47 protein-coding genes, 2 tRNA genes and 1 rRNA gene are annotated in these 46,239 nt (G+C 41.2%); 3 read left to right on the forward strand and 47 right to left on the reverse strand.

The genetic code is table 11. The features are described from left to right. Window positions 1-335: 335 nt before the first annotated feature. From lysS to spoIIE, 14 genes are all read right to left on the reverse strand, one after another. Window positions 336-1,820: a lysine--tRNA ligase gene (lysS, locus tag ACZYRN_RS18240; protein WP_488913026.1), complete on the reverse strand. Its 1,485-nt coding sequence runs from the start codon at window positions 1,818-1,820 to the stop codon at window positions 336-338. 24 nt (window positions 1,821-1,844) lie between these two features. After that, window positions 1,845-2,843 carry a tRNA dihydrouridine synthase DusB gene (gene dusB / locus ACZYRN_RS18245; protein ID WP_488913027.1) on the reverse strand — a complete coding sequence of 333 codons (999 nt, stop codon included), beginning with the start codon at window positions 2,841-2,843 and terminating at the stop codon, window positions 1,845-1,847. A gap of 21 nt (window positions 2,844-2,864) precedes the next feature. Further along, a complete protein-coding gene (gene folK, locus ACZYRN_RS18250; protein WP_488913028.1) occupies window positions 2,865-3,377 on the reverse strand; it encodes a 2-amino-4-hydroxy-6-hydroxymethyldihydropteridine diphosphokinase in 513 nt (170 codons plus the stop codon). Further along, a complete protein-coding gene (gene folB / locus ACZYRN_RS18255; protein ID WP_488913029.1) occupies window positions 3,377-3,739 on the reverse strand; it encodes a dihydroneopterin aldolase in 363 nt (120 codons plus the stop codon). The genes folK and folB overlap by 1 nt, the downstream gene beginning before the upstream one ends. Then, window positions 3,732-4,553 carry a dihydropteroate synthase gene (gene folP / locus ACZYRN_RS18260; RefSeq protein ID WP_488913030.1) on the reverse strand — a complete coding sequence of 274 codons (822 nt, stop codon included), beginning with the start codon at window positions 4,551-4,553 and terminating at the stop codon, window positions 3,732-3,734. Before folP ends, folB begins: the two co-directional genes overlap by 8 nt. A gap of 96 nt (window positions 4,554-4,649) precedes the next feature. Next, the gene (gene cysK, locus ACZYRN_RS18265; RefSeq protein WP_488913031.1) at window positions 4,650-5,570 is read right to left on the reverse strand and encodes a cysteine synthase A; all 921 of its coding nucleotides are present in this window, start codon (window positions 5,568-5,570) and stop codon (window positions 4,650-4,652) included. A gap of 143 nt (window positions 5,571-5,713) precedes the next feature. Then, window positions 5,714-6,589: an Hsp33 family molecular chaperone HslO gene (hslO, locus tag ACZYRN_RS18270; RefSeq protein ID WP_488913032.1), complete on the reverse strand. Its 876-nt coding sequence runs from the start codon at window positions 6,587-6,589 to the stop codon at window positions 5,714-5,716. A gap of 13 nt (window positions 6,590-6,602) precedes the next feature. Further along, window positions 6,603-7,367 (reverse strand): type III pantothenate kinase, encoded by a 765-nt coding sequence (locus ACZYRN_RS18275; protein WP_488913033.1) that lies wholly within the window; start codon window positions 7,365-7,367, stop codon window positions 6,603-6,605. Between the two features lie 106 nt (window positions 7,368-7,473). Next, window positions 7,474-9,474, reverse strand: coding sequence for an ATP-dependent zinc metalloprotease FtsH (gene ftsH, locus ACZYRN_RS18280; protein WP_488913034.1), 2,001 nt, complete (start codon window positions 9,472-9,474; stop codon window positions 7,474-7,476). Between the two features lie 103 nt (window positions 9,475-9,577). Then, complete coding sequence (gene hpt / locus ACZYRN_RS18285) at window positions 9,578-10,132, reverse strand: hypoxanthine phosphoribosyltransferase (RefSeq protein WP_488913035.1); 555 nt, start codon at window positions 10,130-10,132, stop codon at window positions 9,578-9,580. Between the two features lie 23 nt (window positions 10,133-10,155). Further along, window positions 10,156-11,523, reverse strand: a complete 1,368-nt coding sequence (tilS, locus tag ACZYRN_RS18290; protein WP_488913036.1) for a tRNA lysidine(34) synthetase TilS — start codon at window positions 11,521-11,523, stop codon at window positions 10,156-10,158. A gap of 29 nt (window positions 11,524-11,552) precedes the next feature. Further along, window positions 11,553-12,440, reverse strand: coding sequence for a protein kinase domain-containing protein (locus ACZYRN_RS18295; RefSeq protein WP_488913037.1), 888 nt, complete (start codon window positions 12,438-12,440; stop codon window positions 11,553-11,555). Next, window positions 12,424-13,125 carry a vWA domain-containing protein gene (locus ACZYRN_RS18300; protein ID WP_488913038.1) on the reverse strand — a complete coding sequence of 234 codons (702 nt, stop codon included), beginning with the start codon at window positions 13,123-13,125 and terminating at the stop codon, window positions 12,424-12,426. Before ACZYRN_RS18300 ends, ACZYRN_RS18295 begins: the two co-directional genes overlap by 17 nt. Window positions 13,126-13,178: 53 nt before the next feature. Then, a complete protein-coding gene (gene spoIIE, locus ACZYRN_RS18305; protein ID WP_488913039.1) occupies window positions 13,179-15,653 on the reverse strand; it encodes a stage II sporulation protein E in 2,475 nt (824 codons plus the stop codon). Window positions 15,654-15,850: 197 nt separating this feature from the next. Here spoIIE and ACZYRN_RS18310 point away from each other — a divergent pair. Both ACZYRN_RS18310 and ACZYRN_RS18315 read left to right on the forward strand, forming a co-directional pair. Beyond that, window positions 15,851-15,924: transfer RNA gene (locus ACZYRN_RS18310), tRNA-Met, on the forward strand. 149 nt (window positions 15,925-16,073) lie between these two features. Next, a tRNA-Glu gene (locus ACZYRN_RS18315) sits at window positions 16,074-16,145 on the forward strand. 84 nt (window positions 16,146-16,229) lie between these two features. Here ACZYRN_RS18315 and ACZYRN_RS18320 read toward each other — a convergent pair. From ACZYRN_RS18320 to metG, 23 genes are all read right to left on the reverse strand, one after another. Next, the gene (locus ACZYRN_RS18320) at window positions 16,230-17,303 is read right to left on the reverse strand and encodes a dipeptide epimerase (protein ID WP_488913040.1); all 1,074 of its coding nucleotides are present in this window, start codon (window positions 17,301-17,303) and stop codon (window positions 16,230-16,232) included. 188 nt (window positions 17,304-17,491) lie between these two features. Beyond that, window positions 17,492-17,935, reverse strand: a complete 444-nt coding sequence (locus tag ACZYRN_RS18325) for a S1 domain-containing RNA-binding protein (RefSeq protein WP_488913041.1) — start codon at window positions 17,933-17,935, stop codon at window positions 17,492-17,494. Window positions 17,936-18,022: 87 nt separating this feature from the next. Next, window positions 18,023-18,421 (reverse strand): FtsB family cell division protein, encoded by a 399-nt coding sequence (locus ACZYRN_RS18330; protein ID WP_488913042.1) that lies wholly within the window; start codon window positions 18,419-18,421, stop codon window positions 18,023-18,025. Between the two features lie 17 nt (window positions 18,422-18,438). Further along, entirely contained in the window at window positions 18,439-18,918 is a 480-nt protein-coding gene (gene yabQ / locus ACZYRN_RS18335; protein WP_488913043.1) for a spore cortex biosynthesis protein YabQ, read from the reverse strand. Then, window positions 18,915-19,175, reverse strand: a complete 261-nt coding sequence (locus ACZYRN_RS18340) for a YabP/YqfC family sporulation protein (protein WP_488913044.1) — start codon at window positions 19,173-19,175, stop codon at window positions 18,915-18,917. The genes yabQ and ACZYRN_RS18340 overlap by 4 nt, the downstream gene beginning before the upstream one ends. A 110-nt stretch (window positions 19,176-19,285) precedes the next feature. Then, the gene (locus ACZYRN_RS18345) at window positions 19,286-19,546 is read right to left on the reverse strand and encodes an RNA-binding S4 domain-containing protein (protein WP_488913045.1); all 261 of its coding nucleotides are present in this window, start codon (window positions 19,544-19,546) and stop codon (window positions 19,286-19,288) included. Beyond that, a complete protein-coding gene (yabN, locus tag ACZYRN_RS18350; RefSeq protein WP_488913046.1) occupies window positions 19,543-21,012 on the reverse strand; it encodes a bifunctional methyltransferase/pyrophosphohydrolase YabN in 1,470 nt (489 codons plus the stop codon). Before yabN ends, ACZYRN_RS18345 begins: the two co-directional genes overlap by 4 nt. Window positions 21,013-21,018: 6 nt before the next feature. Next, window positions 21,019-22,578, reverse strand: a complete 1,560-nt coding sequence (locus ACZYRN_RS18355) for a putative polysaccharide biosynthesis protein (protein WP_488913047.1) — start codon at window positions 22,576-22,578, stop codon at window positions 21,019-21,021. Window positions 22,579-22,657: 79 nt separating this feature from the next. After that, window positions 22,658-23,194: a stage V sporulation protein T gene (gene spoVT / locus ACZYRN_RS18360; RefSeq protein ID WP_488913048.1), complete on the reverse strand. Its 537-nt coding sequence runs from the start codon at window positions 23,192-23,194 to the stop codon at window positions 22,658-22,660. Between the two features lie 75 nt (window positions 23,195-23,269). Then, a complete protein-coding gene (mfd, locus tag ACZYRN_RS18365; protein WP_488913049.1) occupies window positions 23,270-26,803 on the reverse strand; it encodes a transcription-repair coupling factor in 3,534 nt (1,177 codons plus the stop codon). Window positions 26,804-26,876: 73 nt separating this feature from the next. Further along, window positions 26,877-27,437 (reverse strand): aminoacyl-tRNA hydrolase, encoded by a 561-nt coding sequence (pth, locus tag ACZYRN_RS18370; protein WP_488913050.1) that lies wholly within the window; start codon window positions 27,435-27,437, stop codon window positions 26,877-26,879. A 121-nt stretch (window positions 27,438-27,558) separates the two neighbouring features. Continuing rightward, entirely contained in the window at window positions 27,559-28,182 is a 624-nt protein-coding gene (locus tag ACZYRN_RS18375; RefSeq protein ID WP_488913051.1) for a 50S ribosomal protein L25/general stress protein Ctc, read from the reverse strand. Window positions 28,183-28,326: 144 nt separating this feature from the next. Continuing rightward, a complete protein-coding gene (locus ACZYRN_RS18380; RefSeq protein WP_488913052.1) occupies window positions 28,327-29,286 on the reverse strand; it encodes a ribose-phosphate diphosphokinase in 960 nt (319 codons plus the stop codon). 19 nt (window positions 29,287-29,305) lie between these two features. Further along, window positions 29,306-30,682: a bifunctional UDP-N-acetylglucosamine diphosphorylase/glucosamine-1-phosphate N-acetyltransferase GlmU gene (glmU, locus tag ACZYRN_RS18385; protein ID WP_488913053.1), complete on the reverse strand. Its 1,377-nt coding sequence runs from the start codon at window positions 30,680-30,682 to the stop codon at window positions 29,306-29,308. Between the two features lie 232 nt (window positions 30,683-30,914). Continuing rightward, the gene (gene spoVG, locus ACZYRN_RS18390) at window positions 30,915-31,229 is read right to left on the reverse strand and encodes a septation regulator SpoVG (protein WP_488913054.1); all 315 of its coding nucleotides are present in this window, start codon (window positions 31,227-31,229) and stop codon (window positions 30,915-30,917) included. A 312-nt stretch (window positions 31,230-31,541) separates the two neighbouring features. After that, on the reverse strand, window positions 31,542-31,916 hold the full coding sequence (locus ACZYRN_RS18395) for a RidA family protein (protein ID WP_488913055.1): 375 nt from the start codon (window positions 31,914-31,916) through the stop codon (window positions 31,542-31,544). Beyond that, window positions 31,913-32,758 carry a pur operon repressor gene (gene purR / locus ACZYRN_RS18400; protein WP_488913056.1) on the reverse strand — a complete coding sequence of 282 codons (846 nt, stop codon included), beginning with the start codon at window positions 32,756-32,758 and terminating at the stop codon, window positions 31,913-31,915. The genes ACZYRN_RS18395 and purR overlap by 4 nt, the downstream gene beginning before the upstream one ends. Window positions 32,759-32,826: 68 nt before the next feature. Next, window positions 32,827-33,696, reverse strand: a complete 870-nt coding sequence (ispE, locus tag ACZYRN_RS18405; RefSeq protein WP_488913057.1) for a 4-(cytidine 5'-diphospho)-2-C-methyl-D-erythritol kinase — start codon at window positions 33,694-33,696, stop codon at window positions 32,827-32,829. Window positions 33,697-33,832: 136 nt separating this feature from the next. Continuing rightward, complete coding sequence (gene veg, locus ACZYRN_RS18410; protein ID WP_488913058.1) at window positions 33,833-34,087, reverse strand: biofilm formation stimulator Veg; 255 nt, start codon at window positions 34,085-34,087, stop codon at window positions 33,833-33,835. A 194-nt stretch (window positions 34,088-34,281) separates the two neighbouring features. Next, window positions 34,282-35,157, reverse strand: coding sequence for a 16S rRNA (adenine(1518)-N(6)/adenine(1519)-N(6))-dimethyltransferase RsmA (rsmA, locus tag ACZYRN_RS18415; RefSeq protein ID WP_488913059.1), 876 nt, complete (start codon window positions 35,155-35,157; stop codon window positions 34,282-34,284). Continuing rightward, window positions 35,154-35,711 (reverse strand): ribonuclease M5, encoded by a 558-nt coding sequence (gene rnmV / locus ACZYRN_RS18420; RefSeq protein ID WP_488913060.1) that lies wholly within the window; start codon window positions 35,709-35,711, stop codon window positions 35,154-35,156. Before rnmV ends, rsmA begins: the two co-directional genes overlap by 4 nt. A gap of 44 nt (window positions 35,712-35,755) precedes the next feature. Beyond that, entirely contained in the window at window positions 35,756-36,523 is a 768-nt protein-coding gene (locus ACZYRN_RS18425; RefSeq protein ID WP_488913070.1) for a TatD family hydrolase, read from the reverse strand. Window positions 36,524-36,564: 41 nt separating this feature from the next. Then, window positions 36,565-38,559, reverse strand: coding sequence for a methionine--tRNA ligase (gene metG, locus ACZYRN_RS18430; protein WP_488913061.1), 1,995 nt, complete (start codon window positions 38,557-38,559; stop codon window positions 36,565-36,567). A 400-nt stretch (window positions 38,560-38,959) separates the two neighbouring features. Between metG and abrB the strand changes: the two genes are divergently transcribed. Further along, entirely contained in the window at window positions 38,960-39,244 is a 285-nt protein-coding gene (abrB, locus tag ACZYRN_RS18435; RefSeq protein ID WP_488913062.1) for a transition state genes transcriptional regulator AbrB, read from the forward strand. A 20-nt stretch (window positions 39,245-39,264) separates the two neighbouring features. On the opposite strand, the gene rsmI is transcribed toward abrB, so the two are convergent. The 10 genes from rsmI to rrf form a co-directional block, all read right to left on the reverse strand. Next, complete coding sequence (rsmI, locus tag ACZYRN_RS18440; RefSeq protein ID WP_488913071.1) at window positions 39,265-40,164, reverse strand: 16S rRNA (cytidine(1402)-2'-O)-methyltransferase; 900 nt, start codon at window positions 40,162-40,164, stop codon at window positions 39,265-39,267. Beyond that, window positions 40,136-40,426, reverse strand: a complete 291-nt coding sequence (locus tag ACZYRN_RS18445) for a GIY-YIG nuclease family protein (RefSeq protein WP_488913063.1) — start codon at window positions 40,424-40,426, stop codon at window positions 40,136-40,138. Before ACZYRN_RS18445 ends, rsmI begins: the two co-directional genes overlap by 29 nt. Next, window positions 40,395-41,156, reverse strand: a complete 762-nt coding sequence (locus ACZYRN_RS18450) for a tRNA1(Val) (adenine(37)-N6)-methyltransferase (RefSeq protein ID WP_488913064.1) — start codon at window positions 41,154-41,156, stop codon at window positions 40,395-40,397. The genes ACZYRN_RS18445 and ACZYRN_RS18450 overlap by 32 nt, the downstream gene beginning before the upstream one ends. 60 nt (window positions 41,157-41,216) lie before the next feature. Continuing rightward, window positions 41,217-41,534: a DNA replication initiation control protein YabA gene (yabA, locus tag ACZYRN_RS18455; RefSeq protein ID WP_488913072.1), complete on the reverse strand. Its 318-nt coding sequence runs from the start codon at window positions 41,532-41,534 to the stop codon at window positions 41,217-41,219. Window positions 41,535-41,583: 49 nt separating this feature from the next. Further along, window positions 41,584-42,411 carry a PSP1 domain-containing protein gene (locus tag ACZYRN_RS18460; RefSeq protein ID WP_488913065.1) on the reverse strand — a complete coding sequence of 276 codons (828 nt, stop codon included), beginning with the start codon at window positions 42,409-42,411 and terminating at the stop codon, window positions 41,584-41,586. Beyond that, complete coding sequence (gene holB / locus ACZYRN_RS18465; RefSeq protein ID WP_488913066.1) at window positions 42,404-43,411, reverse strand: DNA polymerase III subunit delta'; 1,008 nt, start codon at window positions 43,409-43,411, stop codon at window positions 42,404-42,406. Before holB ends, ACZYRN_RS18460 begins: the two co-directional genes overlap by 8 nt. Before the next feature lie 15 nt (window positions 43,412-43,426). Continuing rightward, the gene (locus tag ACZYRN_RS18470) at window positions 43,427-43,756 is read right to left on the reverse strand and encodes a cyclic-di-AMP receptor (RefSeq protein ID WP_488913067.1); all 330 of its coding nucleotides are present in this window, start codon (window positions 43,754-43,756) and stop codon (window positions 43,427-43,429) included. 43 nt (window positions 43,757-43,799) lie between these two features. After that, window positions 43,800-44,429 carry a dTMP kinase gene (tmk, locus tag ACZYRN_RS18475; RefSeq protein WP_488913068.1) on the reverse strand — a complete coding sequence of 210 codons (630 nt, stop codon included), beginning with the start codon at window positions 44,427-44,429 and terminating at the stop codon, window positions 43,800-43,802. A gap of 3 nt (window positions 44,430-44,432) precedes the next feature. After that, the gene (locus ACZYRN_RS18480) at window positions 44,433-45,842 is read right to left on the reverse strand and encodes an aminotransferase class I/II-fold pyridoxal phosphate-dependent enzyme (protein ID WP_488913069.1); all 1,410 of its coding nucleotides are present in this window, start codon (window positions 45,840-45,842) and stop codon (window positions 44,433-44,435) included. Between the two features lie 74 nt (window positions 45,843-45,916). Continuing rightward, window positions 45,917-46,032: ribosomal RNA gene (gene rrf, locus ACZYRN_RS18485) — 5S ribosomal RNA — on the reverse strand. Window positions 46,033-46,239 lie beyond the last annotated feature (207 nt).

Raw genomic sequence — 46,239 nt, forward strand, 5'->3', positions numbered from 1 at the left:
TCAAACTCTCCAAAAAGTGTTTGACTTGCTCATTTGTTTATCTGCAGATGACGAGCATCTGCCAGATAAGATTTAAAACTAAAACGTTGACGTTTTTATTGATTTTGTTCAGTTTTCAATGTTCAATGCGTCATTTGCGACTTCAATATCTTATCCTTTTCAAGAGAGAATGTCAACCATTTCCCCGGAAAAGTTTTTTGTTTCGTTGTTCTATGTTGCTGACAACGTTTATAAATATATCACCGTACTTTGTTAGAAGCAAGTACTTTTTTTCATTTATTTTAAAATTTTTTCAAAAACATAAAAACCCCGGCCAATTCGCCGGGGAATACCATTTAATCTTTATGTCTCATAAGCGGGAATAAAAGTACGTCTCGAATAGAAGGGGAGTTTGTTAAAAGCATAACGAGACGGTCGATCCCGATGCCCAGTCCTCCTGTCGGGGGCATTCCATATTCTAGCGCTTCAATAAAGTCCTCATCCATTTCATGCGCTTCATCATTTCCTTGCTCGCGCTCTTTTAACTGCGCTTCAAAACGTTCACGCTGATCGATTGGATCATTTAACTCTGTAAAAGCATTTGCATGCTCGCGTCCTACAATAAACAATTCAAAACGATCCGTGAAACGCGGATCTTCTGGGTTTTTCTTTGCTAAAGGTGAGATTTCAACGGGGTGTCCATACACAAACGTAGGTTGAATAAGTTCTTCTTCCACCTTTTGCTCGAAAAATTCATTGATGATATGACCGAATTGCATCGTTTCTTTATATTCAATGCCATGTTCTTTTGCCAGCTGACGCGCTTCTTCATCGCTCATTTCACGCCAAAAATCTACACCTGTGTATTCTTTTACGGCATCAACCATATGAAGACGTCGCCATTCAGGTTTTAATTCTATTGTATAATCGCCATATTCAATTGTTGTTGTACCAATCACGTCTTCAGCTACATGAGAAATGACATTTTCAGTTAAACGCATAATGTCCGTGTAGTCTGCATATGCTTCGTACAATTCAATCATCGTGAATTCTGGGTTATGCCGTGTTGATACACCTTCATTACGGAAAACACGACCGATTTCATACACTTTCTCCATCCCCCCCACAATGAGGCGCTTCAAATGAAGTTCTATTGCAATTCGCATATATAATTCCATGTCGAGCGCATTATGATGTGTGACGAACGGACGGGCTGATGCACCACCAGCAATGGAATGCATCATCGGCGTCTCTACTTCCAAATAGCCATTGCTGTCAAGGTAACGGCGCATCGATTGGATAATGCGACTGCGGGCGATAAATGTTTGCTGACTTTCCGGATTTGTCATCAAATCCAAATAACGCTGACGGTAGCGCTGCTCAATATCTTTTAATCCGTGATGTTTATCTGGAAGAGGCCGGAGTGATTTCGTTAAATATACGTATTCCGTTGCTTTCACAGATAGTTCGCCCACGTTTGTTTTAAATACTTTTCCCTTAATACCGACAATGTCTCCGAGATCAGTCACTGTAAATAGATCATACGATTCTTCTCCGACAGTATCTTTACGAACGTAAATTTGAATTTGACCACTCAAATCCTGAACATGGGCAAATCCTGCTTTTCCCTTCCCACGCTTTGTCATGATACGACCAGCAATAACAACTTCTACTTCTTTTTCTTCTAACTCTTCTTTTGAAAATGAATCAAACTGCGCTGTAATTTCTCCTGATGTATGTGTACGCTCAAAACGGCCTCCAAAAGGATCAAGTCCTTTATCTTTCAGAGACTGCAATTTTTCTCTTCTAACCAATAGCTGGTCGTTTAATTCTTCGCTCATTTTTCCGTTCACTCCTATAATCAATTAAACCGCCTGAGTCGACGCTTCCTTTTCTTCTACTTTATCTACGAATGTTGTTAATAATGTAACGAGATCATTTCTCGTTTCACATGTATTGATTTCTTTACGCACTTGTCCGTTTCCACGGATGCCTTTCAAATACCACGCGGCATGCTTACGCATTTCACGTACCGCAACGTTTTCATTTTTTAAGTTAATCAAGCGGTCTAAATGAAGAAGACATACATCGATTTTTTCGCGCGCTGTCGGTTCATCTGCAAGCAAACCTGTTTCAAGATATTGCACTGTCCGATAAATCATCCACGGATTTCCAAGTGCAGCACGACCGATCATCACCGCATCGCATCCTGTTTCATCAAGCATACGTTTCGCATCTTGCGGTGTTTCCACATCACCATTTCCAATTAGTGGAATGTTAATTGAGTTTTTCACTTCTTTAATGATGTCCCAGTTCGAGTGGCCTTCGTACATTTGCACACGTGTACGCCCATGAAGCGCTACCGCCTGACCTCCTGCACGTTCAACGGCGCGGGCATTCTCAACCGCATAAATATGGTCTTCATCCCAACCCATACGCATTTTAACTGTTACAGGCTTGTCAACCGCATCGACAACTGCGGATACCATTTCATAAATTTTATTCGGATCAAGAAGCCATTTCGCTCCCGCATCGCACTTCGTAATTTTCGGCACGGGACAGCCCATATTAATATCAATAATGTCTGCGTTTGTGTTTTTATCTACAAAGCTTGCCGCTTGTACAAGTGATTCCCTTTCTCCGCCGAAAATTTGAAGGCTGAGTGGTTTTTCACGTTCATCAATATAAAGCATATTCATTGTTTTCTCGTTTTGAAGTACGATTCCCTTATCACTAACCATTTCTGCACATACCATTCCGGCGCCAAATTCTTTTACTGTTAAACGGAAAGCAGAGTTACACACACCAGCCATCGGTGCCAGCACTACCCTGTTTTTCAGTTCAACCGGTCCGATTTTCAACATAAATAATTCACCTTTCTATTTTCAAAAGAACGAAAAAGCGTCTGCTGTTTTCCAAAGCTTGACGCCCTCTCTTCCTTGAACATAATTTAAATACTTTTCCAGTGGCGTTCCTGTATCAGGAATTTCGATCGTTGCATCTATTTCTGCCAGCGGAATAAGTACGAAAGCTCGCTCTTTCATCCGCGGGTGAGGAATAATAAGGTTCTCTGATTTAATATTGTCGTGATTATACAACAAAATGTCAAGGTCTATTGTCCGTGGTCCCCACCTTAATTCCCGTTTTCGGCCAAGCTCATTTTCAATTTCCATACAGACACCGAGCATCTCAATCGCCGTCAGCAGCGTTTCCGCTTTTAATACGATATTTAAAAAAGGCGCTTGATCTGTTACACCAACCGGCTCTGTCTCATATACAGAGGAGATCGCTTGAACATACACCTTTTCATTTTGATTAAGCAGCTTTACGGCTTTCTTTAAAAAGAGTTCACGATCACCCATATTCGTTCCGAGGGATAAATAAACGATATGACTCATTATTCACGGCCTCTCGTAATTTCGATCGCGACAAAATCATAATGTCCCGCAATTGGAGGATCTGGTTTAATCACTTTTACTGTACATGACCGCACAGTACTGAACTTTTTCAGAAGATCGCCTGCTATTTTTTCAGCTAGCGTTTCCACAAGATTCACGGAGCTTCCTTCCATAACCGCTCTACATGCTTCATAAATATCTCCATAATTGACCGAATTTTTGAGATCATCTGTTTCACCTGCTTTTTTTAGCGAAACATCCAATGTCACATCTGCCCGAAAACGCTGACCCAGTTTTTTTTCTTCAGGAAAAACACCATGATAGCCGTAAAATTCCATACCCGTCACATAGATTTTATCCATTATGATGCTCCTTTCTGACTAGCGTATCCATCATTTTCATCATGCGCGTGATTGGCAATACATCATGAACTCGAACAATATGACACCCTTTTTGAACACCGAAACAGCAAGTTGCACCTGTCCCTTCCATCCGCTCCTCTACCGGTACATTCAATACGTAATCAATTATTCTTTTACGAGACGTACCGAGCAGTACCGGGAAACCGAGTGCTACAACACGATCAAGATTCTGCATCATCTCTATATTTTGTTCCATCGTTTTTGCGAAACCAATGCCTGGATCAAGAATAATTTGATCATCTGGAACACCTGCTTTTTTCGCAATCGTAATACTTTCATATAGATCCTGTAAACAATCTCTCATAAAGTTTTCATAATTCATTTGTTCCCGGTTATGCATTAAAATAATAGGCACTTTTTTTTCAGCCGCAACTGCTGCCATATCAGGATCTTTTTTAGCGCCCCAAATATCGTTCAAGATCGAAGCACCAGCTTCAATTGCTTTTTCAGCTGTTTTTGCTTTAAACGTGTCAATAGAAATGGGAACGTCCACTAAACGATCAATCTCTGCAATAATCGGCTGTACCCGGTTGATTTCATTTTCTATAGAAACCGGTGTATAGCCTGGGCGAGTAGACTCACCGCCAATGTCTATAATATGTGCCCCGTCCCTTACCATTTGAACAGCGTGACGCACAGCCGCGTCCTGTTCAGTAAACTGACCGCCGTCTGAAAAAGAATCAGGCGTTATATTTAAAATGCCCATCACGTACGTTTGCTCTTTAAAATTAAGTGTGTATTTTCCCGCTTTCATATTGTACATCTCTCCAGTTTCTTTAATCATTCTTTTTATTTTAACACAAAAAAAACAACAGACTGCATTCATGCAGTCTGTTGTTTTTTTAGCTTATCAATCAAATTGGTAAAGCGGTGTGCTCAGATAACGTTCGCCGTTTGATGGGAGAATCGCCAATACTTTTTTACCTTTGCCAAGTTTTTTTGCCACTTGAACAGCAGCAGCAATTGCTGCACCGGAAGAAATACCGCCAAGGATACCTTCTTCACGCGCAACGAGACGTGCTGTTTCAAACGCTGTGTCATTATCAATTTGGATAATTTCATCGTAAATTTTTGTATTAAGAACAGCCGGAATAAAACCAGCACCAATTCCCTGAATTTTGTGGGGACCCGGTTTACCACCTGAAAGAACTGGTGAATCCGTTGGCTCCACTGCATAAATTTTTGCGTTTGGCCATTTTTCTTTAATAACCTGTCCCGCACCTGTAATTGTACCACCCGTACCGATACCAGAGACGAAACCATCAAGCTGATCAAATTGCTCTGCAATCTCTTTCCCTGTTGTCAAGCGATGAATTTCAGGATTTGCTTCGTTTTCAAACTGCTGCGGCAAAAAATAACCGTTTGCATCAGCAAGTTCTTTCGCTTTACGGATTGCCCCACCCATTCCTTCAGGCCCTGGTGTTAATACAAGCTCTGCACCGTAAGCACGAAGCAAATTACGGCGTTCCATGCTCATTGTTTCAGGCATAACAAGGATTGCTTTGTATCCTTTTGCTGCAGCAATCATCGCAAGACCAATTCCTGTGTTGCCGCTTGTCGGCTCAATTAATGTGCCGCCTGGCTGCAAATTGCCTTTTTTCTCCGCTGCTTCAATCATGGCCAGTGCAATGCGATCTTTTACACTGCTCCCCGGGTTCATGTACTCCAGTTTCACATACACTTCTGCACTGTTTTCATCTACCACATTATTTAATCTTACAACTGGTGTTTGACCGACTAAATCGGCTACTGAATTTGCTACACGTACCATTAATTGTTTACCTCCATTTTAATACCGAGTATTTTCATTGGTTATATAGAATTTATCAGGTTTTGATTGAAAAGTCAACCATTTTGATTAATTTCGGGATCGAATCGATAAAAACCTGCTAAGATTAGCAGGTTTTATAAAGATCATGCTTCCTCTTTCAATTGTTCAAGTTCTTCTTTTGAAAATATATATTGTTCGTTACAAAAATGACATTGGGTTTCGGCACCGCCATCTTCCTCGATCATTTCCTGAATTTCTGCAGCCCCCAGACTTATAATTGCATTACCAAATCGCTCTTTTGAACATGTACATTTAAATTGAACCGGCATCGTTTCCAAAAACTTTACGTTTTCTTCACCAAAAATATACGTTAAAATTTGCTCAGGTGCCAATCCTTTTTCAATAAGTTTGGATATCGGTTCCATATTTGTAATACGCTCTTCTAAAATAGTAATCGTTGCGTCATCTGTATTTGGCATAAGTTGAATAATAAAACCGCCCGCAGCCAGTATCGTGTTGTCCGGGTTAACGAGAACGCCAACACCCACTGAAGATGGCACTTGCTCAGACACTGCAAAATAATACGTAAAATCTTCTCCAAGCTCACCTGAGACAATTGGTGTTTGGCCACTGAAGTTTTCACGAAGGCCGAGATCTTTTACAACCGTCAGCATGCCGTCTGTTCCAACAGCACGGCGTACATCAAGTTTACCATTTTCATTCAAATCAAAGTGGGTTTGTGGATAAGTAATGTAGCCACGTACATTCCCATGCGCATCACTGTCAACAAGAATCGGGCCTGCTGCTCCGCCACCTTCAATTTTCATTGTAATTTTTTCATTTCCTTTCATCATCGCGCCCATCATAACCGTTGCGATCATCGAACGACCGAGTGCAGCAGAAGCTGTTGGCCACGACCCATGTCTTCTTTGTGCTTCTCCAACTGAATTCGTTGCATCTACTGCATAAGCACGGATCTGTCCGTCAAAAGCCAATGCTTTTACTAAATAGTCACTCACTGCCATCTTCCTTTCATACATTTCTTTTATAAATTAACAAAAGACCTTTTAATGTCAATTCTGGATCAACCACATCAATCTCATCACACTCTTTAGCAATGAGCGCCGCAAGACCTCCCGTTGCAATAACAGTCGGGTCCACATTACTTTGGCTCTTCATTCGTCTGACTATACCTTCTACCTGGCCAACATATCCGTATAAGATACCCGCCTGCATCGCAGAAACCGTGTTTTTACCTACAATATTATCCGGTCTTGCAATTTCAATACGCGGAAGCTTCGATGCACGTGTGTATAATGCTTCTGTAGAAATGCCTATTCCGGGTGCAATTGCACCGCCCATATAATTGCATTTCTCATCTATATAGCAGTATGTGGATGCTGTTCCGAAATCGACAATTATAAGCGGAGATCCATATTCATGAATACCTGCCACCGCATTGACAATACGGTCTGCTCCAACTTCGCGCGGGTTTTCATATTTAATATTTAAACCGGTTTTTACCCCAGGGCCAACCACAAGCGGATGAACGTGAAAATACTTTTTACACATGCGCTCAAGCGCTGCCATAATCGGAGGTACAACAGAGGAGATGATCACGCCGTGAATTTGTTCAAATTGCAAACCGTCGTGCTGGAATAAATTTTTAATGATCATACCATATTCATCTTCTGTTTTATTACGGTTCGTTTCAATACGCCAGTGATACTTTAATTCTTCTCCTTCATACACACCGAGCACTGTATTTGTATTTCCTACATCCAAGACAAATATCAACGTTCTCACCACACCTGTCGTCTATTTTTTGTGTTTTATCATATCACATTATTCAAAAATGAAAACAAAAGACGCCTGAAAAGAATACTCTTCAGGCGTCGATCTATTACGCTTTTGGTTCGTCATCAGTTAAAGTCTTTTTAAGATCATCTCGTACTTCCGGTTCATCTGTAACATTTTCCGGCAAATTCGTCGTTTCCGTTACGGGTGTCCCTTCAGTCTTTTCAAGCACTACTACACGATCTTTTGATTCTTCTTTGCCATCGGAACTATAATTTCGTTCCGGCAATGTCCCATGATCAGACAAGTGTTTGATTTGTGCGGCATCAAGCGTTTCAATTTCAAGCAGTGTGTTCGCAATAAGTTCGAGCTTATCACGGTTTTCTGTCAAAATCTGTTTCGCACGTGCATAACACTCTTTAATAATCGTTTGAATTTCCACATCAATTTCGTACGCAATTCGGTCCGAGTAATTTTGTTCGCTATTAAAGTCACGACCTAAAAATACTTGCCCTTGCGATTGACCAAATTGAAGCGGCCCCAGTTTATCACTCATCCCAAATTCCGTGACCATACGGCGGGCAATACCCGTTGCACGTTGGAAATCATTGTGAGCACCTGTTGAAACTTCACCAAAAATAATGTCTTCCGCTACACGGCCGCCAAGAAGACCAGTAATTTTATCAAGAAGTTCCGGCTTCGTCATGAAATAACGGTCTTCCCTCGGAAGCATAACAGCATAGCCGCCTGCCTGTCCACGTGGAACAATGGTTACTTTATGAACCATATCCGCTTCATCTAGCACAAGACCGATGACGGTATGGCCCGATTCATGGAATGCAACGATTTTTCGTTCTTTTTTAGAAATAACCCGACTCTTTTTAGCAGGTCCAGCAATGACGCGGTCTGTTGCTTCATCCACATCAGACATATCAATTTTTTTCTTATCCGTACGGGCAGCGACCAAGGCTGCTTCGTTTAATAAGTTCTCAAGATCTGCACCTGAGAAACCCGGTGTACGCTGTGCAATGGCACGCAAGTCAACTGACTCGTGAAGCGGCTTGTTGCGGGCATGTACGCGAAGGACAGCTTCACGGCCATTCAAATCTGGGCGGTCAACCGTAATTTGACGGTCAAAACGTCCTGGACGAAGAAGGGCTGGGTCTAGAATATCAGCGCGGTTTGTTGCCGCAATCATAATAATTCCTTCATTCCCGCTAAATCCGTCCATTTCAACGAGCAACTGGTTGAGCGTTTGCTCACGCTCATCGTGACCGCCGCCAAGTCCGGCGCCACGCTGACGACCAACTGCATCAATTTCATCAATAAAAATGATACAAGGTGAATTTTTCTTCGCATTTTCAAACAAATCTCGAACGCGGGAAGCACCAACACCCACGAACATTTCCACAAAGTCTGAACCACTGATTGAGAAGAACGGTACACCCGCTTCACCAGCCACCGCTTTTGCGAGCAATGTTTTACCTGTTCCGGGAGGTCCTACAAGAAGAACTCCTTTTGGAATACGGGCACCCAGTTCAGTAAACTTTCGTGGATCTTTCAAAAATTCTACAACTTCAACAAGTTCTTGTTTTTCTTCATCCGCCCCGGCTACATCATCAAAACGAACTTTTTTCTTTTCATCATTATACAGGCGTGCTTTGCTTTTCCCAAAGTTCATCACACGGCCGCCTCCGCCGCCCTGCGCCTGATTTAACAAGAAGAAGAAGAAAATAAAAATAATAAGGAAGGGGATAATCGTTGTAAAAAACTGTACCCATCCACTTGTTTCTTTTGCCGGAAGAATATTTACCTCCGCATTTTTGGATGCATCATTTACTTGATTCAGCATCGTATCATTGCCCGTTACATATGTAACGAACATTTCATTTTCCTCAGCACCTTTTAGTGTTCCGCGTATTTCATATACGCCTCGCTCCGGCTGCATCGTAAAGGTTTCTACATCATCCTGCTTTAAGTACGTTAGAAATTCATTATATGTGACATTATCCGTTGGTGCGTTATTGTTGTTGAAATAACTAACAACACCAATAATGACAAGAAAAACGAGTAAATAAAATATGGTGTATCGAAAAATTCTGTTCATCCCTTACCTCCTCCCAAAAAAGCTGACTATATGCAATGTTATCATATAGAAAGTTAGTGTTACAACTATTTGAAACTTCTTTTAGCCTGTTTCAGCAGCTCGCTTATTCACCTTTAGTTTCCATATAAATAATCGGTTTTAACACTCCAATGTATGGAAGATTACGATAATGTTCCGCATAATCAAGACCGTAGCCAACTACAAATTCATCGGGAACAGTAAAACCTATCATATCTGCTTTAATTTTCGCTTTCCGTCCAGTTGGTTTGTCTAAAAGTGTGACAATTTTGACTGACTTTGCTTTCCGATAATGAAATAACTCTGCCAAATAGCTTAATGTCAAACCGCTGTCAATAATGTCTTCAATAATTAGCACGTCGCGCCCTTCAACAGATGTGTCCAAATCTTTAACAATTTTCACTTCACCAGATGACACCGTTGATTTCCCATAACTTGAAACGGCCATAAAATCAACCTCGAGATGTGTATCCACACGTTTAATAAGGTCAGCCATAAATGGCATAGCACCTTTTAATACACCTATAAACAGTGGATAACGGCCTTTATACTCTTCTGTCAACTCCGCGCCAAGCTTTTTTACTTTTGCCTGTATTTCCTCTTCGGAAATAAGCACCTTTTCAATGTCGTTACTTAGCAATAGATTTTCCTCCCAGAATTAGCTCATACCTTTTCATAAATTAACATCATTGACCCAGGGTGTTCATGAATGGACTTGCGAATGCCCGGTACCCAGAGCACTGTTCCCTCTGCATCCGTCACAATCGGAAGATTATCCCGATGCGCTAAAGGGATCTTTTCGTCAATAAATAAACGGGCTAGCTTTTTCGAACCACTCATTCCTTTTAACTGAATTTTATCACCTTCCCGGCGCGTTCGAATGCAGATCGGCCATTGTATGTGATCCGAATCCAGTTTAAAACAAGCTAATTCAGACGGACAATCCCCTTCTGTTTGAACTTTAAATTTACCTCCATATGGCCACTGTACGATGTCCCCCGGATAAAGAAAAAGCGGCGTGCTCTTTTTTTTCGACTCCTCCATTTCAAATGAAAATAAACAATCGTCTCCAATTTTCTCAACAATAAGTCTAGATGGAAGGTCTAATTTCCCCGATGAAGCAGATGATTGAAGCAGTTGTAAAATGTGCTGAATATGTAGATATGAAAACGCTGTTTTTCCGTGATAGAGATAGCTTAATATTAGATGAATTGCCCTTCTTTGTAAAGGCAAAGGCACTGTTTTAAACGGATCAGTTTTTAGCGTTACCTCTTGATGTTTCCATATTGTCATATTCTCGATTTTCTGTCGGGCAAGTACTGTTAAAAATGCTTCGTCTTCTCTCCTCTCTTCACTAAAACGCTGCACATGAAAAGGGGCTTTCTTATTTTCTTTTTTAATAAAAGGGATTAAGTTATGCCGAAATCGATTGCGTGTATAATCGTTTTTTTCATTGCTTGGATCATCACGATATGGAATGTTATTACATTCACAATAAGCGAGAATATTTTCTTTCGTTACGGTTAGGAACGGGCGGATAATAGATCCCCCTGAAAATGGCCGCTCAAATGGAATACCTGTATATGCGTATGATCCTCTCGTCAACTGCATAAAAACCGTTTCAATTTGGTCATCCGCATGATGAGCTGTAGCTAGTTTAGCAGGACCATATTCTTTCATCACTTGCTCAAAAAAAGAATATCGGACACGCCTAGCAGCTTCTTGAATACCCGCCCCTATTTTAATTGATTCTGCGCTTGCATCCACACGCCCTGCTCTAAATGAGATATTTCGGTCCCGACAAAAATCCTCCACAAACAGAAGATCTTCGTATGATTCGTTTCCACGCAGCATGTGATCCACATGAACCGCACTAATACGAACGGACATTTCCTCTTGGTTCTCACAAAGAAAATGAAGTAGCGCCATTGAGTCAGATCCTCCCGAAACAGCAGCGACTACATGATCGCCCGGCTGAATGAGTGCATGTGTATTAATAAATATTTTCACCTGTTTTTCAAAAGAATTCATATCTTCCGCTCCGCTTCTCATCGTTTCTTTTAGTGTAACAAAAACACCATGAGGATGAACGTAAAACAAATCATTAATACAGGCCATTTTTTTGATTTGCTTTTCTTTCTTGTTCTCATCTTCGTCGGCTCTTTGTCCGCTAAACAAATAAGCAGCTCTTTTTTCATTGTTTTTGCACAGTTGTAATGCCCCTTAATTGCCTGCTTCAAAATAGGAGCGGCTAGCTGAAGTACTGTTGACGATTCAATAATGGCTATTAAGCGTTCAACTTGTCCACCGGCCTCTTGCACTTCTTTTTTGTGCATTAATGCAATTGTCATAACAGAAGCGGCAAATAGATCATACGCCGGTTCCGCTTCTCTCGTCCCTGAGCGCCAGGCAGCCCGATCATAAAGTGTCGTATACTCTTTCACAGATCGTCCCTGTTTTGTGATACCGCCCATATCCACTGCCCGAATCCTATGAGCAGGACCAGAAACAATTAAGTTTTCCGGCTTTAAATCACCCATAATTTTGCCCGAATTATGAAGTGGCTCCAAAAAATCAAGCAATCGAAGCAGCACGATAAAACTCCATTCTTCTTTTTTATTTCTCATAAATGTATGCAGCATGAGACCGTCAATATACTCCATAATGTAAAAAGGATAAATGCACCCGTTTTTTTCCAGGTCGTCTGCTTCAATAAAAAAAGGGCCGGGAGACGCTCCCCTGACCCGTTCAAGTGATTTCAATGTATTCGTTTCAGAGGCAACAGCAGCTGAATCAGCAAATTTTAATGCGGCCTGTCCAATTGTCCCTGTTACAAGATAGACAATTCCATTTGCGCCCCGGCCGATTTCTCTCTCTACCTGCCATGTATGCCCGGTCCATTTGCCTGTTAACAACTCGCCGGGTGTGGCTTCATATCGTTTTTTCATCGTACTTCTCCATATCGAGAAATGAAGAAAGTGCCTGTCTAATCGCCGGACCAGTCGGTGTAATGCCCCCGGACGCAAGCTGTGGAAATGATTCTACTAATTTTTTTGCATTGTTTGTCCAGCTAATCCGCTCCTCCGCTGCACTGTATTTCCCAGGAAATGTCCACAATGAAAAGGATGATTGACCGCTTCTCGACTGCATACTAACTGATAAATCATAAAGCGCTTCTTTAACAGCTGGCAGTTTCAGCTTCATGCTGGCACTCATGTCTGTTAATACGAGCAGTTTCAGTTCTGCTTCTTCACTGATTTCTTCCACTTTTTCCGCAATTTTACCCCTTTTTTCAGGCGGCAACGACTCAACTTGTGCATCTTCATTTAAAATGTCACGCAGTTCTTGATTAATAATGCTGTAAATGGTACCTGTCATAGCCTGGCGCGTCACATTCACAACCGTTTCTGATAGTGACCTGGCTTTTACAATGCGGCTTTCTCCACCGCCGGATCTTGCAATGGATTCAATTTCTTCTAATCCTTCTGCACTTTTGCTGTCATCCACAATGCCAATAACATTGACAGTAATACCTTGTCGAAAAGCAAAAGCAGCCATAGCAGCTGGATCTTCTCCTGTGTTTGAGCAACCATCTGTTAATAAAAGAAGCTGTCTGATTGTCCCCATCTTCATGATCGTCTCCGCCTTTCACCTTTTTTCTTCATGTTCGACGGAAATAACGAAAATTATACAGCCCGGCGTCTCATCGGGCGTTTTTTCTTTTTCTCAGACGGTTCAATATCATAAATTGGAATGGCTGCCCACTCTGGTAAATTATGTTCCACACGCGCAACACACAGCGTCATGTCATCTTTTATTTCTCCAGCTTGTGTACGAATTACCTCATCCATTAATAAATCTGCAAATTGCTGAGGATCGTTCGTCTCAATGGATTTAATTTTTCGTTTCATCCATATGTCACCGTTTTCAACAAAATCAGGTCCATCGAATACTCCATCACTCATCATGATAAGCAAGTCCCCTGACTTTAGCTGTTCATGCACCGTGTCCACTTCAAATTGTTGTAAAATACCTATTGGCAAATTACCAGCTTCCACTTTTATGACCTGATCACCCCGCTTAATAAAGCTAGGTGATGAGCCAACTTTCAAAAAGACAGTCTGGGCATCCTGCAAATCAATAATAGCCAAGTCAAGTGTTGAAAACACTTCATCATTCGTCCGCAACGACAAAATAGAATTAATCGATTTCACTGCTACTTTTTCTTCAATACCAGACTGCAAGATTCGCTTCAATAAACTGATTGTGGCACTGCTTTCATCGTGTGCTCTGTCTCCATTTCCCATCCCGTCACTAATTGCAAGCGCGAATTTTCCTGTTCCAATTTCAATCGCTGAAAACGAATCTCCCGATATGAGTCCGCCTCCCTTTGCAGCGTGTGCCAGTCCCGTTACAACACGGAATGCTTTCGCTGATCGGAATACACTTCTCATTCCAGAACCGTCCTCCTGCTCGCGAACAACGATAATATATTCATCGAGTAATTCCGATAAAATAGGTGCAATAATTTTTTCGCTTTCTCCATGCCCTTTTGGATATGGAATGGTCATTTCTATGTCAATTGCTCCTTTTTGAACACTGAATACATCAATATCGGTAATTTCCATCCCAAAAGATTCAATTGCGGCCGTTATTTTTTCTTCCTGCGTACAATGCGCTGCTTCTTCACGCTGCATCTCTTCCGCAAAATCACGCATCACTTTTGATACTCCTCCCAACTGCTCAGCCACGATTTTCCGGCTGTCTCGCATTTGCTGTTTTAGCTCTCTGTTCGCCCGGTAATACGTCAATTGTGAACGAATCTCTTCTTCTACACGAACTGGCCGGAAACAGCGATTCTCCAACTCTTTAATAAGCGGCGGTGATAAACTATCTTTTTCAGTGTCTACTTCTTCAAGTACATTTTTCATCAATTCATATGTCTCATCAAATTGGTACACCCAACATTGCTCTTTTTTGAAACAAGTTTGACATGTTTTTTCTGTAACACCACTTAAAAACAAATCAAATTCTCTATCTTCACCATCTAATGGCTGATTAGACTGGGAGAAACTATCAGCTAGCGCGTCAAATAGATCCGAAAACTGTTCCATTCGATCTGAAGTCACATCTCGTACCTTTCGTAAATATCGCTGCTGTTCTATTGAGTGCTCTGTCGTTCCTGGAATTAGTTTTGAGACATGGTCTGTCCATGTTTTCGGTGTCATAAATAGAAGCAGTGCAGCCGCTGCCGATTCATATAATGTTGTCATATTCATGATGTCTCCTTCACCATAAAAACCGGCCAATACAGTGGCCGCCATTAAGCCAGCCACTGCACCACCCCTTTTCCATTCTTTAAATAACCCGCCTAATAAACCCGCAAACGCTAGAATACTCATCTCATGAAAATCACTAACACCTGCTAAACTTAAAATCAGCCCACTAACCACGCCAGCAGCCGATCCAAATGCAGCACCGGATAAAAATGAAATAGCCGTTACAAGATACCGAGCTGCTATATGATCTGCCTCAAGTCCACCAATAGACCAACCGACCATTCCTGTCGCTGCCGAGGCAAAAACAATAAGCAAACCGATCCATTCTTCTGTTTTTAGTGTACGAATTCGCCCTGATAAGGATAAAAAAGGCAAGCACTGCATAAAGATAAGTGTCAGTACAAAAGCAAGTGATGCTTCCACAGCAGCGAGTACAAGGTCATATGCCGGTACAAACTCTGGACCGTTCAACGTATACGCCAAAATACTTTTCACTGCAAGAACTGTAAAGAAGACAAAAAATGGAACAGGTGCTGTTTCCCCTTTATGAAGTGTCCTGAACAGCCGATGTAAAAGTAAGAAACTAAATAAAACCGCGAAGGTGCTTGCTGCGTTCAACGGTGAAACCGTAAATGCTCCTGCAAGAACAGCTATACATACACGGGGTGCCATTTCTTTTCTCATGACAAAGACAGCTGCAAAAAAGGAAAGTGCAAAAGGCGACAATTGTGAAAGTAATAAAGCTCGTCCAAATAAAAACCCCGCCGGAAACAGTATCCAACCTCGATCAAGTAATAAAAAGGCTGCCTTTCCTGCATATCCGTTGCCCCATTCCCGGCCTAGAACCGCTTTTCCCGTCATCCCATATTCCGCTCTTTGCAATACAGCCCACTCTCCTTTTTATTCATTTCCTTAAATTGCAGTATAAAAGAAAGCGCGTTCAAATTTTGTCAAACGAAGGAATTGCCTCTAATAAATCGTTCGACAAATTAACTACACTAAAAGACAAAATTATTATTGACATTTCATTCCCGCGCCGTTATTATTGATTTTGTGCTATAAAACGAAGCACATTATTTGGCGGTGTAGCTCAGCTGGCTAGAGCGTACGGTTCATACCCGTGAGGTCGGGGGTTCGATCCCCTTCGCCGCTATTTTTAATTGCATAGTTTACCTGTTTAAAGGACGATAAACATAAAAAAGCTGATAAAGGGCATTCTTCGTGGCCATGCATCACATTGTTTTGTTTCTTAACCCCCGGTAAACTAAGCTAGACTAAATCCCATAACACTTTTTCTATTATGGCCCCTTGGTCAAGCGGTTAAGACACCGCCCTTTCACGGCGGTAACACGGGTTCGAATCCCGTAGGGGTCATCATATAAAAAAGGTTCAGTGAGCTCTGCTCTCACTGAACCTTTTTTATTATCTTTATTCTGCTGCTGCTTATCTTCTTACCCACTATTCTTTAAAAAAGTCATATCCGATTCCCGGATTTTCGCTCAATACAATCATTGGGCCTTGGAAAGGGGACGTTTTGTCATCATTGCTTTCCAGCCATAACGGTGCATCAAGGTCAATCTTTAAAATATTAGGATGGGCACAGGCCAAATGAGCTGCGGCCAAAACACCGGGTCCACTTTCCATCATGCTGCCAATCATACATGGAATTCCCCCTGCTTCCGCAATACTCGCAATTTGCAGTGCCCGAATAATCCCCCCAGCTTTCATCAACTTAATATTTAACCAATCAACCGCCTTTGTTTGAACTAATCCCAATGCTTGTTCAGGAGAAAAAATACTTTCATCTGCCATAATCGGCGTATACACATGATCGGTTACATATTTTAAAGATTCAATATCACCTGCTAAGACAGGCTGTTCAATTATATTAATATTCAATCTTGCGTCTTCCCATCTTTTTATAATGTGAACAGCTTCTTTTCTATTCCATCCTTGGTTGGCATCTACTCTAATTTGAATAGATGGCCCTACCGCTTCACGTATTGCTTTAATTCTTTCAAAATCTTTTGGTCCATCTAGTCCCACTTTTACTTTTAATGATTTAAACCCTAGCTCCACGCTTTCAACTGCGTCACGCACCATCGTGCTCACCTGATTAATGCTGATTGTCATATCATTTTCAAGTATATTTGTTTTTCCTCCAAGCAATTGATAGAGCGGGACATGTAAAAATTTTGAATAGGCATCAAACAAAGCAATCTCAAAGCCTGCCTTTGCGCTCGTATTTCCAATGCATGACGTTTGAATCGCCCGTGAAAGACGAAATATGTTTAAAATGCTTTGCTCTATCACTATAGGTGACAGTATGTTTTTAATCGTTGATTCTATACTTTCAATTGACTCGCCCGTTATAACAACAGAAGGTGAAGCTGTTCCAATTCCGGTTGTTCCATCCTTTAATCTCAGACGGACGACTGCTGCTTCAATAAAGACAACCTTCCTTAAGGCTGTTATAAATGGCTTATTTAGCTTTAATCGCTTTATCTCCACCTGAACGTTGCTTATTTGCAAAATAATTCTCCTTTCTTAAAAGGCTAATTATATGTATTCGAAATAAATAAAAAGAATCCAGCCGCAAGAGAATATAATTTCTCACATAGCTCTGGATTCTTTTCTGCATAGAAAACGGTCTCGAATATCCATATTCGAGACCGTTTATTAAAATAAAGGCAATTATATTGTATCGATAGGGAGCAGCGTTAACCGCGTCTTCCGCCTCTTCCACCTCGACGTGAGTCTGTTTGACGCTTTAATGTTGTCATACGTTCTTCACTATCTTTTAAGAAACGGGCCACTTTCGATTCAAAGTTTTCGACAGGCGGCTGTCCTCCACCTCGTGGTCCTCCTTTTTGACGGGAATCACCCTGGCGTTGTGGACGCGGACGATATTGCGTTTGCGGTGGCGGGTTATCCTTCGCTTTACGAATCGACAAACCAATTTTACCGTCTTTCTCAACATTCAATACTTTTACTTCCACTTCATCGCCGACAGTCAAATGATCATTAATGTCTTTGACATAATTATCCGCCACTTCACTAATATGAACGAGACCCGTCGAACCTTCCGGCAATTGCACAAATGCACCAAACTTTGTAATGCCGGTCACTTTACCCTGTAACTTGCTGCCCACTTCGATTGACATAAAAAAATTGTTCCTCCTTAAAATTGTTCGCGCTTTATTTATTATTATAGTACGTAAAAAAAGCGTGTCAATAAGACACTGCTTTCTTTATTCTTCTTCTTCCTGCTCTTTTTGATCTTTTTCTGGAAGATTAAAGACAATTTCTCCTTCGCCTGATATGAGATATTCTTTCCGCGCAAGTTCCGCAATATACTCATCGTCCTTCAACCGTTCAAGCTCTTCTTCCGAATATTTTTGCTCCTGCTTCAGCTTTATCAGCTGCTGTTCAGCTTTCACTAGCTTTTCCTCACTCGCCTCAAGACTGGCAGATTGAGAAATAACGGCTGATAGCATCGTACCGAGAATAATAAGCCCTATCACCCCGAAAGCTGCTAATCGGCGCATCAGTTTTCGTTTATGCTGTATTTTAAAAAGCGATTTTTTTTCCTGAGACAATATAAACGCGTTTTTTAATGATGACACTTTTTCTTTGTTCAATCCGCGCATTGCGTTTCCTCCACCATTTATTTTTTTGAACGGCCTATTGCCGAAAACGGTCTTATCAATAATGTCTTTATCATCCATAATAATAGAGAATGGCTCATTTTGGCAAGGAAAACCACGGTTTTCACAATAAAAAGAACCGGCGTGATGAAAAAAATGCGGATAATTCCTTTGATTATATTCGCTATAAGCCGGCACAGAAAAAAAACAGCATGCATCACAGGAAGAAAAAAACGCCGAATAAATAGGAAATAAAGCAGAACACCTACGAATAGAAACAAAAAGAATGGGAGCCTTACTTGTCCATCGTTTACATAATATAAAGCGGTAAACAGTCCAACTGCATAAATAATCCAAAATAAACCATCGCTAAAAAAAAGCAAAACAGTCTTTTTTTTGTTCTTACATCTGATCCGCCGGTACACATCAAGCAGCATACCAAAGCAAATGCCCATCACAGCCATCAAAAGTGCCGTTTCAATTTGTATTCCGAGGTTCATTTTGACCGTTTAAAAAACGATTTTCCCGCACTCCCATCCACATATAAAAAGGCGGTGATCCGTCCTTCAATGGCTGCCTTTTTATTAACGGTATCAAAGTGCTTCATTTTCAGCCCGCTGCCACGGACTTTTAGCTTGCCCATGACTGTCTGCAGTAAAAACTCCGAACTATCAAAGCGCTCCACTTGCTGGACACCTGTTAACTCGACCGTTTTCCGCCCTGTTATATTCACTGTATGTTCCTGCTTTATTTCCATATTGTTCATCTCCTTTTTATAGTCTCTATCTGAGATACTATGCGAAAGACTTGAAATTTATGAAAAAAGCACCCACTCTTTTGGAATGAATGCTTTAAATGCTTACCCGTTTATTCAGAAAGCTGCTCTTCTTTTAACACATCATACATACCCGCCGCTTCTTCCTTTTTCGTCGTATCCATCAATTTTTCAACACGGACAGTCATTATACGGCGACCTAGACGGATTGCCAGTTCATCGCCAACTTTGACATTCGAACTCGCCTTTCCTGCTACGCCATTAATTAAAATACGTCCTTGATCTGCTACTTCTTTTGCAAGTGTCCGACGTTTAATAATGCGTGATACTTTTAAAAACTTATCCAGTCTCATCTATCTCTCTCCTCTTTTTTTGCTTCATTCCAAAACAAATCAAGTTCATCCAGTGTAAAGTCTGTAAATTGGCGGCCGCTTTCTATTACACGGTCTTCTACATAGCCGAAGCGGCGTCGAAATTTGATGTTAATCGCTGCAAGTGCTTCTTCTGGATGAATGCCGTAAAATCGTGCAACATTAATGAATGAAAAAAGGACATCGCCAAATTCTTCGCGGAGATGAGCCGTGTCACCCGTTTCTGTTTCAATGAGAAACTCAGTCCATTCTTCTTTCACTTTTTCAATTGCACCAGATGCCTCGCTCCAGTCAAATCCGGCTTTCGCTGCTTTTTTTTGAATGTCATACGCTTCGAGTAAGGCTGGCAGTCCTTTCGGGATCCCATCAAGCCACCGAGCTTGTTTATGTCCTTTCTCGGCTGCTTTGATTTTCTGCCAATGCGCTTTTACATCTTCTGCGGTTTCAGCCTGCTCATCCCCAAACACATGGGGGTGACGCCGAATCATTTTAGAAGAAGTCGATTCAATTACATCTTCAATAGTAAACATGCCTTCGTCTTCACCAATTTGCGCGTGAAGAAGTACTTGAAGTAAAACATCGCCAAGTTCGCCTACCATGGCACCTTCGTCATTGTCATCAATCGCTTCAAATAATTCATAGGCTTCTTCTATTAAATATTTTTTTAATGAGGAATGTGTCTGTTTTAAATCCCACGGACAGCCGCCTTCTGGGGCACGTAAACGGGCGATGATCTCTCGCAGCACAAAAAATTCTCGATATGTATCCTCTTCTTTTTGAACCGGCGGTACGTACACGCTCGTTAAATTATTAAGCTTTATATTACGATCAAGCTCATACAGCGGCATTGTTTTTAATTCTTCCTGTTCGCTTCCAGCTGCCGTTATCACTGTCACTTCATAATCATCTGGGTATTTTTCCATCAATGTCAATTTCACATCAGATGCTACAAATGAATCATACACTTGAGCGATGATCACATGACCAAAAATATGAATATCGTTACGATTCAATGCCGTACCATCGAGAAGCTGAAAACCATCAGCCGGATCAATTTCTATGCTCGCAAAAAGTGCATCTAGAAAGCTTTGACCGCCTGCAATCACTACATCTACTTCACCTAACCGTTTCTTCTCAAGCAACAGTTGTACAGTCTTCTCCGCTGCCATAGGATGACCAGGTACGGCATATAAAACAGGCTCATGCTCCGATGCTTCAAGTAACAGCTCAACAATTTCTTTATAGACATCTTCAAACCGGTCATGACGTTCATAAACAGTATCAAAACTTTCAAACTGTACACCTTCTTGCTGCAAGGCAGAAACGACCGGATGGTCCATCGTTCGAAGCCACACCATATTTGAACTTTTTAAAAGCCGGTACACACCAAGCGGCATTTGATTGAGATCGGCCGCTCCGAGCCCTACAATCGTTATCTTTTTTTTCATTACACGTCACATCCTCTTATTACGCTTCGCCGTCCAGCCGCTGATCTTTGATCCGAAAGGCAGCATCCGCAGTTCATCTTCATTCAATACTTTCCATTTTACCATGAAAGCAAAAAACAGACAGGCTCCGAGCATTGCCCCGCTTACCGCTGTCATCCCGCTTACGAAACGCCCCGCTTCTTCTGGCAGAAGAAAATAAGTATACACATACACGAAAACCGTCATAAAAAAGGAAGACACCATTGTTTTAAACATGAATACACCGGTAAATAACGGCCGCTTTTCATGTTTTTTTAACAGAACAGTTAAAAATAATACACCCGCAAACAACGCCCCCACAGTTGAAAATGAAGCACCATATAAGCCGTATACTGGAATAAACAGCGCATTTGCTGTCCATTTAAAAACAAGTGTAATCGCGGTACCGACCGCCGGAATCCAGTCCTGTCCCTGCCCCTGAAAAATACCATTCATCGTTGCCATGATGGAGTAAAAAAAAATTGATATTCCAAATATCGCCAGTACACTAGAACCATCAGTCGTTTCAAATAACATTTTATTCAATGGAATCATCACAGCAGCTAAACCACTTGATGCTGCAAGGCCGAGTGCAAAGCTAATCCGAAGCGCTGCCTTGCTGTACATTAAAGCAGTATGAACTTCTTTTTCTTTTATCGCTTTTGTGATTAGAGGAACAACGGTTAATGAAATAGAGACTGCCGCAATAACACCGAGCTGAAGCAAAGGCTGCCCCCGATCATATACCCCCTTCCATTCTTTCGCCGTATCGACTGAAACTCCTGACATGACAAGTCCGTTATAAATTTGAAACGAATCAGCCAGCTGTAATAAAATCAGTGTTAAAGCTGATAAACAAACCGCGCTTCCTTTCGTTATCATCGTTTTCATAATTTGAACATCAAATTGAAAAGGGATTGCCACCTTTTCCCTCGTTTTATATAAAAATAACACAATGATTGACGCGCTCATACCGAATAACGAACCGGCAACTGCACCGAGACCAGCTTCATATAGCGTCTTTCCTGAATATACTGTATAAAAAGAAAATAGTAAAATACAGAAAACACGAATGAACTGTTCTGCCATTTGTGATGCCGCTGTCGGCATCATGTTACCCGTCCCTTGTAAAGCACCGCGGCGAACAGTTATATATGGCATCGCCAAAAAGAAAAAGGCACTTAATTGAATAAGCGGTGTCAGTTGCGTGTCCCCCATTGCTTTTGCTATCCAGTCTGCATAAAAAAACAAAAGTAAAAAAGACAAGATACCCATTATACTAATTGTATAAAATGCGGTTCGGATCAACTGTCCTTTCGCTGCTTCATCTTCTCCCGCGACAAGCTTTGAAAGAACAATTGGAAAACCTGAGATAGCAAGGACTGTGGCAATTCCATAGAAAGGATATACTTGCTGATAAATGTAAAAGCCGGTATTACCGACGATGTTTTGAAAGGGTACGCGATATACTGCACTTAATATTTTTACAAACAATGCAGCCGTCGTTAACAGTATCGCTCCTTTTACAAATGATTTCCCTTCTCCCATGTGACCACCCCTGTAACTACTTTACTCATTTTCGATATATTTGCAAAGAAAAACCCGGCTCCACAGCCGGGAGTCCGGGTTAACGCTCCATTTGTTTTCCAAAAAAAGTAGCAGCGACAAATGCCGCTTTTTGTTCTGCCTCTCCTGCTGATCGTTCTTCTGAAAATAAGACGACTGCACCAATCACATCACCTGATGCAATGATCGGTGCAATAAAGTAAGATGCAACCTGAATCATACGGCCATCCACAAACTCCACTTCACGCCGCTCATTGCTTTCAGCAGAACGGCGCTCTTGAATGACTGTTTCAACAATCGGTCCAATTTTCCGTTCAATAAAGTCTTTCTTTTTCACACCGGCAGCCGAAATGACTGTATCCCGGTCGCAAATTAAAATTGCATAATTTAAACTGTCAAATAATGATTCTGCATACTCCTGTGAAAAATCGCCGAGCTCTGTAAACGGTGAGTATTTTTTCAAAATAACTTCGCCGTCCCGATCGACAAAAATTTCAAGTGGGTCTCCTTCTCGAATACGAAGGGTGCGACGTATTTCTTTCGGAATGACCACACGGCCCAGATCATCAATTCTACGAACAATACCTGTTGCTTTCATGTTAGCTGCCTCTCTTTCGCCATCAAAATATCGAAACATTTTGCTATGGTGTTAGTATCTTTCAATAGAGACATTCTATACATATTGTTGTGGCTGTTTTTTTGTTGACTCAAGTTGGGTGATTAATTCGAGGGCCGCATTAAACCACCCTTGTTCTGGTGCTTTCTTAATATCAATCGTTATTTTTAATTTTTGCTCATCCATTCCAATTCCACACATGCGGCCAAACTTGTTGCAAATAGAAAATACTTTCGCGCCATCAATTTCTTTCGTCCCCTGCTCACTCATCAAAATTGTGACCGTTCCTTTCGACTGCTTTATCGACTCAAGTTTCGTCTTCGCTGCGTGTATTTTCATTTCAGCCACTTTAAACAAATCAGCTGTTTCAGCCGGATAATCACCAAAACGATCGATCATTTCTTCTTTTAATTCAGTAAGTTCATCAAATGAATCGACTGATCGGAATCGCTTATACATATCAATTTTTTGTGCACTGTCTGCGATGTATGAATCTGGAATGTACGCATCAATCGACACATCGACTTCAAATGATGGCACTTTATTTTCTGCCTCTCCACCGCGTTTCTGCTCAACTGCTTCTTTCAACATTTGTGAGTACAAATCGAACCCAACCGAATCAATGTAGCCATGCTGTTGAGCACCAAGCAAGTTACCAGCACCTCGAATGGATAAATCACGCATCGCAATTTTAAATCCCGACCCTAGTTCCGTAAACTCTTTAATGGCTTGAAGACGTTTTTCTGCCGGTTCAGAGAGTACCTTATCTTTTCTGTACATGAAATATGAATAAGCGACGCGGTTTGACCGGCCGACACGTCCACGTATTTGATACAACTGTGACAATCCCATTCGATCAGCATCATGCACAATAAGGGTATTGACGTTCGGTATGTCCACGCCTGTTTCAATGATCGTCGTCGTCACCAGAACATCTGTTTCTCCTTCTAGAAAAGCAAGAATAACCGTTTCAAGTTCCCTTTCCGTCATTTGTCCGTGGGCATACGAAACACGAGCATCTGGAACGAGCATGGAAATTTCATCCGCACGCCGTTCAATATCTTCAACTCGGTTATATAAATAAAACACCTGACCACCACGGGCTATTTCACGTTCTGCTGCTTCACGTACAAGACCAAGGTTATGTTCGACGACATACGTCTGCACCGGGAAACGGTTCTCTGGCGGTGTTTCGATAACCGACAAGTCGCGCACGCCGAGCATTGACATGTGAAGCGTTCGCGGAATAGGCGTCGCCGTTAATGTCAAGACATCGACATTCGTTTTCAGCTGTTTAATTTTTTCTTTATGCGTTACACCAAATCGCTGCTCCTCATCGACGACTAACAAACCAAGATCATGATACTGCACATCTTTTGATAAAAGACGATGCGTGCCGATCACAATGTCTACCGTACCTGCTTTCAATCCCTTTAACGTTTCCGTCTGCTGTTTACGTGTTCTAAAACGGCTAAGCAGACCCACTTTTACCGGAAAATCTTGAAGTCGTTCTTTTAACGTTTCATAATGCTGCTGGGCGAGTATTGTAGTCGGTACTAGGATAGCCACTTGTTTTCCATCTGCTGTTGCTTTAAATGCCGCACGGATGGCCACTTCCGTTTTGCCATATCCGACATCTCCACAAAGAAGACGATCCATTGGCTGCTCCTGCTCCATATCACGTTTTATCTCTTGAATGGAACGAAGCTGATCTTCCGTTTCCTGATATGGAAAAGCCGCTTCAAATTCACGCTGCATATCGCCGTCTGGTGAAAAAGCATATCCTCTCGCTGCTTCCCGTTCCGCATATAACTTTAATAAGTCATCAGCAATATCCTGCACAGATGATTCTACTTTCTTTTTCACCCGTTTCCATTCATTGCCACCAAGTTTATATATCTTTGGTTCTTTGCCTTCTGAGCCGACATACTTTTGAACAAGTTCAATTTGTTCGACGGGGACGAATAACTCATCGGTTCCTTGATATTTAATTTTTAAATAATCTTTATGAACGCCATTAATTTCAAGCGTTTCAATCCCGAGATACTTCCCGATCCCATGATTGACATGAACCACGTAATCTCCTGTCTTCAGTTCCGAATAGCTTTTAATCCGTTCTGCATTCGACAGTTTCTGACGTCGTTTACTTTTCGATGCCCTTTTATTAAATAATTCCTGTTCCGTTATAACAGCTAGTTTTAAAAGAGGGAATTCAAATCCGGAAGTGAGGGCACCGGGACCGATTTGAATAATCCCTTCAATGACATCATTCCGGTCTTTTAACTTTGTCGCTTCCATTCCGTAATCGTCAAGTGTTGCTTTTATTTTCTCAACTCGTTCGATCGTTTCACCTAAAAACAAAACCGTTGTTCCGGACTTTTTCCATCGGTCTATTTCTCCTTCAAGCACATTCATCTGACCATGAAAGTTTTGCATCGGACGCGCAGAGAAATTGACGATATTTTCTGGCTTTCCTCCTGCCGTCTGGCGCATAAAGAGTGATAAGTAAACTAATGGCTGTCTAATTGATTGCATCGCTTCCTGCAGGGAATGCGCAAACTTTAATCCATGCACTGCTTTTCCTTCTTCAATAAGCCCTGTATACCATTCTGCTTCTTCCTTCTCAAGCGACTCACTTATTTCTTTAATACGGCTCATTTCGTCGAAAAAGACAACCCCTCCTTCTGGCAAATAAGAAGTGACAACCGCGGTTTCTTCGTACAAAAGTGATGTATATTTCCCGAGCTCGTTAATGCGGACGCCTTCTTTTAGCTTTTCAATATCCGCATGAATATAGGCTGTCAATTGCTTTTTCACATCTGAGCTGCCAATTTTCTTCAATGTATTTGTGAGTGACTTTTCTAGCCGTCCGGCAAGTGCAGTCAATTCTTCTTTCGTTGCGGGTATTTCCCCTGCTGGTCCGATTAAAACAGATGTCATGCTATCAATCGAGCGCTGCGTATCCGGTGTAAATGTCCGTATCGAGTCAATTTCCGTATCAAAGAGCTCAATACGGACTGGATGCTCGGATGTAAGCGGATAAATATCAACAATGCCTCCGCGAACGCTGAACTCACCTGGTGTATAGACCATATCCGCACGCTCATAGCCCATTTGTACAAGTTCTTGCTTCAGCTGTCCAAGATCGAGCTCCTCACCGACTTTAAACATTTTTTGAAGCCGCTTCCATACTTCTTTTGACGGGATGAGTTTTTTCAAACCTGCTACAGGAACAATATAAATACCTGTACTATGCAGTGCAAGATGGTTAAGCATTTCAATCCGCTGCGCACGCAGTTCAGGGCTTGCAATGCTTACTTCAGCAGCGATTAGCTCATTGGCTGCATATAAATAGACATGCTCTTCCGGTACAAATTGTGTTAAATCATCATACAGCTTTTGTGCCTGAAGCATATTGTATGTAACAATCATCACCGGCTTTTGCAGCTTTCGGTAAGCGGCTGCCGCAAAAACAGCTCGAAGTGACCCGGATAAACCTGCGGCGAGCTGCTCTTTCATCCCTATCTTCATTCCATCTATAATTGACATAGCTTCTTCATTTTTTAAAAATAAATCAAGTAAATGTTTCATTACACGAACCCCCCTTTTTCCAAAACAGAAAAACGCTTTGGGGCATACGCCCAAAGCTTTTTAACGCAATGCCTCATTGATTGAATTCATTCATCACATCGATAAACGCGTTATCAATTGCCCTTATGCAAGCGTCAGCACTTGTTTTAATGGCTGAATCTATGACATTTCGTTCTTCTTCACTAAATTTGCCAAGCACGTAATCAACAGTTTTGATTGGACCTTCCGGACGACCAATGCCGACGCGTACACGCTTAAACTGATCCGTACCAAGATGTGCGATTATTGATTTTATCCCATTATGACCGCCGGGGCTTCCTTTTTGACGAAGCCGTATTTTCCCCTGCGGCAGATCTAGATCATCGTATACCACAATGATATCCTCTTTCTCAATATCATAATAGCGCATCACTTCGGCAAGGGATTCTCCTGATAAATTCATATATGTTAATGGTTTCAATAAAATGACTTTTTCCGTTCCTTTTCTTGCGATTGCATACACACCTTTATGTTTGGCTTCTGAGAGTTCAACTCCTAGCTGATTAGCTAACGCATCAATGATATCAAAGCCGATATTATGACGTGTCCCTGCATATTTTGCGCCTGGATTGCCAAGGCCCACGATTAATTTCATATTCATTTGCACCTCATTTTTTACAATTATGTTCAGTATACATGACTAAACATAAAAAAAACAGACAGAGCTGCTTTTTGAGCAGTCTGCCTGCATAGTACAATTAAAGATTAATTAAAGATTAGCTTTCTTTTTCTTCGCCAACAACAGGAACCTCTTCATTAGCCGTATCTTCGCTTCCTTCACTTTCTTCCAACTTTTGTGGAGGAAGAACCGAAACAATTGTTTCCTCATCTTCGTTTTCAATCACGAAATTAAATTGATCGCGAATGTCTCCAACCGAAATGGAATCGCCTATTGCCAATTCTGAAATATTCACCGTTACATGTTCAGGGAATTCGGATACTTTAGCTGTGACATTTAATTCGAATAATGGCTGCTGAACAACGCCACCTTCTTTTGTACCGATCGCTTCCCCTTCGATATCAACACGTACCTGTGAAGTAATTTCAGATGATCTATCTACCGCTAGGAAATCAGCATGGATAATATGCCCTTTCAGCGAATCTTGTTGATACTCCTGCAAAACGACATCATATTCTTTATTATCTACTTTTAACGATATCATTCCATTCCGTCCAACTTCACGGATGACTTTAATAAATTGAAGTTCCTCCACTGACACCGGCTCAGATTCTACTCCTTTACCATATATAACTGCTGGAAATGAGCCCTGTGTGCGAATTTCAGTTAACGCAGCTTTCGTAAAGCCCTCACGTTTTTTAGCTTTTAATGCATTGCTCATATTAAATAGTCACCTTTCTGATTTTAAGTTACCTTTTTAGCTTTTTTTCTATACATGATTGTATATTCCCTAAATAAACGCTTTGTAAACCTAATAAGACAAAAAAAGAATCAGTTCTGTAAAAAGAACCGATTCTCCATCCTATTAATCAAATAAAGTACTGACTGACTGCTCTTCATGAACGCGGATAATCGCTTCACCAATAAGAGGGGCGACAGACAATTCAACAACTTTATCTATTTTCTTTTCAGATGCAAGTGCAATTGAATTCGTCACGACGAGCTCCTTAATGATCGAGTTACCAATTCGCTCCAAAGCGGGACCTGATAAAACAGGATGTGTGCAGCATGCATATACTTCTTTTGCTCCACTTTCAGTAATTGCCTTCGCGGCAAGCGTGATTGTACCGGCTGTATCAATAATATCATCGATTAAAATGGCAATTTTTCCATCTACATTGCCAACAATGTTCATCACTTCTGATACATTCGGACGCGGACGGCGTTTATCGATAATCGCAATCGGCGCTTTTAAACGATCTGCCAATTTGCGGGCACGCGTTACTCCTCCATGATCGGGTGACACGATAACGAGATTCTCCTTATCAAACCCTTTTTTCTTGAAATATTCCCCCAAAATCGGTACTCCTAGCAGGTGATCAATTGGAACATCAAAAAAACCTTGAATTTGCGGTGCGTGGAGATCCAATGTAATTAAACGAGTTGTTCCCGCCGTTTCTAGTAAATTTGCAACAAGTTTCGCTGTAATTGGTTCACGGGCACGTGCTTTTCGATCCTGACGCGCATATCCATAATACGGAATAACCACGTTGATTGTTTTGGCAGATGCCCGTTTCAACGCATCAATCATAATGAGCAATTCCATTAAATGTTCATTTACCGGTCCACTCGTTGACTGCACGATGTATACGTCACAGCCGCGTATACTTTCTTCGATGTTAATTTGAACTTCGCCATCGCTAAAACGTGTAACTGAACATTTGCCGAGTTCCACACCGATAAAGTCCACAATTTCTTGGGCTAATCCTGGATTGGAATTCAACGAAAAGATTTTTAAATTTGGATCTAAATACTGGTTGCTCATGATGACCTCCACTGTCATTTTAATCGTTTTTTGAAAAGATTTTTTGAACGTAGTTTTCTTTATTTACTTGACGCGAACGTGCAATTGCAAGTGCTTCTTCCGGCACCTCATCTGTAATTGTCGAACCTGCCGCCACATAAGCACCTTTTTTTACTGTGACCGGAGCAACAAGATTCGAGTTGCAGCCGATGAACACACCATCTTCAATTTTCGTAAGAAATTTATTTTCCCCATCATAGTTCACTGTAATAGAGCCACAGCCAATGTTTACGTCGCTGCCAATCTCCGCATCACCAATATAGCTTAAATGGGAAGCTTTGCTTCCTTTACCGAATACGGCCTTTTTAATTTCAACAAAGTTACCGATTTTAACTTCATCGTGAATAAAGGATTCAGGGCGAATGTGAGCAAATGGACCAATATTAACATCCGCTCCAATTTCACTATTAAACGCCGCAGATTGGCGAATTACCGTACGGTCTCCAATAGCGCAGTCGCTCACTTCCGTATTTGGACCGATGATGCAATCTATACCGATAGACGCCTTGCCGGAAAGAACTGTACCAGGATAAATAACCGTATCCGTCCCAATCTCAACGTCTGGTCCAATATATGTGTTCAGCGGGTCAATAATCGATACGCCGGCACGCATGTGCTGCTCGTTAATTCGGGCACGCATAATCCGCTCTGCTTCACTGAGTGCGACACGATCATTAACACCAAGTGTTTCATCGAAGCTGTCTGTCTGGTGAGCAGCTACAATTTCACCTGCCGCTTTTAAAATTTCAATAACATCCGGCAAATAATATTCACCTTGCACATTTTCATTGGATACATTTTTAAGCGCATCAAACAGCGCTTTGTTATCAAAACAGTACGTACCTGTATTAATTTCGTTAACAGCTCGTTCTTCATCCGTTGCATCTTTATGTTCAACAATGCGGCTCACAGAAGCATCTGCACCGCGAATGATGCGGCCATAGCCATCTGGTTTTTCTGCAAGAGCTGTTAAAATTGTTGCTTTAGCTCCTGTTTCCGCGTGATGATTGACAAGCGCCTCCATCGTTGACGTTTGAATAAGCGGTGTATCGCCGCAGACAACGAGCGTGCAGCCTTCTTTACCTGCCAGCATCGGTTCTGCTTGAATGACTGCATGAGCCGTCCCGAGCTGCTCTTCCTGCAGCGCATAAGCAGAACGTTCACCAAGCTGCGCCTTTACTTTGTCCGCTCCGTGGCCAACAATTGTGACAATCTGCTCTGTATGTAAACCTGAAATTTGATCAATAACGTGTTCTACCATTGGCTTCCCGCAGACAGGATGCAGCACTTTATACAATTTAGACTTCATGCGCGTTCCCTGCCCTGCAGCCAAAATGATGGCGTAAATGTTTGTCATAAAAGGCCTCCTAACCTGTTTATCCCTATTGAATATATCCTAAAAAAGCGTTTATTTCAATAATGGGGGGAAATTGACACATTATTGACAACGCATAAAATGAAACTTTCATCGAAGGGAGTTTTACAGCCTTTAACTTCCCTATAAAAAGCAAAAAAAGAGCTCTACACGAAAAGTAGGCTCTCTTGATGTATAAAACTCAGACGGCGGCTGGTACCTAAGCGATGAACGTCTAAATGCGTGACGACCCTGCTCCTGCTTCCTCAAGTTCAACAAGTTCTATTTCGCTATATTCATCAATGCGATGATACGCTGAGAGGACTGTGTCTTGAATTTTCCCGCGCGTACTGGAATTAATGGGATGCGCAATGTCGCGGAATTCCCCATCCGGTGTTCGCTTGCTTGGCATTGCAACAAATAAGCCATTGTTCCCATCAATAACACGAATATCATGAATCACAAATTCTTCATCAAACGTAATGGATGCAATCGCTCTCATTCGGCCGTCTGTTTGTACGCGTCGCAATCTTACATCTGTTATTTCCACGCATATTCACCACCTCTACCCATATTAAAAAATTTATAAACTAGTTATTCAATAATAATTTAAATATTCCTTCTTTTCTGGCTTAAAAAAATTTTCATAAAAAAAACCGGCACATGGCCGGTTTATTCTTTTATCCCTCATTAACGGGCAGTAAGACCCTTCTTTGCAAGACTTCAAAAGAAATCCTCACCTAGGGATCAACCGCCCACAAAAGCCCGATTGGTTCAGGTCAGACTGAACCTATTCACTCAGGTAATGTTGTAGATCGCGGCGCATTTTACTTGAGCTCTTTTTTTCAGCAGGGATAAAATTTTATTTTATAAGAGCAATAACTTCAATTTCTACTTTCACATCTTTTGGAAGGCGTGCAACTTCTACACATGAACGGGCTGGTTTATGAGCCGAAAAATACTCTCCGTATACTTCATTAACCGCACCAAACTCTTCCATATCGGATAAAAAGACCGTTACTTTCACAACAGAATCAAGAGAAGCATTCGCTTCCTCAAGTACCGCTTTTAAATTCGAAAATACTTGATGTGTCTGTTCTTCAATTGAACCATCTACAAGCGTTCCTTCGGCTGTTAATGGTATCTGACCGGAGCTATAAAATAAGTTGTTCACGATAATCCCCTGTGAGTATGGGCCGATTGCTGCAGGTGCTTTTTTTGTGTTAATAACCTTCATTCTGATTCCTCCTGTAAAAATTCAATACCTTTTGAAAAGTAGTTTCCTTCGACAACAGAGATCGCTGCTTCCTTTTCATTTACATCTTTCAGTTTTACAAGCGAAATGTAATCGCTGATCAACCGATCCGAGTATTCCGCTTCTACAAGAACCGCAATACCCGCAACAGATGCATTAAATTCAGCAAGCAGACTGATCATTCCATTAATCGTTCCGCCGCCTTTCATAAAATCATCGACGAGTAGCACTTTAGAACCTTCTTTTAAACTGCGCTTTGACAAAACCATTGCCTGAATGCGCTTCGTTGATCCGGATACATAGTTAATGCTCACCGTCGGTCCTTCTGTTACTTTACTATCACGGCGTACAACGACAACAGGCACATTTAAATGAGCTGCTATCGCGTGTGCAATTGGAATCCCTTTTGTAGCCACCGTCATAACAGCATCAATCTTTTCATCGGCATAAGCCGAGGCAAGCAGTTTGCCTACCTGATTGATAATACCTGGGTGTCCGAGTAAATCCATGATATACAAGTAACCACCTGGCAGCAAGCGATCCGGATTTTTAAGCTGATCACATAAATCATTAATAAATGCTTTTGCATCCCGGCTATTTACCCTTGAATAAAATTTCACACCACCCGCTGCACCCGGGACCGTCTTCACCGTGCCAATGCCACACTTTTCAAAGGTTTCTTTTATAATTGCTAGGTCCTCACTGATCGATGACTTAGCCGACCCAAATCGTTCCGCAAAAAGTGTCAAAGAAACAAGCTGATGTGGATTCTCCAGTAAATAGTGTGTCATATGAATAATACGTTCACTTCGACGAAACTTCATCGTTGTAATTAAACCTCCCGAGGAGTAAAACCGAATATTTTATATATAATATATCTTAATATACGGTTTTAATCAACCGAATTCCCCTCTCCTAACATTCGGACAGCGTACACTTGATCACAAAAGCCCCGCAGACAATTATACACACGATGCATACGCGAATCATGGCGAATAAGCCCAAAGACTGTTGGCCCGCTGCCACTCATTAACACGGTATCCGCACCGAATCGAATCATCTGCTCTTTAATAAGTGCAACTTCGGGATGTACATTTAATGTGACTGATTCTAACACATTACCGACATTTGCACACATTTTATCATAATCATTTTCACGAATGGCTTCGATCATGGCTTTTGTATCCGGCCGATTCATCTGGTCCAGTTTTAAGTTTTTATACACTTCTCCTGTTGAAACGCCAATTGTTGGTTTAGCAAGAATAACCCAGCAATTCGGCGGAGCAGGCAATCGATTAATTTTTTCACCTCTTCCTGTCGCAAGGGCTGTACCTCCATATACACAGAAGGAAACATCTGAACCAATTTCTGCTCCAATTTCGGCTAATTCATCAAGAGACAGCCCTAGACCCCATAGTTCATTTAATCCTTTCAATGCTGCCGCCGCGTCACTACTTCCGCCAGCCAGCCCTGCAGCAACAGGGATAATCTTGTCGATTTGAATAGCAATCCCTTTTTTAATGTTATACCGCTCTTTTAATATCTTGGCCGCCTGGTAGGCAAGGTTCCGGCTATCATCTGGAACGAAGCGATTATGAGATATAATCCGAATCTCATCTTTTTGAAGACTTTCAAGCTCAAGCCGATCAGCAAGATCGACTGTCGTCATAATCATTTCTACTTCATGGTAGCCATCTTGTCTTTTGTGAAGTACATCGAGTGTTAAATTAATTTTCGCTGGTGCTTTAATCATTAACTTCATTTTAGTCCACCTACTTTACACACAATAAATTATTTCTTATTTTATCATAAAGAAAAAGAGCCGGCTTAAAAGATTCAAATTGAATCTTTTAAGCCGGCTCCCCGGTGTTTTGCTTTATCAAAAAAGCAAGCTTTATTTATACTGCACTGCCTGCTGCATCTTCAAATGTCAGTTCAACGGTTTCAGTGAGCACATCTGCATAGCTGTAAGAAACGCGTTCAAATGAATTTTCATCCTGGTCTAGTTCTACGACAAAAACAGCAGGGTACGTTTCCGCTAAAATACCGGAGCGCTCAATCGTCTTACGTCGACCACCGTTCGCTTTAAGCAACAATCTTTTACCCAAATGGCAATCAAGCGATTTTTTAATATCTGATAATGTTTTCGGCATTTGCTTCCACCTCACTTCACTCATGTTTAGTATAACACAATCCTTCTTTTTAGTCAAATAAATTTACAATTTTATCAGCGTCTCTTATTGTTGTCAATAATTTTTGTTTTAAAAACAATATTTTTTTTCAACAAAGCTATTATTTCCCACTTTCAAAAAAAAAACCGCTCTTTTTCAAGAGCAGTTCATATATGTTATAAATCTTCATTTAAAAGAGCATCAGAAAGCAGCCCGAACTCTGCCAGTGATAAGGTCTCCCCTCTTCTAGACGTTTCAACACCCGCCTTTTCAAGCGCAGAGATAATTTCTTCTTTTTTCTCTTTTCCATTAGGCAATCCGTTGACAAGATTATTTAAAATCGTTTTACGGCGATGAGCAAACGCTGTACGAGTAACGGTAAAGAAAAAATCTTCATTTTGAACATGTACTGCTGGCTCATTGCGCACCATCAGTTTGATAATCGCTGAATCAACATTTGGCGGCGGCATAAAAACGGTTTTTGGCACGACAAAGGCCAATTCTGCTTCAGTATAATATTGAACAGCAATCGATAATGAACCATATTCTTTCGTTGAGGGGCTGGCAGAAATACGAGCACCCACTTCTTTTTGAAGCATCACGACAAAACCATTTACGGGAACTTTATCCTCAAGTAGCTTCATAATGATGGGTGTTGTCACATAATAAGGTAAATTGGCAACAACCATTAGATGGTCATACCCGGCAAATTCCTTTTCAACAACCGTCTTCACATCTGCTTTCAGTATATCTTCATGAATGACTTTTATATTATCATAAGGCGATAGCGTTTCATCTAAAATTGGCAAAAGCCGCTGATCAATTTCAAAAGCGACAACTTTTCCAGCTTTTCGAGCTAAATGTTCAGTTAATGCACCGATTCCCGGACCAATCTCAATAACACCTGTTTCTTTCGTCAAACCAGCTGTTTCCGTAATACGCTGCAAAATATTTGAATCAACCAAAAAGTTTTGACCAAGACTCTTTTTAAATGAAAATCCGTGCCTAGAGAGAATATCTTTTGTCCGGGACGGCGTAGCGATATCTTTCATCCTGATTCCTCCTCCAGTACTTCTTTCAATGCAGAAATGAATTGTTCACGTGTCACTTGAAACATAATCAGCCGTTTATGCAGCTGTTTTCCATTCACATAACCTATTTTTAATTTTTTACCAAGCTCTTCCCGTCTTGCTTTTGCTCGGTTACCGCCTACGAGCCCCGCATCCATCAGATCTTCTATCGTGACCAGTTCTTCTCCCCGTTTTTCCGTATATTGTGCATCGCGAAGTGCTTTACGGATCGATTCAATCGATGCGTGCTCAACACCGACACCGCGGCCAAGCTTTTCGATTGCTTCTTCTTTCGGCAAAAAAGCATGCCGGCAGCCTGGCACTTGCTCTGAAATTATATTACGTATGCGCTGTCCCGGGTAATCAGGATCGGTGAGAATAATAACACCGCGCGTTTCCTGAGCATGTCTCACTTGCTCAATGACACGTTCATCGACAGCAGATCCTCTCGTTTCAATCGTATCAGCATCAACTGCCAGCTTTATTTTCACTGTATCATCTTTGCCTTCAACAACGATAATTTCTTTTATTTTCATTTTTTCCTCCGAACGAAAAAGCAGAGGCTGTGAAGGCCTCCTGCTTAATCAATTTGAAACAGTGTTTGCGCATTTTTCATTGTAGTATGTGCGACTTCTTCATAAGAACATTCTTTTAGCGCTGCAATTTCTTCTGCCACGAGCTTCACATACGCCGGCTCATTACGTTTGCCCCGGTATGGATGCGGTGCAAGATATGGACAGTCTGTTTCGATTAATAATTTATCTAATGGAACAGCTATCGCCACTTCTTTCGGTTTTTTTGCATTTTTGAACGTAACGGGGCCGCCAAGTGAAATGTAAAAATTCATTTTTATACATTCAAGTGCTGTTTCTGCGCTCCCGCTGAAACAATGCATAATACCACCCACTTCTTCGGCACCTTCTTCTTTTAATATATCGACAATATCTTGTGTCGCTTCCCGGTTATGGATAACAATCGGCAGTTTCACTTTTTTAGCCAATTGAATTTGGCGTCTAAAAACATCCTGTTGAATTTCTTTTGGAGATTTATCCCAGTGGTAATCCAGACCTGTTTCTCCTATAGCAACGACTTTGGGATGAACAGCAAGCTCTTCAATCCATTCAAGATCTGCTTCACGCATATCAATTGCATCAACTGGATGCCAGCCAATGGAGGCGTACAACCAATCATACTGTTCAATGAGATTCATCGCACGCTCAATCGTTAACCGGTCAAAGCCAACAACGACCATCTGACTGACACCAGCTTCCTGAGCGCGTCTGATGACATCTGCTATATCTTCTTCAAATTGATCTGCATTTAAATGAACATGTGTATCAAAAAGCACATTATCACCTATTTTCATTTTTTGTTTCACGTGAAACAATTTTATTTTACCTTTGCTCCATTTGGTAAATTTTCCGGCAGTTCGGCAAGTGTTAATATCCCATCTTTAGAACCGGCTAAAATCATGCCTTGCGATAATTCACCGCGCAATTTAACGGGCTTTAAATTTGCGACAACAATGACTTTCCGTCCAACAAGTTCTTCTGGTTTATAATACTGCGCAATACCCGAAACAACTTGACGTTTTTCAAAACCAAGATCCAGCTGTAATTTTAATAGCTTATCTGCTTTTTTTACAGGAGCCGCTTCAATAACAGTGGCTGCACGAAGATCGATTTTCATAAAGTCATCGATACTGATCTCGTCTAAAAGCGGTGCATATTCTTCTACCGTCTGCTCTTCTACGGCTGGTACTGCAGGAGCTTTCATTTTATCTTTAATAAAATTGATTTCTTCTTCCATATCAAGACGCGGGAAAATCGGTTCACCTTTTTTTATAACTTGAATGCCTTCTGGGATGGCTCCAAATGCTTCTAAGCTTTCCCAATTTTGTAAGGATGATTCATTTAGCTGCAATTGTTCAAAAATTTTATTTGGTGTTCTCGTCAAAAATGGGATTAAAAGAACTGCTGCTCGGCGCAATGATTCTGCTAAATGATACATAACTGTACCAAGTTCTGCTTTTCTTTCCTCTTTTGCCAAGATCCATGGTTGAGTTTCATCAATATATTTATTTGCTCGGCTTACAAGCTGCCAAATGGATGTTAATGCTACGGAAAACTCCATGTTTTCCATCGCTTCTTCATATTCCCGTACCGTTTTTTCATTCATATCAACAAGTGCTTGTTCAAATTCACCGTTAGAACCGCTGTAAGCTGGGATTATGCCGTCAAAATATTTATTAATCATCGCAACCGTACGATTCAATAAGTTGCCCAGGTCATTTGCTAAGTCATAATTAATTCGCTCAACAAAGCCTTCTGGTGTAAACACACCGTCAGAACCGAATGGTACTTCACGGAGCAGATAATAACGAAGCGCATCAAGACCGTAACGATCAATTAGTGTAACGGGGTCCACTACATTGCCTTTTGACTTCGACATTTTTCCGTCTTTCATTAACAGCCATCCATGTGCAAATACTTTTTTTGGCAAAGGCAAATCAAGAGCCATCAACATAATAGGCCAATAAATCGTATGAAAACGAACAATTTCTTTACCGACAAGATGAACATCTGCCGGCCAATATCGATTAAATTTCTCAGGTTGATCTGTTCCATAACCAAGCGCCGTAATGTAGTTAGATAACGCATCAATCCATACATATACAACGTGTTTAGGATTTCCTGGTACTTGTACACCCCAATTAAACGTCGTCCGTGACACTGCGAGATCTTCAAGCCCTGGCTTAATGAAATTATTGATCATTTCATTTTTGCGCGATTCTGGCTGAATAAAGGTTGGGTTCTCTTTATAATATTTAAGAAGACGATCTGCATATTTACTCATACGGAAGAAATATGATTCTTCACGCACTTTTTCCACCTGATGGCCACTGTCCGGGCTTTTTCCACCAATTACTTCGCCTTGTTCATTTACTTCCTTATCAATAAGCTGTGTTTCCGTATAAAAGGTTTCATCTGGTACCGAATACCAGCCTTCATATTCACCCAGATAAATATCACCTTGATCCAAAAGCTGTTTAAAGATTTTTTCTACAATGTCTTTATGACGTTTTTCAGTTGTCCGGATAAAATCATCGTTGGAAATATGCATAGTTTCCCACAGTTTTTGAATACCTGCCACAATCTCGTCTACATATTGCTGCGGCGTAATACCTTTTTCATCTGCTTTTTCCTGGATTTTTTGACCGTGTTCATCCGTTCCGGTTAAATACATAACATCAAAACCGCGCAAACGTTTATAGCGCGCCATCGCATCGCCTGCCACAGTTGTATAGGCATGACCAATATGCAAATTACCGCTTGGATAATAAATAGGTGTTGTTAAGTAAAATGATTTTTTATGATTGCTCAATGGATTCCCTCCTTATTTTTCTTTCTTCTTATAGATAAAAGCTTCCGGCTACCTGCCGGAAGCTTCTAAATCACTTCTTTTATTTTCTCCCATCCATGAATAAATGTAAATATGCATACTTTCTTTTCTCTGTCTTACTCCACAAAACTCCCAATAAAATTCGACACTTTTCGATAACAACCATTCATTTTTTGAAAAAAATAGCTATTTTTTGAAATATTTGATAAATCAATATATTCTGTACTTACAGTTAATTGAAGAATTACATTTTATTTGTTGACGAATATGGGAAGTGTTGGTATGATAACCTTACAGATTGAAAATTTTGTCGAATAATGACGAATTCATTTATTAACAGATTAAAATACAATCAAAAAAAGAGAGAGGAGTTAATTTTTAAATGAAATCAACGGGTATTGTACGTAAAGTAGACGAGCTGGGACGGGTCGTTATTCCAATTGAATTACGCCGTACGCTTGGAATTGCAGAAAAAGATGCACTTGAAATTTACGTAGATGATGATAAAATCATCCTTAAAAAATATAAACCAAGCATGACTTGCCAAGTAACAGGTGAAGTTTCTGATGACAACATTAAACTTGCCGGCGGGAAATTAATTCTTAGCCATGAAGGCGCGGAAATTTTGATCAAAGAAATTCAAGAAGCGTTTGAAAACAGTAAATAATGTTAAAATCCCGATGGTCTTTACTCGCCATTGGGATTTTTTTTAGCATGATAAGCCGCATATACGTCACGTTTCGGCAGCCCTCTATCTTTAGCTGCCTGTTTCACTGCTTCTTTTGGTATCCAGCCTTGTTCAGTTATATACTGTTCAACATGCGCTTCCACGGTCATTTCATTCCACCATTCAGAACCGGCCTGCTCTATCGACTCCTCATTGCTTCCTTCAATGACAAGGCAAAACTCACCCATAATCTTAGACGTATTCGTCCATTCCACTGCTTCACCAATTGTCCCTCGTAAAAACTCTTCAAACTTTTTTGTTAGTTCTCGGCAAAGTACAATCCGACGGTCTGTACCGAAAAACGTTTCCATTAATACGAGTGTTTCCTTTAAACGGTGCGGCGATTCATACAAAATAAACGTATCGCGGAATAGCGCCAGTTTTTCCAGCTCTTTCTTTTTTTCTTTTTTCCCACGGCTTAAAAAGCCATAAAAATAAAACGGCTGCGGTGCAATGCCTGAAGCAATGAGTGCCGTGACAGCTGCATTAGCCCCCGGAAGCGGAACAACATTCAAGCCTTTTTCTATCGCTGCCCAAACAAGTTCATGTCCCGGATCAGAGATACATGGCGTGCCCGCATCACTCACGAGTGCTACTGTCTCGCCTGATTGAACACGGTCAATCAATTTGCGTCCAGCTGCTTCATTGCTATGTTCATGATAGCTTATAACAGGAGTTGCTATATCAAAGTAATTACACAACTTTTTCGTATTGCGTGTATCTTCTGCAGCAATGACATCCGCTTCTTTCATAATACGGATTGCCCTCACAGTTATATCCTCGAGATTGCCAATTGGCACTGGCACAAGATATAAAAAGCCTTCTATCTCTTCATTCGTAAAGCTTTTTTGTGCTTTCAACAACGACCACACCCCTTTTCAGCAAATAATTAATCTTTTTCATGCGAGAAAGCTGTTTAAACGCATATTCTGCGCGCATTGCCTCTTGCTTCGTTTCCAGCAATTCACTATGAATAAGCGTAACCGGCAGACGGGCTCTCGTATACTTTGCCCCTTTACCGGCGTTGTGAACGCTCATTCTTTTTTCCAAATCATTCGTATACCCTGCATAAAGTGAACCGTCATGGCACTTAACGACGTAAAAATGGTGGTTCGTCCCCATATAACAGTACCCTCACTTCCTCAGTATACTCGCCCTTTTCATCGTACACGTAAAGGGGCATTAAAATTTTCAAATCTGGTGCACCATCTTTTATGCCTTCCACGAGAACAGTGTTTGCTTCTTTTCCATGCTTTGGGTAAACAAAGCGAAGCCGTTTCGGTTCTATACGGTATTTTCTCATCAAGGTTAAGATGTCTAAGAGCCTGCCAGGGCGATGCACAAACGCCGCTTTTCCACCTTGCTTTAACAATCTTGAGGCTGAAAGAATACAATCTTCAAGCGTGCACTTAATTTCGTGGCGAGCAATAGCAACATATTCATTCATGTTTAATTCTCTGTCAGAAGGTGTTAAAAAATATGGTGGATTGCACGTAATGAGCGTATGTTTCCCAACCCCAAGCAGCTCCGGTGCATTCTTTAGGTCACCGTTTACCATCTTAATTTGATCATCCAATTTATTGTACTGCACACTGCGGATAGCCATATCAAAAAGTCTTTCCTGTATTTCGACACCAGTAATTGATACACTTGTTTTTGCAGACATTAGCAATGGGATAACCCCATTGCCAGAACATAGATCAATAATCGAGCCACGCGTCTTCGGAACAGATGCAAATCGTGCCAACAGCACCGCATCAAGCGAAAATGAAAAGACGGTCGGACTTTGAATAATACGGAGCTCTTCGGCCAACAGATAATCGAGCCGCTCATCTTCCTTTAATTTTGTCATACGTATCACTCCTTTTGCACAAAAGAACCTTCCTCTAGAAAGGAAGGCAAAAAATCGTCATTATTTTTTATTTAAAAATGATAAACAAAACAGACAGTCTTCATCTTTACGAGGACTTCCAAAATGCACACTGCAAATGTGGAATCCTTCCTGATAAAGACGAGCTAGATTATCGTAGCCTTCTCCAATGTCCGCTCCCCGTGCTTGAACATTTTCTGCCCCCAATGCTTTTCGTCCATGACCGCGTTCTAATTCTTCAAGCCTGCGTCGTAAATGATCATTTTCAATCTTTAACGAATTGTTCTCTTCCAATATTTCAGCAAGTTGCATCCTTACTTCGCCAAGCTGTTGATAAAGCTCGCCAATTTGCAATTCCATATGACTAACGGAATCAAAGATCGCCTTTTTATCTAAATTTCTCACCGTATTAGTCACCTGCTTTCACAGAAACGGCTCCTTCTTTTCCAAGTTCATCAGATGAGAACTCAAGCGTCCGTTCTAATTCCGGTATATGCACTTGTACGAGCCGCTCTAAAATATTCAAACCGGTTACTTTCCCATAACCGCTTGGCGTCTGTACTTTTTGTCCGACATCTGGTAATTCACGGCGTGCCGCTTCATATTCATCATTTTCGTACTTCAAACAGCACATAAGACGGCCGCACAATCCAGAAATCTTAGCAGGGTTTAATGACAAGTTTTGATCTTTTGCCATTTTAATCGATACGGGCTCAAAATCACCAAGAAATGTCGAACAGCAAAGCATTCGACCACATGGCCCAATTCCCCCAAGCATTTTTGCTTCATCCCGGACACCTATTTGACGAAGCTCGATCCGAGTTCTAAAAATAGATGCCAAATCTTTGACTAGCTCACGAAAATCAACTCGTCCATCCGCTGTAAAATAAAAAATCACTTTATTGCGGTCAAACGTATACTCTACATCGACAAGCTTCATGTCTAACTTGTGCTCATTAATTTTATCAACACATGTCGCAAATGCCGCCATTGCTGCTTCACTATTTTCTTGAACAGCAAGACGATCTTTTTGATCGGCTGTTCGAATAACTTTTTTGAGAGGCAAGACGACATCGCTTTCATCAACATCTTTCGGTCCGACGACAACATGACCATATTCAACGCCTCGTGCGGTTTCAACGATAACGTGATCTTCTTTTTGAATGCCAAGTTCTCCTGGATCAAAATAATATATTTTTCCCGCTTGTTTAAAGCGTATACCTACTACATTACACAAAGGCATGTCCTCCCTGTACCTTTAACAAAAGCTGTTCCATAAGCAGCTGCTGGTTCATATTATTGTTAATTCTGCGCTTCGCTTCTAAAATAATACTAAGACGGTCTGCAAGCGCTTCAGCTGTTAAAAGCAATGCATCCTGTCTGAAGGAAGCGAGCTGATCAGGAAATGCAAGACTGTATTCTTCTCCAGTCATAATGGAAAGCAAATCCCTATGAATAAGAACAAAAAGATCAAGGGCAAGACTGATCTGTTCTTTCTCTTTAAAATGCGAATGAAAGTCCTCCGATAACTGAACAAGACTTGTCAGTCCTCCAGATTTAAGGCCTTCGTACAATTTTAACACTATTGAACGTGCCTGTGCAAACCACTCATCCTGTGATAACTCACGCGCTTTGTCAAGATGATTTGTTATTTTACATACAAGCGACGCTATTGAAACCGGTACTTCTTCTTCGATAAGACGTTCTTTTAACTGAACATCATTAATCGGCCGAAACGATAACTGCTGGCATCTTGATATAATTGTTGGCAACATTCGGCTGCTCTGCTCCGTTATTAAAAAAGCGACCGTATCTGAAGACGGCTCTTCCAAAAATTTCAGCAAGCTGTTGGCAGCACTTGCTGTCATTTTATCAGCTTGGTTAACAATATATACTTTCCGGTTTGACTCAACACCCGTTTTTGTAAATTCCTGCTGCAAATAATAAATTTGCTCTTTTTTGATTGACAGCCCGTCTGGTTCAACTACATGAATATCCGGATGGTTGCCGTGATCAATACGCCGGCAATTCAAACATGATTCACATGGTATTAGTTTTTTTTCGGGATTCAAGCAAAATAAACTTTTTGCAAATAAAAGTGCAGCTTCTTTTTTTCCCGTGCCAGGATCGCCTTCTAACAAATACGCATGGGTTATCCGATCTTTCAGAATACTATTTTCAATCATCCGCATGACAGTTGGTTGACGAGCCGTTATCTCTTCCCACAATTTAGACACGTAATCCACACCCTTTTAAAATTGATGAAATTGCTCAATAGGAAGCACAAACACCGTTGCCCCGCCCACCGGTACTTCTACCGGATAAGGTACATACGCATCTACATTACCACTGAGCGGTGAAAGTGGCGGTGCTGCCTGATCACGTGACTGACAATTTTTTTTTATAATATCAAGCGCTTCATGAAGTCGTTCATCCTCTATCCCAATCATAAATGTTGTGTTTCCTGCTTTTAAAAACCCCCCTGTAGATGCAAGCTTCGTCGCACGAAAATCATGTTCAATTAATATATGAGACAATTTACTGCTATCCTGATCTTGTACAACAGCTATAATTAATTTCATCCCATATCCCCCTAATAGGATTTCTCTCATTATATCAAAAGCTTTAAAGCAACACTTTTTTAATTATTGCGAGTGCGGCTTGAAAAACAGATTCCTTCTCTTTCTCTGCATCAATCACCATAATCCGCCCGGGATCTTGCTTCGCCAGCAATAAATATCCCTCCCTTACCTTTTCATGAAAGTTAAGTCCTTCTAAATCAAGACGATTCACTTCTCGCCCTTCATGCCGATGGATTCTCGCAAGACCCACTTCTGGACTCACATCAAATAACAGGGTCAACTCTGGCATCATACCTTCTGTCGCAAATGCATTCATAGAGGCTACTTCGTCTATCCCAAGCCCTCTCGCGTGTCCTTGGTAAGCAAGTGAGCTGTCAATGAATCGGTCACAAAGAACAATTGCTCCACGTTCAATTGCTGGTATTACTTTTTCAACAAGATGCTGACGGCGTGCTGCTGCATATAAAAGTGCCTCTGTCCGTGCATCCATTTTAGTGTTTTCTTTATTTAGAATGACCGATCGAATTTGCTCTGCAATCGCAATTCCACCAGGTTCACGTGTTTGGACAACGTCTTTTCCACTATTTTTCAGTTCCTGAACAATTCGTTCTAACACAGTTGTTTTCCCTGCCCCTTCAGGCCCTTCTATGGAAATAAATATTCCTTTTTTCATCGTTTATCCCTCCCCGCGAAAAACAGCAATCTGTCTTTCTTTTAAGCTGCTTCCACCATGAAAATGGCTCCCACTTTTTAACATCCATTCAAGTGATTCTATATGTTCATTTAAAATTCGTTCCCCTTCCATAATTAAAGGAATGCCCGGTGGATACGGAATAATCATTTCCCCCGCAATCTGACCTCTTGCTTCATGAAAGGGAATGAATTCTTTGTTATATTTATTATGCTCATTATACGGTAATGTAAGGGTCGACACACCCTTTGTTTTTTTAACTTCGTGAAAATGCTCTCTCTCTCTTCCTTTTTTCAAATGAAAAGAACGCAGTTTTAGTAAAGCCTCCGCTTCAAATGTCATCTGTCGTTCTTTTAAAAGTGGAAAAACGAGCAACACTTGAAAAGGATCAGCCATTTCTGGATATAATCCCGCCTGCTCAAACAACATCTGTATTTCATATCCAGAAAGGTTATCGGCCCGTATAAGAAGTTTATATGGATCATCTGACTTTACGCATAAGCACCCTTTTGACTCCAACACTGTTCTTATCCTGTTTACTACCTGTATCGAATAATGATGATCACATTCTCTATAACTAGCTGTATAAGCTCTGGCCGCATCAAGCGACGCCATAATGGGATACGAAGGACTGCTTGATTGCAATGCATGCAAATAAAACATGACCTTATCCCGATCTATATCACTGGATTGAATATGAAAATACGATCCCATTGTCATCGCTGGCAGCATTTTATGGGCCGACTGCACCACGATATCTGCTCCCAAATAAAGTGCACTTTCCGGGATGCCTTCATAAGGTAAAACAAAATGAGCCCCATGCGCTTCATCTACAAGGACAATGGAACCATTATTTTTGGCAATCATAGCCAGCTTCTCGAACGCACCCGCCATCCCGTAGTAAGAAGGATACGTAAAAATAACAGCTTTAACATTCGTGTATTGCCGATAGGCCTCTTTTAATGTCTCAGGGGAAAATAAGACAACTGTTTTTGAATGTTCATCATATTCAGGTGCTAAAAAAACGGGCTCAGCTTTGGCCATCTTTAAAGCATTTAATATAGACTTGTGACAGTTACGCTGGACAAATACGCGATCTCCTTCCAAAAGAGAACCAAGGATCATGGCAAGATTACCAACTGTGCTTCCGTTTACAAGAAATTTACTTTCGTTTGTTTGATAAAAATCGCTTAATAAATTTTCTGCATCTTGAATACACCCTTCAGAGGCATGAAGATCATCTAGACCACTTAACTCTGTCACATCATAGGAAAGATCCAAAAAAGATGAAAGCTGTCCATTTTTGTGTCCCGGAACATGAAAAGAAACAGAGTTCTTCTTCTTATGCTGTTTCAATGCTTCCACAAGAGGTGTTTTTGTTTGATCGATATACATTTTGTTCCATCCTTTCATCTTTTATATAGAAAAAAGGAGATGACTTTTTGTCATCTCCTTTTACACTAGATTTTGCCAGGCGGCGTCCTGCTCTCACAGGGGGAAACCCCCAACTACCATCGGCGCTGAAGAGCTTAACTGCCGTGTTCGGGATGGGAACGGGTGTGACCTCTTCGCTAATGCCACCTGACTATAAAATTGGAAAGAAGCCTGTTCTTTCAAAACTGGATAGAAGCGTGTCGTATGATCCGTGTTACACCAAGTGTTATTTTGTGTTGTCCAGCTCCAGTCGGCCAGTCCCCTCGGTCATAAGCCATCACGCTTCTGTGACAAAGAACGTCACGACAGCGGTCTGTCTTATGCCTGCCGGGCCTGAGCGGCCGACTTGCGCATTTCT

The organism is Domibacillus sp. F004, assembly GCF_057814295.1.

Coding starts and splice junctions, on each gene's coding strand:
- yabA (WP_488913072.1), bottom strand. CDS start 41,534: ATGGAATTGCAAATTGGCGAGCTTTATCAACAGCTTGGCGAAGTAAGG.
- folK (WP_488913028.1), bottom strand. CDS start 3,377: ATGAGTCATATCGTTTATTTATCCCTCGGAACGAATATGGGTGATCGT.
- ACZYRN_RS18345 (WP_488913045.1), bottom strand. CDS start 19,546: ATGAGACTGGATAAGTTTTTAAAAGTATCACGCATTATTAAACGTCGG.
- ACZYRN_RS18295 (WP_488913037.1), bottom strand. CDS start 12,440: ATGAAAAAACGATATGAAGCCACACCCGGCGAGTTGTTAACAGGCAAA.
- ACZYRN_RS18445 (WP_488913063.1), bottom strand. CDS start 40,426: ATGGGGACGAACCACCATTTTTACGTCGTTAAGTGCCATGACGGTTCA.
- pth (WP_488913050.1), bottom strand. CDS start 27,437: ATGAAATTAATCGTGGGCCTTGGCAATCCAGGCGCAAAATATGCAGGG.
- ACZYRN_RS18340 (WP_488913044.1), bottom strand. CDS start 19,175: ATGGAAATAAAGCAGGAACATACAGTGAATATAACAGGGCGGAAAACG.
- folP (WP_488913030.1), bottom strand. CDS start 4,553: ATGAAAGCGGGAAAATACACACTTAATTTTAAAGAGCAAACGTACGTG.
- ftsH (WP_488913034.1), bottom strand. CDS start 9,474: ATGAACAGAATTTTTCGATACACCATATTTTATTTACTCGTTTTTCTT.
- rnmV (WP_488913060.1), bottom strand. CDS start 35,711: ATGAAAATAAAAGAAATTATCGTTGTTGAAGGCAAAGATGATACAGTG.
- ACZYRN_RS18470 (WP_488913067.1), bottom strand. CDS start 43,756: ATGAAATTAATTATAGCTGTTGTACAAGATCAGGATAGCAGTAAATTG.
- yabQ (WP_488913043.1), bottom strand. CDS start 18,918: ATGAACCTCGGAATACAAATTGAAACGGCACTTTTGATGGCTGTGATG.
- ispE (WP_488913057.1), bottom strand. CDS start 33,696: ATGAAGTTAATGATTAAAGCACCAGCGAAAATTAATTTAACACTCGAT.
- tmk (WP_488913068.1), bottom strand. CDS start 44,429: ATGAAAAAAGGAATATTTATTTCCATAGAAGGGCCTGAAGGGGCAGGG.
- ACZYRN_RS18355 (WP_488913047.1), bottom strand. CDS start 22,578: ATGGGAGAAGGGAAATCATTTGTAAAAGGAGCGATACTGTTAACGACG.
- ACZYRN_RS18450 (WP_488913064.1), bottom strand. CDS start 41,156: ATGACAAAATTAAAGGAAGATGAGCGGCTCGATTATCTGTTGGCCGAA.
- cysK (WP_488913031.1), bottom strand. CDS start 5,570: ATGGTACGTGTAGCAAATTCAGTAGCCGATTTAGTCGGTCAAACACCA.
- lysS (WP_488913026.1), bottom strand. CDS start 1,820: ATGAGCGAAGAATTAAACGACCAGCTATTGGTTAGAAGAGAAAAATTG.
- mfd (WP_488913049.1), bottom strand. CDS start 26,803: ATGAAACATTTACTTGATTTATTTTTAAAAAATGAAGAAGCTATGTCA.
- abrB (WP_488913062.1), top strand. CDS start 38,960: ATGAAATCAACGGGTATTGTACGTAAAGTAGACGAGCTGGGACGGGTC.
- ACZYRN_RS18480 (WP_488913069.1), bottom strand. CDS start 45,842: ATGTATATCGATCAAACAAAAACACCTCTTGTGGAAGCATTGAAACAG.
- veg (WP_488913058.1), bottom strand. CDS start 34,087: ATGCCGAAAACATTATCAGATATTAAAAAATCGCTTGATTGCCATTTG.
- dusB (WP_488913027.1), bottom strand. CDS start 2,843: ATGTTGAAAATCGGACCGGTTGAACTGAAAAACAGGGTAGTGCTGGCA.
- purR (WP_488913056.1), bottom strand. CDS start 32,758: ATGAAGTTTCGTCGAAGTGAACGTATTATTCATATGACACACTATTTA.
- ACZYRN_RS18330 (WP_488913042.1), bottom strand. CDS start 18,421: ATGCGCGGATTGAACAAAGAAAAAGTGTCATCATTAAAAAACGCGTTT.
- tilS (WP_488913036.1), bottom strand. CDS start 11,523: ATGAATTCTTTTGAAAAACAGGTGAAAATATTTATTAATACACATGCA.
- ACZYRN_RS18325 (WP_488913041.1), bottom strand. CDS start 17,935: ATGTCAATCGAAGTGGGCAGCAAGTTACAGGGTAAAGTGACCGGCATT.
- spoVT (WP_488913048.1), bottom strand. CDS start 23,194: ATGAAAGCAACAGGTATTGTTCGTAGAATTGATGATCTGGGCCGTGTG.
- rsmA (WP_488913059.1), bottom strand. CDS start 35,157: ATGAAAGATATCGCTACGCCGTCCCGGACAAAAGATATTCTCTCTAGG.
- ACZYRN_RS18395 (WP_488913055.1), bottom strand. CDS start 31,916: ATGAAGGTTATTAACACAAAAAAAGCACCTGCAGCAATCGGCCCATAC.
- folB (WP_488913029.1), bottom strand. CDS start 3,739: ATGGATAAAATCTATGTGACGGGTATGGAATTTTACGGCTATCATGGT.
- ACZYRN_RS18375 (WP_488913051.1), bottom strand. CDS start 28,182: ATGAGCAATGCATTAAAAGCTAAAAAACGTGAGGGCTTTACGAAAGCT.
- glmU (WP_488913053.1), bottom strand. CDS start 30,682: ATGACAAACATTTACGCCATCATTTTGGCTGCAGGGCAGGGAACGCGC.
- yabN (WP_488913046.1), bottom strand. CDS start 21,012: ATGAAAAAAAAGATAACGATTGTAGGGCTCGGAGCGGCCGATCTCAAT.
- ACZYRN_RS18380 (WP_488913052.1), bottom strand. CDS start 29,286: ATGAGCAACCAGTATTTAGATCCAAATTTAAAAATCTTTTCGTTGAAT.
- ACZYRN_RS18300 (WP_488913038.1), bottom strand. CDS start 13,125: ATGAAGATGGGGACAATCAGACAGCTTCTTTTATTAACAGATGGTTGC.